This is a genomic window from Rufibacter sediminis, assembly GCF_014269285.1.
Lineage (GTDB): Bacteria > Bacteroidota > Bacteroidia > Cytophagales > Hymenobacteraceae > Nibribacter > Nibribacter sediminis.
Genome location: NZ_JACOAF010000042.1, coordinates 99,608 through 157,278 on the forward strand (window position 1 = coordinate 99,608; position 57,671 = coordinate 157,278).

Sequence of the window (57,671 nt, forward strand, 5' to 3'; positions counted from 1 at the left end):
TAGAAGGTGCTATTCTACAGAATGCCGAATTGAATTTTGCAAATTTATATAAGGCAGGTTTTATAAAATGTGATTTAAAGAATGCTGATTTTGAAGGTGCAAATTTGAGTGAAGCTGTACTTAGAAGCTCTAACTTAGAGGGAGCAAATTTTTTGAATGCAAAACTTGATAATGCAGATTTAAGAGGTGCGAAACTGAAGAATGCAAATTTCTCATCTGCTTCTCTAACCAGGGCTGATTTAGAAGGTGCAGACCTCACTGGAGTAAATTTAGAAGGGGCAGACCTAAGATGGGCTGATTTAAAGCAAACAAAGTTAAATGGATCTAAATTGAAAGGTGCAAACTTAAATAAAGCTGATTTGCGAGGTATCGATCTAGATGGAATAAATTTGAAAGGTGTAAATTTAAAAAACGCAATATTAAGTTAGTAATAACAACTTATAAAGCCATGGAAGCTTCGCTTCCATGGCTTTATTCTCTCTTTCCTCCTCCTTCTAATCTCTATTATAAAACCAAGTCCACTCTTTCAACTGGTTCTCGGTCTGCTTGGTCACCTGTCCCGGCACTAAGCGCCAGCCCCAGTTGCCTTGACCTTTGCCGGGGGTGTTCATGCGGCCTTGCTCGTCAATGTCCAGCACATCTTGCACGGGCAGAATGGCCGTTTTGGCCACCGAGGCGTAGGCCAGGCGCGCCATCACCCACCAGATGTCGTGCTCGCTCAGTTCACGGCCCACGTAGTGCTCCATCTGCTGGTGGTGCGGTTTGCCTTCCTGGTGGTACCAGCCCAAGGAAGTTCTTCGGGTAGTTCTTCGTCGAAAATAAGATAGTTTCAAATATAGTAATGATTAACATCCAGCAGATCAATGAAGCGTATGAGCGTCTGCTCAAGGGAGATGTTAAGTATCGTTTCGTTATTGATATGGCTTCTTTGTAAAAAGAACTCACTACTTTACAAATACTGGCCTCACCCATGACTTTAATGCCATGATTGAGGCTTAATACTTTATTTTTGAATTTCAGTGAATAGACCACATGTAAAATATGCTATATGCCATCAACCTTAAGAGGTGAAATTATTGTAGGCAACTTGGGAGTGGAACGAGAACAGTGTTATTCAGCACCGCTGATTAGATGTATCTCTGTAATCCTCTTAAATGTCGTTTAAGGCTTACTAGGTGACTTGTTCTTATCACCCCTTCATTAGTATGAATTTCAGAATGAAAAAAAAATATAGCATAAGTTTTACAGCTACCGCTGTTCTCCTTGCCTTAGGCGGAACCGGCTGTTATGTGAATAACCAACTTGGGAAAGTGAAATCTAGTGACGAGCGACAAAAGGCGTATTCCACTCATGCCTACTATTCCCCCGTAAAGGATGAATTCGTAAGTCCCAAAGAGATCGTGTATTATGAAGACCAGGTAACCGGAGGTAAATCCGGATTCTGGAGGTTCTTCAAGAAGTCCCCCAATTCCCCTAAGTTTGAGCTCCCGAAACAGGTACTTACCAAAAAGGATTTCACAGAAGTACCCTCTTCGTTTGCTGCCTATTGGTTGGGGCATTCTACCGCCATCATAGAACTGGACGGGTACCGTATCTTAATTGACCCGGTTTTTGAAAACGCTGGGCCCTTGCCCATGATAGCCAAACGGATGAGCGTGTCTCCCATACAGCGGGAAGAACTGCCAGCGGTTGATATTGTCATCATCACCCATGACCACTATGATCACCTGGAAACAGAGACCATGGAGTTTCTAGCCGATAAGAATATACAGTTCATCGTGCCACTGGCCGTGGGAGCCAGGTTACAGGGTTGGGGTGTTCCAAAGGAGAAGATTGCTGAACTGGCCTGGCATCAATCCGTCACTCATGGGTCACTGAAGATAACCGCTACTCCAACGGTGCACTACTCCGGGAGAAGCTATAACGACAGGAACAAGACGTTGTGGGCTTCCTATGTGATCAAAGGGAAGGAGAAGAAGTTGTATTGGAGTGGCGATACGGGCTACGGCGATCATTTCAAGGAGATAGGCAGTAAGTACGGTCCCTTTGATCTGGCTTTTATGGAGATTGATGCCTGGAACAACGGGTGGCCGAACACCCATCTTTTTCCGGAGCAAGTAGTTAAAGCTACCCAGGAGGTAAATGCCTCACTTCTATTCCCCATCCATTTCTCTACCTTTGACCTGGCGTTACATGCCTGGGATGAGTCCATCAACATGGTGGCTGAATTAGCGGCACAGAACAACATAGAGCTTGTGACACCCATCATGGGACAGAAAGTGGTGCCGGGGATTACCCCAACCACAAAATGGTGGATGCGCAAATAGAAACATGGGAACCTGAAAGGATATTCTTGTTGCGGCTCTTAAGCAGATATGTCTTATCGCTTATCAGAATCAATCCTCTATTTATAGATCAGCTTAAATACAATAGCCTAAGATATCCAAGCTCCACTATATGAATTGAGCTGTTTTATATCTTTTTTCATTAAGCACTAAAAAGCCATAGAGTTTCTCTATGGCTTTTTAGTTAACTGCTTTACTAAAGCTTAAACTCTGTTATACTATTCGGTCCATTCCCGTAACCGCTCTTCGGTTTACTTAGTAGTCTGGCCCGGCATCAAACGCCAGCCCCAGTTGCCATCGCCTTTGCCGGGAGTGTTCATCCGGCCAAGTTCTACTATGTTCAGCACATCTTGCAGCGGAAGAAGGACGGGTTTCGCTACCGAAGCATAGACGATCCTTTACTTTATCTGTCACATTCAACATTCTGTTAAAGTCAATTTTACACTCTTGAATCAATTTCCTACTTCACACTCTTAGCTATTGTATAGATTAGGATAACGGCTTATTATTCAATTCAGCAATAACTCAAACAACCTGTCTTCCTTTAAGCTCCACCCATAAAAACAGCTACAAGAACCACAGATTAGGCTACAGTCGGCAAACCGGATTACATGAATTTTGCTTCTGTAAAACCAACGGCAAAAATCATGAAAATTGTAGTAACTGGCTCTATCGGCCACATCGGTAAACCTTTGACCACTAGCTTGGTGCAACAGGGGCATGGCGTAACGGTGATCAGCAGCACTTCTGATCGGCAACCGGAAATAGAAAACCTGGGGGCCACCGCCGCCATTGGCTCGCTGGAAGACGAGGCATTTCTCACCACTACCTTCGCCCGCGCCGATGCCGTGTACACCATGGTGCCGCCCAACAATTACTTTGATCCTTCCCTGGATTTACTGGCCTATTACCGCCGTCTGGGCACAAATTATGCAAACGCTCTCCAGCAGGCAGAGGTAAAGCGGGTGGTCAACCTCAGCAGCATTGGCGCGCATTTAGCCGAAGGGAACGGCATTTTGGTGGGCGCGCATGACGTAGAGCAGCTGTTAAACCAGTTACCCCCGGCAGTGTCGCTTACGCACCTCCGCCCCACTTCCTTCTACTACAACCTGTATGCTTACGTAGATCTGATCAAGCAGCAAGGCATCATCGCCACCAATTACGGTGACCGGAACGTGATTCCCTGGGTTTCTCCCCTAGACATTGCCGACGCCGCGGCGGAAGAGTTAGTGAGCAACGCTACCGGCAGAAAAATACGCTATGTCTGCAGCGATGAACTGACCGGTGAACAGACCGCCCGTATCCTGGGAGCCGCCATTGGCAAACCAAACCTGCCATGGGTAGTAGTGCCAGATGAACAAGTCCTCCAGGGATTGACCTCCGTAGGAATGAACCCGAAGATAGCGGCAGGTCTGGTGGAACTGTATGCGGGTTTGCAAAGCGGGCACCTCTCTGAAGATTACTTCCGCAACCGTCCTGCCATCCTGGGCAAGGTGAAGCTTAGCCATTTTGCCCAGGAGTTTGCTGGAGCTTTTCATCAAAATTCTTAGTATTGCAGTATGCCAGCCCAAGCCCCGCTCAGATTCAGAACCATCTCAGACTACCACAAACACATGGGGTTACCGGCCCCGGAACACCCTTTGGTGAGCGTGATCAATCTGGAGGCGGTTCCGCATTTGGGCACACATGAGTCCCGGAATTATGTCTTGGATTTCTATTCCATTGCCATGAAACGGAATGCCAATGTGCGGTTCAAGTACGGCCAGCAGGAATATGATTTCAACGAAGGCATCCTGTTCTTCATCTCGCCCGGACAAGTGTACCGGATAGAGGCGAACACCAGCGAGGAGGAAGTAAAACGATCTGGCTGGATGCTCCTCCTCCACCCAGATTTCCTCTGGAAAACAGGACTAGCCAACACCATCAAGCAGTACGAGTACTTTGACTACTCCGTTAATGAAGCCCTGTTTCTTTCAGAGAAGGAAGAAACGACCGTGTCTGGTTTGATGCAGAACATTCAGCAGGAGTATCACGCCAACTTTGACAAGTACAGCCAATCCGTCATCATTGCCCAGATTGAATTGCTCCTCACGTACGCCGAACGCTTTTACCACCGGCAGTTTCTGACCCGTAAAATCACGAACCACCAGATTCTGGACCGGCTGGAAAAAACGCTTTCGGACTACTTTAACAGCGATGCCCTGGAAAAGCAAGGCTTGCCTACCGTGCACTCCATCGCCGAAGCCCTGAACGTCTCTCCTACGTACCTGAGCAGTTTGCTTAAGGTGTTGACCGGCCAGAGTACGCAACAGCACATCCATGACAAGCTGATTGAAAAAGCGAAGGAGCGTTTGTCCACCACCTCCTTAACGGTGAGCGAAATCGCCTTTGAGTTAGGGTTTGAGCATTCCCAGTCATTCAGCAAGCTCTTCAAAACCAAGACGAACGTATCTCCGCTGGAATTCAGGCAGTCGTTTAACTGAAGGACTTTTGAAGAAGAAGTGTTAGCGCTGTTTCTAAAGGAAAATAGGAATCACCAGTATCCTCTTCATATTTTCATCAGCCAGCGGGAAGGCGCCCGCGTTTGGCATGTTAGTGAGAACACCAACATGGGTTAGTGAGAACACCAACATGGGCAGCTGAAGGTGTGCTTCACTTGCTCTATTCGTATAGACACCATTCAGCGGGAAAGCAGATATAGGTGTTTGTTTTACTTCTTTTCAGAACAAGAACAGATTCAGCTCCATAAAAAAAGCCATAGCATGTTGCTATGGCTTTTTTTATTTATGAGAAATCAAATTTCTTAGTCTCTGTTATACAACTTCGTCCACTCTCTCAGCTGCTCCTCGGTTTGCTTGGTGATCTGGTCAGGCATCAAGCGCCACCCCCAGTTGCCTTCGCCTTTGCCGGGCGTGTTCATGCGGCCGAGTTCGTCAATTCCCAGCACATCTTGCAGCGGCAGGATGGCGGTTTTCGCGACGGAGGCGTAGGCCAACCGGGCGAACACCCACCAGATGTCATCTTCGCTCAGGCTGCGGCCCACATAGTGCTCAATCTGCTGGTGGAACTCCTTGCCTTCGTTGCGGTACCAACCCAAGGTAGTGTTGTTGTCATGAGTACCAGTATAAGCGATGAAGTTACGGGCGTAGTTGTGCGGCATGTACGCGTTCTGCGGCATCTCGTCGCCCCAGGCGAATTGCAGGATCTTCATGCCCGGCAGGTTGAAGTCGTCGCGCAGTTTCAGCACCAAGTCGTTGATCTCGCCCAGGTCCTCGGCGATGAACGGCAGACTGCCCATCTCCTTCTCCACGAAGGAGAAGAAATCGGCACCCGGACCTAGTTTCCACTCGCCCTTTTTGGCCGTGGTTTCGCCGGCGGGTACTTCCCAGTAATCGGCGAAGGCTCTGAAGTGGTCCAGCCGCACCAGGTCATAGAGCTCCATGTTCTTGCGCAGTCGCCCAATCCACCAACTGTAGTCCTGCTCTTTGAGCACGTCCCACTTGAAGACCGGCATTCCCCACAACTGACCGTCTTCCGAGAAGTCATCGGGTGGTACCCCCGCTACACCGGTCATATTGCCCTCCGCGTCCACGGCAAAGATGTCTCGGTTGCCCCACACATCCACGCTGTCATAGCTGATGTAGAACGGCATGTCGCCAAACATCTGGATGCCGCGGTTGTTGCAGTACGTGCGCAGGCGCTTCCACTGTTTGTTGAAGATGAACTGCACCCATTTGATTTTATCAATCGCCTCGGCGTTTTCCTCTACCAGTTTCTCCAGCGCAGCAGCATCGCGTTGCTTATACTCATCGGACCACTGGAACCAGGCGCTGCCGCCGTTCTGCTCTTTGAGTAACACGTACAGCGCAAAGTCATGAAGCCAGCTCGCTTCGGAGCCTACGTAGTCAATGAACTGCTGTTGCAGCGTCGGGAAATCGCCGGACCTGAAGGTTTGCCAGGCGCGTTCCAGCAAGGCATCTTTCACCCGCTGCACCTCCTGGTAATCTACGTTGCCCGTCTGCGGCAAATGGTACTCCGGCAACTCCTCTTCCCGCAGCAAGCCTTCTTTGGCCAGCAGCACCGGGCTAATCAGCAGCGGGTTACCGGCCCGGCTGGAGATGGAACTGTAGGGCGAATAGCCCTGACCGGCCTCAATTGGGTTGAGCGGCAGCAACTGCCAGTATTTCTGATTGCTGGCGTGCAGAAAATCGGCGAATTTACGGGCCTCCGGACCCAGGTCCCCAATCCCAAACGCTGAAGGCAGCGAGGTGATGTGCAGCAGAATGCCCGCGCCGCGCTCGTTCTGGGCCCGAAGCTTGAGCAATGCCAGCGGGAAAATCCCGAACAGATCCGCCACGCTGAGTTCATGCGCATAGTTGCCCGTGCTCCGGATGAGGGTGTCCTGCCAGTCTTTGGGAGCATCTTCCGGGATGATCACCTTGGTGTCCTTCCAGTCGATGTCCTGTACCGTGTCCACGCCTTGGGCTTTGGCAAGCGCCGCCAAGTGCAGCGGAACGGCCACTACGTACCAGGTGTGCAGGTGCTTGCGCACGAACGCAAGCACGTGGTTTTTGTATTCGCCCTCTACCGCCAGCGGCAGGTACTCGCCCTTGGCGAACAGATCGGCGTTGTTTTTGCGCTCGGTGAAGAGCGTGCGGGTGAGCCACAGTTTAATGCGGGCATCATGGCGGTTTTCCCAGAGGTTCTCCCACAGGGCGTCCTGCTTGTTAAGGTCATAGTCATTGAGTTCCTCCAGCCATGTTTGCCGCTGCTCGTAATCCACGGGACGGCGGTTGTCTGGGTCTACCAGACTGAAATCCCACAGCTCGGTGCCCTGGTACACATCCGGAATGCCCGGCGCGGTGAACTTCAGGAGCACTTGGCTCAGCGAGTTCACAATCCCGAAGTCGGTTGTTTTGGCCCTGAATTCCTCAAAACGACCCCAAAACGGACGGCTCTTATCCAGCAACTTCACGGCGAAGTTCTTGGTAGCGGCTTCGTATTCCTCGTTAGGGGTGGTCCAGTTGGAGTTGACCTTGGCTTCGCGGAGTGCTTTCTGTAGATATTCCTGCACGCGGTTCTCAAAGTCGTCTTCGTCCTGTCCCGGCATGGGGAATGCGCCGAGCAAGGTCTGGTAGATGAGGTATTCATCATTGACACTGGGGGCATTGTTCTGCTTCAGGTCTTTATTTAGTTCACGCCATTCCTGTACGGCGGCGGCCCATTCCTCGGGCATTTCGGTGAGTACGTTCAGGCGGGCCCGCACATCTTCGCCGCGTTTGGTGTCATGCGTGGAGGTGCCGTTGATGGCCAGCGGCCACTTCTGCTGGCGGTCCTTCATGGCGGCATGGAATTCCTCGGCGGTCATCCCGAAGGCTTCCGGCGCATCGCCCACCTCGTTGTGCCCGATGAAGCGGTTGTAAGTGTACATGATGGTGTCCTCCACCCCTTTAGCCATGAGCGGACCACTGAACTGCATCAGACGTTGGTAGAACTTCTGCGAACGCTCCAAATAGGTATCGTCCTCGCCTTCCGGGGCGTTGGCTAAAATGGCTCTCTCCAGCAGTTCCACCGCGCCTTCCATTTCGGGCCTCTTTTCCCGAATCCGGTTGAAAATCAGCTGTACGGCCTCGGCTTCCTCGCCGTCCAGCGGCATCTGGTTGCCATAGTAGCGGTACACCGGGCACTGGATCAGGAACTCACCGATGGCGGCTTTCAGGGTTTGCGGTTCTACGCTGCTCAACACCTCCTCGTCTACCAGGCGCTGCTGCAGGAACAGATGGTACAGGTTCTCCAGCTCTCCACCCATGTGCTCATTGAGGATGTAGGCTTTCTTCTCGTGGATCTGCTCCTGCACCTTGGCGCCTTCGCCCACCAGTTGGTGGTACAGTTGGTTAAAGCCTTCCTCGCCGGGTTTGTAGGTAAACAGGTTGTTGACCAATGACAGGAAATCATAGCCGCTGCTGCCCTGGATGGGCCAGTTCTGCGGCAAGTCCTCACCGGGCTCCAGAATCTTCTCCACCACAATGTAGGTTTCCTCGCCGGCCAGCTCGCGCAGTTGCTGCAGGTACCCGGTGGGGTCATACAGGCCGTCTACGTGGTCAATGCGCAGGCCCTGGAATACGCCTTCGTCCTGCAGTTGCTTGATGTATTGGTGGTAGGTTTCGAAGACTTCGGGGTCCTGGATGTTGAGACAGATCAAGCCGTTCACGGTGAAAAACCGGCGGAAGTTGATCTGCGAATCGGTTTCCTGCCAGTGGCAGAGTTGGTACACCTGCTCCTGGGTGAGTTGCAAAAGACGCTCTTTGTCCTGGTTGAACGCGGCCAGACTCGTCTCCACCGACGCTTGCACCACATCGTTCTTCATCAAGGCCGTCAGCTGCTGCCGGAACTCATCCCATTTCAAGGAAAAGCCTTTGTGGTCTTCGTCATTGTGGGCCTCTTCCAGCGTAGCCAATAGCTGGTTTATAGCCTGATTTCCCTCACCCTCCCCTTTCAGCAGCGTTTCATAGGAACGGAGGTTCAACGGATAGGCGCTGTCATAGTACTTGAGCACCAGGCGTTGCTGGTTTTCGTCAAAGGCCACCTGCAGTTCGCCGTTTTGCACCACTTCTTCCAATTTCGCCCCTAAAAACGGCACCATCACGCGGCCATTGTACAGCGAGCTGGTCCAGCCGATGTCAAAGAAGTTGTAGTATTGACTTAACGATCCCTTCTCCAGCACATCCATGAGCCAGGGATTGTTGGGATGATAGGCCATGTGGTTGGGCACGATGTCCTGCAACCAGCTGATGCCGTTCTCCTTCAGGTGCCCGCTCACGGTTTTCAGCTGCTCCTCCGTGCCAATCTCGGGGTTCACGCGGTGCGGATTCACGCCGTCATAGCCGTGGGTACTGCCGGGCGTGGCTTCAAAAATGGGCGAAGCGTAGATGGTGCTTACCCCCAGTTTCTGGAGATAGGGAATGATGCGCTCGAAGTCTGAAAAGGTGAACTCCTGGTGGAACTGCAAGCGGTACGTCGCGACAGGGTTATGCATAGGTTCTGTTTTGAATGAATGAGGATGAGGGAAGATCCACAGGATTTATCCCGTTGGTAGGTAGCTGGTCGTGTTTGGTGAGTGTACGGTGTTTTAGGCCGGTTTTACGGAAAACAGGCTAAAAAATGTTCTATAATTTTCTGCCTTTGTTTATCCGCTGCTTTTGATGCTGAATTGGTCCCTGAGAAGTGAGTATTGATGGATGTAAACCACAGCAAGATTGTGGTGGCTGATGTGTTATTAACTCATCTGTAAAAGACAACCACAAGGGATTGCCCCTACACCTGTATCGCTAATCTATCGCTGGCGCGAGCGTCCCGCTCGTGTCCGCACGCATAGCTGATCTTCTAGTGCTATAGCTAAATCTTCGTGCAAATAGCATATGATCTTGGCTTACACATGAGAATTTTTAATGCACTACTACAACCTATAATTGCTCAGGAATGCGTGCGGACACAAGCGGGACGCTCGCGCCAGCGGAATCTGTTATGCCGTTTTAAAATCCTTATATGCCGCAAGTTTGAGCGAAGCGGTAACTTGTGGCTGGGGTTGATGCCAGTTTGTAACTGGCATGGGCCTATACCTGATTTAGAAGAATGGCAATTACAAACTGCCTGATATGTCTACTCCAAGTTATCGCTGCGCTCAAACTTGAAGTAGGAAGTGTTTCAGGCCTGTTTACATGAAAACAGGCCTGAAACACTTATGCTTGATACACTACTATACTTTCGGGTTGCAACTTCACCTCTGCTCCACCAGTGGCGGTTTCTTCGGCGGCTTGCGGGCCGTTCCATTCGGGGGCGGCAGAATCCAGGAGTAGCTTCCAGGTCTTGTCACCGGTGGGGAGGGCCATGGCTTGTGCCGTAGCGGAGAAGTTCATGAGGCAGAGAATCTGCTGGTCTCCGTGCCAGCGGCGGAGGGTAAGGGTTTTCTTCGCCTCGTCACAGGAGACTTCCAGGGTTTTGCGGTCCAGGTGCTTGAGGGCTGGTTGTTCGCGGCGCAGACGCAGGAGGGTCTGGTAAAACCGGAACATGGTCTGGTGTTGGCCCTGGGTCACTAAGTCCCATTGCAGTTTAGAGTTCTGGAAAGTCTCTTCGGCCATGGGGTCCGGCGCTTCGCCCTGGGCGTGGAAGGCAGCGAACTCAGCCGTGCGGCCTTTGCGCACGGCTTCGGCCAAATCGGGATCGGTGTGGCTCACGAAGTACTGAAAGCGGTTGGGTTCGGCGTACTCCTCTCCCATCCACAGCATAGGCAGGTACGGGCTGAAGATGACGCTGGCAGCCGCCAGCTTCTGCATTTCAAAGCTCACCAGTTCGCCCAGGCGCTCGCCCAACATGCGGTTTCCTACCTGGTCGTGGTTTTGGGTGAAGACAATGAACTGCTGGCCCGGGTTGTTTTCGGCTTTGATGCCGAAGGTTTTGTTCCGGTGCGGCGAGAATTGGCCGTCATAGACATAGGCATCTTCGTAGGCTTTGGCCAGGTGCGCGATGCCGCTGAAGTCTGAGTAATAGCCGGTGCTCTCGCCGGTCATGGTGACGCGCAGGGCGTGGTGGAACTCGTCCACCCACTGGGCATCCATCCCGAAGCCTTGCTCCTCGAGTGGGTTGATGAAGCGGGTGTCGTTGAGGTCCAGTTCCACAATCATGTAGTGCTGGCGGCCCGTGGCTTCCATAAGCTCGTTCACGTGCTGCTTCATCTCGCGCAGGATGTGCACCGGGCTGAAGTCTTTAATGGCGTGCACGGCATCCATGCGCACCGCGTCTATGTGGAAGTCCCGGAACCACATCAGGAGGTTCTCAGTAAAGTAGCGGCGCACGCCGTCACACCAGGCATCGTCAAAGTTGAGGGCCGGGCCCCAGGGCGTGTTGTATTTGTCGGTGAAGTAGTGGCCGTAGACACCCAGGTAATTGCCTTCGGGGCCGAGGTGGTTGTAGACCACGTCCAGCACCACGGCCAGGCCTTTCTGGTGACAGGTATTCACCAGATGCTGCAAGGCTTTGGGTCCGCCATAAGAATCCTGCACCGCGAAGGGGAACACGCCGTCGTAGCCCCAGTTGCGGTCGCCGGGGAACTGCGCCACGGGCATAATCTCAATGGCGTTTACTCCTAGTTCTTTGAGGTAGTCCAGCTTTTCTTCCAACCCGGCAAAGGTGCCGTCTGGGGTGAAGGTTCCGGTGTGCAGTTCGTACAACACATAGTCTTCCAGCGGAAGGTTGTTCCAAGTATCATCGGTCCAGTTGAAGGTCAGAACATCCAGCGCCTGGGAAGGCCCGTGCACGCTTTGGGGCTGTGAGATGGACGCCGGATCCGGGTAATCCTGGTCTTCGTCAATGCGGTATTTATAGGTGTCGCCGGGGGCGAGTTGGTCGGTGGTTTCGTGCCAGTAGCCGAACTCGCCTTTGCGCAGCGGGATGATGGTGTTGCCGTCATTCAGGCAGAGCTCCACATGCTGGGCCTTGGGGGCCCAGACCAGCACCTCGGCTTGGCCGGATGTGCTAAAGGAAACTCCCAGCGTTCTTTTGGTCACGTCTATATTATTCATTTGAGCTATGAAAAATAGGGTTCTTCAACACTAACACGGAGCGGCCTTCCACATGGAAAGCTTCGCCTGCTTTGTAGGTAACGGGTTCTTCCGGCTCCACCACATCCCGGAAGGTGTCTACCACCACGGTCCATTCTTTGCCATATTTCTCATTTGGCGCGTGAAACACCAGGGAGTCATGGTAGGCATTGAAGATCACGTAGAACGAATCATCCAACACCACTTCACCTTTGGGCCCGCGGGAATGCACGCCACGGCCGTTCAGGTAAACGCCCAGCGATTTGGCGTGGTCCTGTTCCCAGTGTTCGTAGGTCATTTCCTCGCCGTTGGGCAGAATCCAGGCGATGTCTTCCACGCCGTGGCCCTTAATCTGCCGTCCCTGGAACCAGCGTCTGCGGCGGAACACCGGGTGGTTCTTCCGGAAATGGATCAGTTTTTTGGTGAACGACATCAAGCTGGCATCGGCGGTTTCCCAGTTGAGCCAGGAGATTTCATTGTCCTGGCAATAGGCGTTGTTGTTCCCGTGCTGGGTGCGGCTCATCTCGTCGCCGGCTACCAGCATGGGCACGCCCTGCGACAAGAACAAGGTGGTGAGGAAATTCCGCTTCTGGCGGTTTCTCAGGTCAATCACCCACTGGTCATCGGTGGGGCCTTCTACCCCGCAGTTCCAGGAGCGGTTGTGGTCATCGCCGTCTTTGCTGTCTTCGCCGTTGGCTTCGTTGTGTTTCTCGTTGTAAGATACCAGGTCATGCAGCGTGAACCCGTCGTGCGCCGTGATGAAGTTGATACTGGCCGTGGGCCTACGGTAATCATCATAGTAAAGGTCAGAGGAACCGGTGAAGCGGTTGGCGAACTCGGCCAGCATGCTTTCCTCGCCGCGCCAGAAATCGCGCATGCAGTCGCGGTATTTTCCGTTCCACTCCGTCCAGCCCGGCGGGAAATTGCCCACCTGATAACCACCCTCGCCCACATCCCAGGGCTCCGCGATGAGTTTCACCTGCGAGATCACCGGGTCCTGGTGGATGATGTCAAAGAAGGAACTCAGCCGATCTACGGCATGCAGCTCGCGGGCCAGCGCCGAGGCCAGATCAAAGCGGAAGCCGTCCACGTGCATCTCCAGAATCCAGTACCGGAGACTGTCCATGATGAGGCGGAGCACGCTGGGCAGGTTGGCGTTCAGGGTATTCCCGGTGCCGGTGTAGTCCATGTAGTACCGCTTGTCCTCGTCCACCAGCCGGTAATACGAGGCATTGTCGATGCCCTTGAAGGACAGCGTGGGCCCTTTTTCGTTGCCTTCGCCGGTGTGGTTGTACACCACATCCAGAATCACCTCAATGCCTGCCTTGTGTAGGGTCTTCACCATGTTCTTGAACTCGGTGACCTGCTGGCCCAGCACGCCGCTGCTGGAGTAGCGCACATCGGGCGCGAAGAAACCGATGGTGTTATAGCCCCAGTAGTTGGTGAGGCCTTTGTCCTGCAAGTACCAATCGGTCACGAAATGGTGCACGGGCAGCAGTTCAATGGCCGTGATGCCCAGATCCTGCAGGTACTTGATGGTGGCCGGATGGGCGATGCCCGCGTACGTTCCCCGGATTTCCTCTGGGATATCGGGGTGCGTTTGGGTGAAGCCTTTCACGTGGGCCTCGTAGATGATGGATTTGTGGTACGGCAGGTTCGGCGATTGGTCGTCTTCCCAGTCGAAGTTGGAATCAATCACCACCGATTTGGGAATGTACGGGGCGCTGTCCAGATCACTGTAACTGAGGTCCTCGTCTTCGTGCCCGAACTTGTACCCGAACAGTGACTCGTGCCAGTTGATGGTACCGGCGATGGCTTTGGCGTAAGGATCGATCAATACTTTGTTGGGGTTGAACCGAAATCCCTCTTCGGGCTCATAGGCGCCGTAGACGCGGTAGCCGTACAGTTGCCCCGGCTGGAGGTCTGGCACGTAGGTGTGCCATACTTCGTAGGAACGCTCCTCCATTTTAACGCGGGCCGACTCCGTTTCAGACTCCGGGGAATCAAACAGGCAGAGTTCTACTCCAATGGCGTTGTGGGCATATAAGGCGAAATTCACTCCGTTTCCGTCCCAGGTGGCTCCCAAAGGGAAAGGTTTACCCGGATAGGTGATCATGTTCATAGGTATGTGTCGTGAGGTACAGGTGTAGGCAAGCGGCTTACGTTTATTTTTCCTAGCGTACCGTCTACGGATATTCCTGAATTAAGTCTAGCCCGATTTTGGCCTACTTTTGTAATGCGTACAAGTTCAGATATTTATACGGAGAGGCTGCCCTGTTTCCGATTTGATTCCTTTGCATAACGAGCCAGAGACACAAAAAAGCAAGTGTTCCGCCCGAATTCCTTCCGATGAATTTACCCGGCCAAAGCGTTTCTACGCCGTTTTTTGAAAAGAACAGTTAAACTGAGTTAGGTACTGCCGCGCTACTAATTTGGATAGCGTGTCTTACATGACCCGAAGCTTGCGTCAGAAGATGAATAAAAGCAGGTGAATACTAACCGGTAAAAGCTACTCCTGTTTTAAGGGTAGTTTGAAGAAAACAGGCCTAAAACGTATCTCACTCAAGAGCTTAACCGAACGCACAAGAAACAGGGAAGCCGCCGCAAGTTTCCCTGCGGCGGCTTTATGGCTGTTTTCCAGAAAAGAGCCTTAAAAGATAAATTTAGTGCTGAGGAAGTTGGACTGCCCTTCTGACACAATCTGGTTCAGGAGTTGCTTGTTGTTCTCGTTGAACTTAGCCGCCACCAGCGAACGGATGGAGAAGGAACGCAGGGCATCTACCACCGAGAGCGTCCCCTCGGCGCTGTCTTTGCGACCGGTGAACGGGAACACGTCCGGGCCGCGCTGGCACTGGCAGTTGATGTTTACGCGGCTCACCTGGTTCACCAGCGGGTCAATCAACGAGGCTACCTCGGCCGCATCCTGGCTGAAGATACTCACCTGCTGGCCGTGGGTGGAGTCAATGATGTACTGAATGGGCTCCTCCAGATCATCGTAGGCCACCATCGGCACCAGCGGCCCGAACTGCTCCTCGCGGTACAGTTTCATCTTGTCATTGACCGGGTACAGAATAGCGGGGTACACAAAAGATTCCAGCGCGGTTCCGCCGCCCGGGTTCACCACCTTCGCGCCGTGCGCCAAGGCATCGTCAATGCACTCTTTCAGGTAAGCGGGTTTGTGCGGCTCGGGCAACGGGGTCAGCGATACGCCTTTCTCCCAGGGCATGCCATACTTGAGTTTGCCCACGGCCTGCGTGAGGCGCTCCAGAAACTCATCTACCTTGCTCCGGTGCACGAAAATGATCTTGAGGGCGGTGCAACGCTGGCCGTTGAAGGACAAAGCTCCCAAAACGGTTTCCTCCACCGATAAAGGAAGGTCAGCGTGCTGCGTGATGATGGCGGCGTTTTTGGCGTCTAATCCTAAAATAGCCCGTAAACGGTTCACCTTGGGGTGTAGCTTCTTCAGCTCGTCGGCCACTTTGCTGGAGCCGATGAGGGTGAGCACGTTCACCTGCCCAGATTTCATCAAGGCGGGCACAATGGCCGCGCCCCGGCCGTAGACGGTGTTCACTACCCCCTCGGGGAAGCAGTCCCGGAAAGCTTCCAGCAGCGGGTAGAACAGCAGCGTGCCGTGCTTGGGTGGCTTGAACAGAATGGTGTTCCCCATGATGAGCGCGGGGATGAGCGTAGTAAAGGTCTCGTTTAAGGGGTAGTTGAAGGGCCCCATGCACAACACCACGCCCAAGGGCGAGCGCCGCACCTGCGCCACAATGCCCTGCTCTATTTCAAACCGGGAACCCTGCCGGTCCAGGTTCTTGAGCGCGTCAATGGTGGCGTACATGTACTCCACGGTGCGGTCGAATTCCTTCACCGAGTCGGTGTACGGTTTCCCGATCTCCCACATGATGAGTTTCACCACCAAGTCTTTCTGCGCGATCATCTTCTGGGTGAAACGCTCCACGCAACTGATGCGGCCGTCCACGCCCATGGTGGGCCAGGCGCCCCGACCGTTGTCATAGGCGGCCACGGCAGCGTCCAGCGCCTCCAGGGCCTCCTTCTCGGTACAAACCGGGTACGTGCCAATGAGCTTGCGGGCCAAGGTGCCGTCGGGCTGCTTGATGGCGATGGGTGAATATACTTCGTGCGATCCTCCGTCCCAAGCTTTCATGAAGCCATTGGAGAGATACTCCTTCTGGTGCACTTCTGCCGTGAGCGAAAACTCGGCCGGCACCTGCTCCTCGGTCACGAAAATCCCGCGAAGCGAATCCTGCGTAACAGGGGTAACGTTTTCTGCTACTTCCATATTAAAACTAACCTTTGAGTTGATTTTCTACTATGTCAAAGTCCAATCTTATGGATAAAACCAGCTACCTCAAAATTATTTTTTCACAATTGCAACACTTTTAATAAAACAGCTTATTTTTTATAATATTTTATTAAAAGAGACTAAAAATGAAAATAGTTAAACAGAATACAAGCTAACTGTTGTTTGTTTAATAATTTCACACCCACTCCTGCCGCTTCTCTTTCAGGTCTAAAAAGGAGCCCCTTGGCAAAATATAAGAGAATTTAATTGGAGCGTTGCGGGTGCTATCTCTATATTGAACACGATAATTTCAAGCACCAGAGGAGCGCATGAAACGAAGTGATTTCTGCTGATACTTACCTGAGCACCTGACCGGTTGCGGGCTGCGGACTGTCTATTAACTTAGGCAAGCTTACAAACGAGCGGGCGGCGGCAGGGTGATGTGAGAAAGAAGTATGTTGTGCATACCACTTTTCATTTATGGCTCTTTTGGCTAACTTCGCCGCGAGGCGAACAACCTTATTTAACACACACTTAAAGAAGTAATATGTCTGATTTTGCTGAACTAACTTTAGAGGGCAAATCGTACCAGCTGCCTATCATAACGGGTACTGAGAACGAGAAAGCCATTGATATTAATGCTTTACGCGCGCAATCTGGTTACATCACCTTGGACTCAGGGTACAAAAACACGGGTGCCACCGAGAGTAGCATCACGTTTTTGGACGGCGAGGAAGGAATACTTCGGTACAGAGGCTATCCTATTGAGCAGCTGGCAGAAAAATCTTCTTTCATTGAGGTAGCGTACCTGCTTATCTACGGCAAACTCCCTTCCCAGACAGAATTAGACACGTTCGCGAATCAGATCAAAATCCATACGCTAGTCAACGAAGACATGCGCAAGATTCTGGACGGCTTCCCGTCTGCGGCGCACCCCATGGGTATTCTCTCTGCGCTGGTTAGCTCCCTGACCGCCTTCTACCCAGAGTCTCTGAAGTCAAACCAGACCAAAGAAGAGGTGGATCTTTCCATCATCCGCCTCATGGCGAAACTGTCTACCATTGCCGCCTGGTCTTACAAGAACTCCATGGGGCATCCGGTGAACTACCCTAAAAACAAGCTGGACTACTGCTCTAACTTCCTGCACATGATGTTTGCGTACCCTACTGAGGAGTACGAAATCAATCCGGTGGTGGTAGATGCCCTGAACAAGCTGTTGATCCTGCACGCCGACCATGAGCAGAACTGCTCTACCTCTACCGTGCGTCTGGTAGGTTCTGCCCACGCCAGCCTGTACTCGTCCGTTTCTGCCGGTATCAGCGCCCTTTGGGGACCATTGCACGGCGGTGCGAACCAGGCCGTGATTGAGATGCTGGAAGCCATCAAAGCTGATGGTGGTGACTCTAAGAAGTACATTGAGAAAGCGAAAGACAAGAACGATCCGTTCCGTCTGATGGGCTTCGGGCACCGCGTGTACAAGAACTTTGACCCACGCGCCACCATCATCAAGAAAACCGCCGATGAGGTATTGACTGCCCTGGGCATCAACGACCCGATCCTGAACATCGCCATGGAACTGGAGCAAGCGGCCTTGACCGATCCTTACTTTGTGGAGCGCAAACTGTACCCGAACGTAGACTTCTACTCCGGCATTATCTACCGCGCCATCGGTATCCCGACGGAGATGTTCACGGTGATGTTCGCCCTGGGTCGTCTGCCCGGCTGGATAGCCCAGTGGAAAGAAATGCGCGAAGCGAAAGAGCCAATCGGCCGTCCGCGTCAGGTATACACCGGTGCCACGGTGCGAGACTATACCTCTATCAACGAGCGCTAGGACTCATCCATATGCTATAAAAAGAGAAGGTCAGGCAATTCGCCTGACCTTCTCTTTTTATAGCAGTTTCCGTTATGAAGCTCTTTTTTCAAAATAAGCCCTAAAACACTTCCGGCTTTAGATTATTCTCCTTGGCTGAAGAGGCTATAAGCTATTGGTTGGGGATAGTTTGTCAGCGGGAATAGGCGTTTGGGAGAGGGCTTTGCCTCGATGAAAGGAAATAGAACCCCGATACGCACCCGTGGTATCATAATACTGCCAGTCGCCGTGCCACTTGTACATCAAGGTATTGTTCTCCTCAAAGAGAAAAGCCAGCCCCTTGTGCGACACCTTGCCGTTGGGATGGTAAAAGGTAGTTTTGATGCGTTTGTTGTGGGGCTCGTACTTCTCCAGGCGCTCCAGGTTACCGTGTTCTGAATAGGTTTTCCAGGTGCCCCGCTCCTGTCCTTTCTTAAACCGCCCGGCGTACATGAGTTGCTCCGGTTTGAGTTCGTAGAAAGCCCGCCATTTTCCTTGCCGCTCCCCTTTCTTGTTCACCTGGTTCCACTTCCAGGGCCAGACCACGGCTTGGCTGGACATGGGCAGCAGCAGACCCGCACAAACGGCTGTTATAAGTAATGTCTTTTTAGGAGTTCGCACCAGAAAGTTGTTAAGTGACTAGTACTCCAATATATAGAACCTGTTTCGTAAAGTCAAAAAGGAAAGCTTCTACCGTGCACGTGTTTTCAGCAGCAAGCAGAAAGAATGCGAGTAGGGCTTGTTGGTGAGAACACCAACAAGGGCAGCTGACACAAAGGAGACAAGGCAACTGAATAGCAAAAAGAGCGGCTTTTCTGTCTTTACAATAAGCTGCCTAGATCGTCTATGTGTTGGCGCAAGTTTCTGCTTACGCCGCTGTTTTTGACTTGCTTTTGCAAAAACGTGCCTAAAAGGGAACAGATCAACTTTAAAGCGGCACAAGCTGGCGCAAGCGTCGGGTTGAAACAAGAACGAAACAGCTTCCTGATAGAAACAGCTTCCTTATATTATAATAGAAGCGACTTTACTTCGGAATACTGATCTTACTTGATCTTCTTATTGCTGCTGCTGAGCACCGGCGTGTCTGTGGTTGGGTTTCCCTTGACAAATGTTTTGATGCCCAGGGGCTGACCTTGCTCGTCAAAGTACTCCCAGTCTCCTTCCCAGAAGAAATGCACGGCCCCGTTCTCGGCATCGCGCAGGTAGGCCATGCCTCTGTGTGACACTTTGCCGTTGGGGTGATAGTACACCGTTTCGTAGCTTCTCTGCCGACGTTTGATTTTCTCTTTGAAGTAGAGCTTGCCGTCTGCGGTGTAGGTTTTCCAGGCGCCTACTTCCTTGCCGTGCCGGTACCTTCCCTGGTAATGCACCACTTTCTCGTCTGCGTCATGGAAGGTGCGCCAGCGGCCGGTTTTCTGTTCTTTCTTGTCATAGCGGTTCCAGGTCCAGGGCCAGGCGAAGAGCGGCTGGCTCAGCACCAGCATTCCCGCTATAAGCCAGCAGGTCAGCCAGGTTTTCTTGTATGCCGAAGCGAAGGTAGGTGCCTTTTGCATGGGAGTTGGCAGGTTAGAAGTGACGTTCTTTTGAAACTGGAAATGTGAAAATTAAATCGGGTTGATTTCAATTTTGAAACGAAATTATTACCATCTTAGGTATCAGGGAGACACCTCTTTGTTGAACAATTCTTCTACCCTCAAACCAGTTTCTTGTGCAAACAACTTCCAAACCCCGTAAACGTGCAGCCAAGCCGAAAGATGAGGCGCAAAAACTGAAAAAAGCCTTTGTGCTGGACACCTCCGTGATTCTCTATGACCATAGTGCGGTGGAGCACTTCGGGGAGCACGATGTGGCTATTCCTATCACCGTCCTGGAGGAACTGGACAACTTCAAGAAAGGCAATGACATCAAAAACTTCGAGGCGCGGGAGTTCATCCGGTACATAGACCAACTGTCTTCCCAGCACATGCTCCAGACCTGGATTCCGCTGGAAGGCACCAACAAAGGCCGGTTCAAGGTGCTCATGGGCAACGGCACGCCTCTGGACGCCGAGAAGATCTTCAACGAAGACAAAGCCGATCACAAGATCCTGAACTCCGCGCTGGCCCTGCAACAGGAAATGCCCGACCACCGGGTTACCCTGGTGACCAAAGACATCAACCTCCGGTTGAAGGCCAGGGCCCTGAATCTATCGGCGGAGGATTATGAAACCGGTAAGATCCAGAACGTCACCAACCTCTACCGCGGGAATGACCTGGTGGAAGACATTCCTCATTCGGTGATTTCCAAGCTGTACGAAGAAGGCGAATGCCCCGTAGAGGAAGCGCTGCCTAACCCGCCCCTGGACAACCATTACTTTATCCTGCGGAGTTCTAAGTCTTCTGCCTTAGCGTATTACAACCCGCAGGACCGTATCTTGGAGCGGGTAGACAAACCCCATGCGGTGGGCATCAAACCCCGCAACGCGGAGCAGACCTTCGCCCTACACGCCATTCTGCACCCCGACATTAAGCTGGTTTCTATCCAGGGCGTGGCCGGTACGGGAAAGACGTTGCTGGCTTTGGCGGGAGCCCTGGAGCAGCGCGAGGTTTACCGCCAGATTTACCTGGCCCGCCCTATCATTCCGTTAAGCAACCGCGATCTGGGTTTCCTGCCCGGCGATGTCAACTCTAAGATTGGGCCGTACATGGAGCCACTCTGGGACAACCTCAAATTTATCCAGAACCAGTTCCCGGAGCACAGCAAGGAAAGCAACCGCATCAAGGAGATGGTGGACGATGACCGTCTGGTGATCACGCCGCTGGCGTACATCCGGGGGCGGAGTTTGTCTAACATCATCTTTATTGTGGACGAAGCCCAGAACCTGACGCCGCACGAAATCAAAACCATTATCTCCCGGGCCGGTGAGAACACCAAGATTATCTTCACCGGAGACATCTACCAGATTGATACGCCCTACCTGGACAGTCAAAGCAACGGCCTCTCCTACCTCATTGACAAAGTCAAAAACCATCCGCTGTACGCCCACGTCACCCTGCAACGCGGCGAGCGCTCTGAACTGGCGAACCTGGCGAACCAGCTTCTTTGATGGTTGGTTGTTGATTGCTGATTGTTTGTTCTCTGCGTGAAACGCATTCATACTAAGAATCCCTTTCGGGGCTGTTTTCTGAAAAACAGCCCCGAAAGGGATTCTTAACTTTCGCTAGTTAAAGGACGCTAATCGAAAAAACAATCAGCAATTAACAATCAACAATTAAAGCTTTACCAAGTACCGCTCCTTTAGAATGTTGAGGTGGTGGCGTTCATGGCCGGCGATGATGAAGGCCAGGGCGGCGACCGAAACCGGACTGCCGTTCGCGTTTCCGATTTTGGGAAGGGCAACTTCGGGTAGTGTGGAGAAAAGGGAGATGGTGGCTTCCCGCACAATCTGGTGCTCGGCCAAAAGTCCGGCTAGGGTTCGGTCCTGAAAGAAGGCTTGGGCTACGTACTCGTTTTCATCGAAGCCGGGCAGCGGGTTCTGCTCGCCGCGGGCTACGCAAAGTGCCCGGTACGTCATGATCCGCTCGGTGTCATTCATGTGCCCCAGCAGTTGTTTTATGGACCATTTTGCGGGTTCATAGGCAAAATCAGCTTCGCTTTCACTTACCCGGCCCAGTAACTGCACTACTTCCTGCCGTTGCTTTTGCAGAAGTTCCAGAACATCCGTTTGCTCAGGGATGGCCTCAATGTACTTCTCGTAATAGGTGTGGTACTCGCCGGGCTGTGGTTTCGGAATCATGCGCTTGTCCAGAATGAATAGACAAACAAGAACGTAAGACCTGGGCGTAATTACAAATGCCGCTTCTTTCTGAGAGCCCTTAGTTCTGTTGCTCTTCCTCTGCGGTGGAGAACAGACCACTGTTTTTGCGCTCCTGGAAGAACTTTTCTTTCTTTTTCTGAATGGCCAGCCGCAAAGGTTCTTGTTTGTCCAGGTAAGCCTTCAGTTTAGGAGTGGGCAGAAAGGTAATCAGTTGGGTAGCGGTTTCCCCGTCTTTGATGTCCACCTTCAGGATGTCGCAGCGCAGGGCCTTCAACTCCCGCAGAATGGCGTCAAATTTACTTTTGGAGTTGAGCTTGAGGGAATACTTTTCCTCTTCCTGGTTTCCGTACCGCACATAGGCCCCCGCCAGGAAAGAGTATTTCTCCAGGTCTTCGGGAAAGGCTTTGGGTTTGAGCACGCCCCGGTAGATTTTGTAGTTGTTTTCGTCAACCTCATCTTTCCATTTGAACGAGTAAGCCTCATTCATATGCTCCACCAGTTTCTTAGACTGAATCCTTTTGAACTCGCGGCAGTAAAAGCAGTCTTTCTTTTCCCAGGTGCTAACCGAAGCGATGACTTTATCATACGTCCGTTTATTCTCTTCTTTGATCAGAGAGTCAACATAGGTGACCAAGTTGTTTTCGGTGCTATGGAATTTATCTACCAGCGTACTTTCCTGGGGATGATCTTTCACCCAGGCCCGGCCCTTGGAGTCATCAACCAAGCCCAGTACAAACGGCACTACTTTGGGGGTTTGGGCCGAAGCTTGTAAGTAAGAACCACAAAAGAGGAAGAGGAAAACTAGCTTTTTCATATAAAGGAACCTGAACAGGTTAGTGGAAGATCAATGCTATAATAGGTGACATGGCAACTCAACCATGAAGAGGAAGCTGTTCTTTCTTTAACAGATTAGCGCATGCGGCAATGGTACTATTTCCGTTCCTTTAGCCTATACCAAAAACGTACCCTTGCTGTAAGTCCTCTCCTCACTTCTTCTGAAATGCAGGTTTGGCAGCTTTTCTTCTTAACATAACTAATTAACATATAGCCATTAGCAACTTAAAATAATATGCTACGCTTGAAGTCTGCACGTCACGGCACCAATATATAGCTTTACTATATTAAATAAAATTAATAAGGACGATTCTTGGTTGCTTTTAGAAAATAGGCCCTAAAACGGAGGTTCATATCCAGATGAAGGAAAGCCGCGTATAAGTGCCAATACTTTATGACCTAATTCTTGATTAATATGACTTCACTCGCAGATAAAGGATTGAGAATCTCCAAGAACGCATTTTTCAACTTCATGATCTCCAAAGCATCGGGTATTATGAAAAAGCCGGTGAAGGTGGGCTTGCTGCTCACCACGGCCTATGAGAAACTGACGAATTCCAACAGCTCAGAAAGCGGCTTTAGCCAGATCAAGGAAATTGGCCTGCGTCTGGTAAGGCTGGTAAAGGCCTACTACAAAGGCACCTACCGCGACATAGATACCAAAACACTTTTACTAGGTGTGGCCGTGTTGCTGTACGTTGCCACGCCCCTAGACCTGGTACCCGACTTTATTCCAATCATTGGCTTCGCCGATGACTTGAGTTTGATGGCCTGGTTTATCACTGCTTTCCAGGAGGAGATGCAGAAGTTTCAGGTATGGGAACAAGGCTCCGTAGCGGTTGGGCATTCATAACAGGAAACCAGTACTTAGTAAAAAATCGATGTTCCCGTTTAGGGGCTGTTTTATGAAAACAGCCCCTAAACGGGAACATCGATTTTAGAGCCTTTATAACTTGTTTTAAGTCATCAGAAATGCAGCTTAGAAAGTGCACATCAAGATAACCTACGCTGCTTTCCAAGAGACTTGCTTGTAGAACGCTACTATTCTTTCTTGTCTGTTTTCTTGCCGCGCACGGTCTGTTCAATGGTGTCCCACATCTCGTGCGGCACCTGGTCCAGGTAATTGAACTCACCGCCGCCGTACAGCCACTCGCCGCCGTCAATGGTGACTACTTCGCCGTTCACGTAAGCCGAATAATCTGAGATGAGGTAAGCCGCCAGGTTGGCAAGTTCCTGGTGCTCTCCGTAGCGTTTTACTGGAATCCGGTTCAAGGGGTCCAGTTTCTTGGACAGGGCCTCGGGGAACAACCGGCTCCAGGCTCCCTCCGTGGGGAAAGGCCCCGGCGCAATGGCATTGGACCGGATTCCGTACTTGGCCCATTCGGCGGCCAGGGAGCGGGTCATGGCCAGCACCCCGGCTTTGGCCGTAGCCGAGGGAACCACGTACCCCGAGCCCGTCCAGGCATAGGTTGTGACGATGTTCAGAATGGTGCCAGGCTGCTGCAACTCAATCCAATGTTTACCTAAAGTAAGCGTACAGTTGTAGCTTCCTTTCAGGACGATATCCACGATGACGTCAAAAGCCTTGGGTGATAGCCGCTCCGTGGGGCTGATGAAGTTTCCGGCCGCATTGTTCAGCAGCCCATGCACCGCGCCAAATCTCTCCAGAGTTGCCTTCAGCATGGCTTCCACTTCCAACGGCTTGCGCACGTCACAGGCTACGGCCAACACCTGACCGCCCGTCTGCTCGGCCATTTCATGGGCTGTTTTCTCCAGAACCTCCATTTTGCGGCTGGTGATCACCAGATTGGCCCCCAACTGCAGGAAATAAATTCCCATGGATTTACCCAGTCCGGTTCCGCCTCCCGTGATGATGATCGTTTTGCCTGTCAGCGCCCCGTCGCGCAGCATTGGTTCGGTGTATCTTGCCATAGTTTTATTGTATCAGCAGGTAAGATATATAGTTCTGCTCTGTTTTAGAATTGCCCAGATAAATAATATCTTTATGGTTAGTGTCAACTACCCGTTTTTGGTGCCTTCCCCTCCCGGAAATACTCACGAATAGGTATTTCATTTCATTCACCCTTTTATTAAACTGAGCTGTCAAAGCTTCTGCATTACGTGCCTTCTGCCGAGTATGAAAAAGTTATACTTTCTTTTTTTCTGGTTCAGTCTGGCAGCACTCCCTCTCCTGGGCCGTTCGCCGGTGGTGCTCATGCAGCAACTCAACCGGGCTACGTCTCCGCAAAAGAAGGTGGAACTCCTCAACCTCATCAGTGAATACTACCGGGAAGTTGAACCGAAGCAAGCTGTGCTCTATGGACAGCAGGCCGCGGAGCTGGCGCAGCAGCTGAAGAACCGGGAGCAACTGAGCGCGGCGTACAACAACATCAGCATTGGGCATTATTGGCTGAACAACCTCATCCAGGCATCGGAGTTCACCTACAAGGCCATGAAAATCAGGGAGGCCTTGCATGACTCCGTGGGTCTTGCGTCCAGCTACAATGCCTTAGGCAGCATTCACCTGGAGCAGCACAACTATGACCTTTCCTTGTCCTTTTTTCAGAAAGCCCTGGACCTGGGCCGCCGGATGAAGCGGCCCCGCACCATCAGTGCTTCCCTCAACAACATCGGGTCAACGTATGAGCTTCTGGATCAGCCGGAGAAAGCACTGGGCTATTACTTGCAGGTTAAGGAAATTGATGCCAAAGCAGGCGATCAATATGACAAGGCCTTGAGCGATTTGAACCTGGGCAACATCTATTTCAAGCTGGGCAATAAAAAAGAGGCGCTCTCGCATTTATACAATTCTCTGGCGCTCAGCGAGGAGATTCGCAATGAGGTAAACAAAATGTACATCTACCGGTCTTTGGCGCAGATCCATTTATCGGATAAAGAATATCAAAAGGCTGCCGAAACGGCCCAGAAAAGCCTGGATATCTCCCTGAAGATTTCCTCTCCTGAGGGAGTGAAGGAAGCTTCCAAGCTGCTGAATGAAGCCTACCTGGCCCAGAAAAACTATCCGGCGGCGCACCGCTACCTTACGCTGCACACCGCCTACAAAGACAGTCTCCAGAACCGGCAACGGAACGAAGCCGAAGCCGAAATGCACGCTAAATACGAGTTGGAGCGAAAAGAAGACGAGAACCATCGGCTGCGGGTAGAACAGGAATTACAGGCCGAGAATTTAACCCAGAAAAGCTATATCCAGTATGCCACCGGTATTTTACTGCTCCTGTCGCTGGCTTTGGCGTACGTTTTCTTCAAAGGTCGCCGCAGGGCCAAACGAGCGAACGAGCAGCTTTATGAGTTTAACCTGCTCATTCTGGAGAAAAACCAGGACATCCAGCAGCAGAAAGAAGAACTGGAAAAACTGAACCACCAGAAAGACCTTCTGTTCTCCATCATTGCCCATGACCTCAGAAGTCCTCTCATCTCCCTGCAATCGCTGTTGCAGTTGCTGTCCATGGGGAAATTACCGCAGGAGAAGCTGGACCGCTTTATGAAGGAGCTGGATATGCAGCAGCAAAACACCATCGGTTTATTGGACAATTTGCTGGTTTGGGCTAAAATCCAGATGAAAGGCTTCAGCCTGGAGCCGGAGCCTTTGGCTTTACGTGAACTGGTGGAGCAGAACCTTCAGCTTCTCTTACCCCAGGCCGATAAAAAGGGTATCCTCCTCCTGAACAATGTACCGGATGAACTCTGCGCCCTGGTGGACGAGGAAACCTTGAAACTGGTGTTCCGGAATCTCCTTTCCAATTCCATCAAGTTTTGCACAGAAGGCGATACGGTGGAGGTGATGGCCGAGCACTTGAACGAGTACCAGTTGATTGTCACCGTCAAAGATTGCGGCATGGGCATCAGTGACGAAAACCAGCAGAAGCTTTTCGGGCCGAACAACTTCAAGGAGAAAGGCACCGCCAACGAGAAAGGGAACGGCCTGGGGCTGATGCTCTGCAAGGAGTTCATCGAGAAAAACGGGGGCGAAATCTGGGTGGAAAGCGAGTTAGGCAACGGCTCCCTATTCCATTTTACCGTTCCGTCTATCCTGGCCCTGGAGTCTTCCGATACCTTATCTCCTTCTCCGCAGGAAGAATCATGGATCTAGTTTTAGCCTCTTTTGAGGAAAATGGTCCCGAAGCAGCTTGTGGGCGGCAATAATACCGCTCAGGCAAACGCCGGGAATTCCCTGCCCTGGGTACACGGTATCACCGCAGACGTACGCTCCAAGCCCATCTAACCGCGCATCTTTCATCTGCCAGGGCTTGATGCGCTGGTACTGCGGGTAACCACCCACCTGGCCCCACTCGCGGCCGGTCCACTCAATCCAGGCTCCGGGGGTGGCAGCCTGCACAAATTTCACCTGGTCTGGGGCAAAGAACCCCTGCCCTGCCAGAAACCCGATCACCCATTGCTCCAGCTCTTTCTTCTGGTGCACCCAATTGGCCTGCGGATGGTGCACATGCGTACTCACCGAGGCCACGCACATCCCCTCCGGTGCTCGTCTCTGATCCTCAGGGTGGCTTAAGCTTACAAAAATACTCTGGCTGTGGAGGTACGGCACTCCGCCGGGCACGTGCAGTTGGTGGTGTAACACAGGCGGCGTACCGGCACTTCGCTCAAAGACAATGCCCCACGTTACCGCCCCATTGATATCCTCCGCCGGTAATACGTACCGCTGCAGGCGCTGCCGTACCCGATCACTTTGGAAGAGCGAGACCAGGTTGTTCAACGGCAAACCACTGATTACGAACGTCGCCTCCACGGGGCCTTTATCGGTGTCAATGCGGTAGCCTCCGGGAGTTAATGGTGTAATCTGTTTCACTAACCGCCGGTACAGCATTTGCCCGCCGTGTTGCTCCAGATAGCTGACCACCTGTTCCCCCAATTGCCGCACCCCGCCGGGCACGTAGTAATTGCCGTACAAGGTGTAACACAAGGCCGTCGCGCCAAACAGCACATTGACTTCGGGGTGGAAATTCTGGGCGGTAATCAGCAACTGCTGATCCACAAAGGCTACAAACCGCGGGTTCTCCAGCAATCCGTACCGTCGAAGCAGGTCGCGCATGTTCTGAAAAGCGAGTGGTAGCAGTGACACCTGTTCCCAGCGTACTTCTTTGAGAGCCTGCCCTAGATCGGACCACGAACTGAACGGGAAGCTCAACTGACGCAGCGAAGTTCGCCACACTTTCTGGCTGATGCGGTAGCAGGTTTCCCAGAACGCCCGTTGCCCCGGTGCCCCAAACACCCGCTCCGCTTCCCGTATCCATTCCTCCAGATTTCCATACCGTGTGATGAGGTTGCCATCTGTTAGACGTACCTGCATGGGCGTCTCCAAGCGCTGAACCGGAAACGGCATGCCCAACTGGTCCTGAAGATACCGCAGCGGCATGTGGTCGTCTAACCCTACTACTGTGGTGGCGCCGGTTTCAAACCAGTAGCCTTTGCGTTTATAGGACGAGGCGCAGCCTCCCGGGTAGTTGTTTTGCTCCAGAACCGCTACCTGCAAACCAGCTTTCGCCAGCAGCGCCGCGGCTGTCAATCCGCCAAACCCCGATCCGATCACCGCCACCTGTACCTGTTGTGCTTCCATTGTACTGCATGAACCAAATCCAGCCGGTTTTGTTGCGGCGCTGCTGCTTTCGTGCGTTCTTTGCCGTATGCGAAAGAAGACAATCAGCGTACTTGGCTGCGGCTGGCTGGGGCTGCCTCTGGCCCAGGAATTGGTGCAGCTGGGCTATCAAGTGAAAGGCTCCACCACCACGCCCGCCAAAATGGACGTTCTCCGGGAAAAAGGCATTGAACCGTTTCTGCTGTCTTTTCCTGAAAACAGCCCCAAAACGGATTTGGTTGATTTCTTAGCTTCTGAGGTGTTGGTGTTCAATCTTCCGCCCTCCAGATCCTCCAGCGAGGCAGCTTCTTATGAGCAGATGCTTCAATCGGTACTGGAAGCACTTCCCCCTTCCCTGACGAGCCTTCTGTTTATCTCCTCCACCTCGGTTTACCCCGATGTCAACCGTGAGGTAACCGAATCAGACGCCCTGGCCCGCCCGGATGCCGCCTCGCTGATGCTGCGGTGCGAGTACCTCATCCAGCAAGCACGACCTCAGGCCACAGTGGTTCGGTTTGGGGGGCTGATGGGTGGTACCCGCCACCCGGGCAAGTTTCTGGCCGGGAAGAAAGAGGTGCCGCAACCCGATGCGCCCGTGAACATGATTCACCTCTCGGATTGCGTGGGCATTTTGGTGTCTATCTTAGAACTGGAGAAATGGGGAGTAACTTTCAACGCCTGCGCCCCCCAGCATCCGTCCAGAAAAGAATTCTATACGCGTGCGGCTGAGCAATTAGGGCTGGAGCCACCCGTTTTTGCTGCACAGGGAACGTTGAACTACAAACGCATTAGCCCTGCTCTGCTGAGCGAAGAGTTGCATTATACCTTTCGGTACCCAGATCCGCTGGCTTGCCTTTCCTCCCCTGATTTTTAGAGATCGGGTAAAACGACATTCGCCGGCGGCACCTGTTTTTTGCCTATTTTTGTAAAAGAAAGACGAAAACAGATGCAAGAGACAGTGGTTATTATTGGAGGAGGCGCGGCAGGTTTCTTCGGGGCGATTACCTGTGCCGAAACCAACCCCTCGCTGCGGGTGATTTTGCTGGAGAAGACCACCAAACTGCTCTCAAAGGTGAAAGTTTCCGGCGGAGGTCGCTGCAACGTGACGCATGCCTGTTTTCAGACTTCTGCATTTTCCCAGAATTATCCGCGCGGGCAGAAAGCCCTGAAAAAGCTGCTCCCGTATTTCAGTGCCGAAGACACCGTCGCGTGGTTTGCGAAACGCGGTGTGCCTCTCAAAACCGAGTCCGACGGGCGGATGTTTCCGCAATCCAACACCTCTGACACCATCGTGGACTGCCTGCTGCAGGCGGCCCGGAAAGCGGGTGTGGAGATCAGAACCGGAACTGGCGTCACGCAAGTAGAAGTGCACCCGGACAAATCTCCTGTTGAACGGTTCAGTCTGCACCTCAGCTCGGGAGAGCGCCTTACCGCCGCCAAACTGTTGGTGGCCACGGGAGGCAACCCGAAGCTGGAGCATTACCAGTGGCTGCAGCAGCTGGGGCATACCATAGAAGCTCCGGTTCCTTCCTTATTCACCCTGAATGTGCCGTCCTCCCCGTTCAAAGACCTGCAAGGCGTCTCCGTACCGAAGGCGAAAGTCAAGCTGACCGGCCAGAAACTGGAAACCGAGGGTCCGTTGCTCATCACCCATTGGGGGCTCAGCGGTCCGGCCGTGCTGCGGTTTTCTGCCTGGGGTGCCAAAGTGATGCACGGCCTGGCGTATACCGGAACGGCCCTCGTGAATTGGGTCCCCGATCTGTCAGAAGACCAGGTGCGCCACCAGATTCTACAAACCCGACTGTCCTCTCCCCGCAAAACCGTCTTCACCAACGCGCTTTTCCAGCTGCCCACCCGTTTGTGGCAACGCCTCTGCGAATTAGCAGAAGTCCCCGAAGCCGTCAAGTGGTCTGAGCTGGCGGGCAAGGCCCAGAACAAATTGATAGAGCTTCTCCTGCGCACCCCTTTTGAGGTGAAAGGCAAAACTACGTTCAAAGAAGAATTCGTTACGTGCGGCGGCATCAAATTAGAAGAGCTGCATCTGGAACGCATGGAAAGCCGACTGGTGCCGGGGCTCTTCTTCGCCGGTGAAGTCGTGGACATTGATGGGATAACCGGTGGGTTTAACTTCCAGGCGGCTTGGACGGGGGGGTATTTGGCGGGGAAAGCGTTGGCTTCTTAAATTCTTCTTGCTACAAAATTGGGGGAAATATTTCCTTGTACACGCAATCTACTGATGCACGCGGAGTGTCGCTATTGGCGAGGATGCATGCCGTTTGCTTTCGCCGGAGGAGAACTGTTTATACCTTGAGAATGCAGTCCGTTTATGCTGGCGGAAGACCGCTGTTCTGTAGGTGCATTCGCTGTTTTGTTACATAGTTTCCCTCCGTGCGCTCACGGCCGCGAGGCCCCGCCTTCCGGCCTCGCGCTGTTGTTTTAGCCTTGGCCAGCAGGCCTGCCGCATACGCGGCACCAGGTCTAAAACAAAGGCGCTCAACCGGAAGGCTGGTTTTGGCAATACGTCAATAGGAACGCCTCAGACCTCACAGGTTTTGAAAACCTGTGAGGTCTTCTTTGCAATTCCCTCTTTGTAGGGCTAAGACCGATGTTTATCGTAGCAGATTATGGCGTTAGGTTTGAGGTATTTCGCAATGTAGAGACAAGGCATGCCTTGTCTCTGTTTCTCCCAGCAAATACCGGTGATTACCTGCAAAGGGCACCCACATCAGGCACCCCTACATTTTACTGCCTTACAATAATCAGCAAACCTTTCAGCCTTAAGATAATCTACCAACCTGCTTACCGTTGTTGGTGTTCTCACCAACAACCACCTACACCTCCCCCACTTCATTAGCACCGCACATAACCAGCATCTACACCTGATTCCGGGCCATTTTCCTAAAAAAGGCCTAAAACGGTTGTGGTAGGTACCAAAAAAAATCGCGGTCTCTTTTGGACCGCGATTTTTTTAAAACAGATACTAAACCCATTATTAACTTTTAAGCTCTGTCCCTCATTTAAACGGGAGGTTTGTAGCCAAGGTTACAGTATTTGAAAATTTATTTTAGAAATCTCTTCTTTTTCTTTCCCGGAAGCCGCCGCCGCCGCTGGTACCACGGTCACGATCTCCGCCACCGAAGCTTCTACCGCCCCGGTCGCCACCGCCGTAGCTTCTTCCACCGCGGTCACCACCACGGTCTCTGTCGCCACCGCCGTAAGAACGGCCACCACGGTCGCCGCCACGGTCTCCACCGTAACCGCCTCTGCTGCCACCCCGGTCACCGCCGCGATCTCTGTCGCCGCCGCCACCGCGGTTGAAAGGTCCGTCGTAGAATTTCTTTCTAGGGCGATCTTCCAGTTCCTGCAGCTCACGGCCACCTTCGGCGGGGTCCATATTTTTCTTCTCAGCTTTCTGGAATTTCACGGTCATGCCGTTGATCTCCGTCACCGCCAGACGCTCCAAAATCTCAGCAGTATATTCAGAAGGAACCTCGATGAAGCTGAACCGGTCGTACAGGTCAATGTCTCCTACTTTGCCACCTGGGATGCTGGTGCTGTCCGTGAGGATCTCAACCAAATCTTTCGGGTGCAGACGGTCTTTCTTGCCCAAAGTCACGAACAAACGATCGAAGCCCGGCTTAGGACCACCTTTGGCTTCACCCGCTTCGGCGCTTTTCTCTTTGGCTTTCGTGTCTTTCATCACCAGTTTCAACAAAGCGGCTGCAATGTCCATGGTGGTGAAATCCTGGTCTACCAGACGCTCAATTTTAAGCACGTGCTTGGCCAAGCCGCCTTTCTGAATAACTTCTTTCACCTGATCCAGTACCAACGTGGTACGAACTTCGGCTACGTCTTCGTAGGTTGGTACGTTCTGACGGATGATTTTCGCTTTGGTGAAACGCTCTATGTCGCGCAGTTTGTACAGATCGCGGCCCGCTACAAACGAGAAGGCTTTCCCTGATTTACCGGCGCGGCCTGTACGACCAATACGGTGTACGTAGTTTTCATCGTCCTGCGGCAGGTCATAGTTGATCACGGCCTCCACGTTGTCCACGTCAATACCACGGGCAGCCACGTCGGTGGCAACCAAAATTTCCAAGGTACCGGCTTTGAACTTGTTCATCACGTTGGTCCGCTGGTTCTGGTTCAGGTCCCCGTGCAAACCATCGGCGAAATAGCCGCGGGCCTGGAGGTTGCTCACCAGTTCGTCCACCATGCGCTTGGTGTTACAGAAGATGATCACCACCTTGAAATTGTACATGTCAATGAGGCGAGTGGTCACTTCCATCTTGCCGCCGCTGCGTACTTCAAAGTAGATCTGCTCAATGTTGGTCACGGTGAGCTGCTGCTGGGTTACCTTCACAATCTCAGGATTGGTCTGGTACTTGCGCGTCAGTTCCATGATGGGCTTGCTCATGGTCGCCGAGAAGAATACCGTCTGGCGGTCTTCGGGCATTTTGGTGAGAACAAACTCAATGTCTTCTCTGAAACCCATGTCCAACATTTCGTCGGCCTCATCCAGGATGATGGTTTTGGTGGTTTCCAGACGGAGGGTTCCTCTTTCAATGTGGTCCATCACGCGGCCGGGGGTCCCGATCACGATCTGTACGCCTTGCTTGAGGGCGCGTAACTGGCGCTCATAGGGCTGACCACCATAAATAGGCACTACGCTGATGCCTTTTTTGTATTTAACGAGTTTCTGAATCTCTTCGGATACCTGGATTGCCAACTCACGGGTTGGGCAAAGGATTAACGCCTGCACCTCGCGGTTGTTGGGGTCAATACCTTCAATAGTAGGGATCGCGAAAGCGGCAGTCTTGCCGGTACCGGTTTGGGCTTGTCCGATAACGTCGCGGCCTTCCAGTAAAATTGGAATAGCAGCGGTCTGAATAGGGGAAGCCTCTTCGTAGCCTAAGTCCACGATAGCGCGCTGGATTTCTTCCGACAACGGAAGCTCCTGGAATTTAATTCTTTCCATTAATTTTTGATAGTGTGATTAAAGACAATACACCTGCCCTAGGGTATTCGTCATTTATCAAGATTTCGTTGCGGGAATCCGCACAGAGGTTTGCTTGAGAAGTGCCTTAATGCCAAAAAAATGAGACCAACGAAGTCTCGGCGTGTATTGTGGTGCAAAGATAGGTAAAATAATAGTAACTTCCTAATATAGAAAAGAAACCGGGCGGAAAGATATCGCAGCTGCCTTTTAAAAGCAACAACCCGAAAATTCGTTTTGGGGCTCTTTCCCGAAAAAGAGCCCAAAACGGAAAACCTATCTGCGTTGGAGATAAGACGCATAGATGGTGGTATAAACCATTTCACCTTTGTGGTTAGGGCTAGGGAGTGTTTCCCTAAAAATCAGCTCGTTTTGGGATACCACCTCTATATCCCAATGGGAAACACTTCCCAAAAACATAAAGGTTAAGGTGGTCTGCCCGTTTTTCTCTGACAAGGTGTAGCTATAGTTCCTCGCATCTGGAGGAGTACCGAGGGTCAGGGTTTGCCCATCAAGGACATACCGCATTGTTCCATCCGTTTCTACTTCGGAAATCAGCTCTCCAGTTTCATTTAGATCTTTCCGGACAGCTTTCACCTCATTCCAACTTCCTTTGATCAACTCGGCCACGGCGGGTTGAGCCTCCTCTTCCTCCTTACAACCGGTTATCGCCAGAAAGACAAAGGAGAGCAGCCATAGATAGGTAAACTTTTTCATGCAGTTTTTAAGCTGTAAGATAGATGCTTAGTGGAAACCATGCAAGGGCAAAAGCGATCTGCTATTTTTTGCCTATTTTCGTGAAAACAGCCCCAAAGCGTCTGCGGTGCCCACCATGGACGCTAGACATTCCGTGCGCTACTTATTACACTTCCATGCCCGCTTCGTTTAAAATATACTCCTCCTCGGCCGGTTCCGGCAAGACGTACCAGCTGACCAAAGAATACCTGAAACTGGCCTTGCAGAGTGAGGACCCCTCCTATTATAAGAACATTCTAGCTATCACGTTCACCAACGACGCGGCCCAGGAAATGAAGTCGCGCATCCTGGGGGCGTTGCGCAGCTTCAACGAGCCGCAGCTGCCCGAGAAGGAGAAAGCGAAAAACGATCAGTTATTGCTTAACATATTATTAGAAATTCAGGACACTTACTCCCAACCCGCTCTCACCGAAGCCCAGTTGCGCGGGCGGGCGGCGCGGGTGTTTGACCATCTGCTGTTCCACTACTCCGAGTTTGCGGTGAGCACCATTGACTCCTTCGTGAACCGGGTGGTGAGCGCCTTTACCACTGAGCTCAAGCTGCCGCATAACTTTGAGGTGGACATGGACGCCCAAACCCTGCTGAGCACAGCCGTCAGCCTGCTGCTGAACAAAGTGAACAACCAGGCCGAGAACCGCCTGCTGGCCGAAACCCTGCAACAGTACGCCCTGGAGAAAGCCGATGAAGGCAAAAGCTGGAATGTATTGCCCGATGAATTAGCTGATTTCGCCCGCCATTTGCTTAACGAGCAAACCTACGAACACCTGCTGGACATCGGCCGATTGACCCTACAGGATTTCAAGAAGATCAGGACCTCGCTCTACACTCAGAAACAGGAAATTGAGAAGCTGATCAAAGACTGCGCGGAGGAAGCCCTGCAATTGATAGAGACCGGTGGCCTCTCCCCCGCCGATCTTTCCTACGGAGACCGCGGCATCTATTCCTATTTCCGGAAATGGACCCGTGACTTTGACATCACCACCGCCAACAGCAACGCCGCCAAAACCGTCTCAGATGACAAGTGGCCCAGCGCCAAAGCCAGTGCCGGGGCCAAAGCCAGCATAGAACAAATCAAATACCGCTTGTCTGAACTGTACCGTCAGATTGAGGAGCTGAAAGAGCGCGAATCCCAGAATTACATCATCATCTCGGCCATGCTGCCGCACCTGTACAAGTTAAGTGTGCTGAGTGAGCTGGACCGGTGCATCCAAGAAATCAAGATGGACAAAAACCTGGTGCACATCTCGGAGTTCAACAAGCGCATCACCGAGATTGTACTGCAGGAGCCCATTCCATTTATCTATGAACGGCTGGGGGAACGCTACCAGCACATCCTGATTGACGAGTTTCAGGACACCTCAGTGCTGCAGTGGAACAACCTGCTGCCGCTGGTGGAGAACGCATTGGCTGGCGATCACTTCAACATGGTGGTGGGCGATGCCAAGCAGGCGATCTACGGCTGGCGCGGCGGCGAAATGGAGCAGATTCTGCACCTGCACCGCAACCAGACGCACCACCTGTACCAGAACTCCCGCTTCGAGGAGAACGTGGCCCCGCGCTATGACACCCTCCGCTGGACCCTCACCCCGGATTACCTGAACACCAACTACCGCAGCGCCCCTGAGATTATCTCGTTCAACAACGAGCTGTTCTCGTTCATCAGCCAAACCAATCCGCAGTTTCCGTTGCTGCAGGCCATCTATGATGCGCAGTTTCAGCAGAAATCGCCGGAAGGCAAGTTGAGCGGGCAGGCGCATCTACAGGTCTTGTTTACCCAGGACGAAGTACCCCCGCTGAAAATTGATCTGGATGCCTGTACCCAAACCAAGGAGATTTACGAGGGCTACGCCGAGGACGACCTGCTCACCTACCAGGAAAGCACCCTGCAACTGGTGCTGCAGATGGTGCAGCAGGCCCAGGCAGATGGCTATGCGCCGCGTGACATTGCTATTCTGAGCCGCACGAACCGCAACAGCAAACTGGTGGCCAATTTCCTGAAGCAGAAAAAATACGACATCATCTCCCAGGACTCGCTCTCGCTGCAGTTTGCGGAGGTGATCAACCTGATCATCGCCTTCTTCCGGATTCTGAACCAGCCGGCCAACAGTCTGGCCCGCTCGCAGGCGCTGTACCTGGTCTATAAAGTTGTGCACCAGGAACTGCCCGATAGCGCCACCACTACCCTGATAGCGGCGCTGGCCACGGATCCATCGGTGGAACCGTTCTTTAAGTTTCTGCAGGAACAAGGCTTTGACCTGGCCTACCGCGATGCCGGGAACCTGTCGCTCTATGAACTCACCGAGAAGCTGATCCGGGTGTTTGATCTGCTGGGCAAGAACAACGAGTGCGAGTACCTCTTCCGGTTTCTGGATCTGGTGCTGGAGTACACGCTCAAGTACAGCAACAACCTCAACAATTTCCTGCAGTACTGGGACCTGCACAAGGAGAACCTCAGCATCAACACGCCCAAAGACCGCGATGCCATTACCATCACCAGCATCCATAAATCTAAGGGTCTGGATTACCCCGTGGTGATTGTGCCGTTCTGTGACTGGAGCCTGGAGCCGCAGACCTCTTCCCTGCTCTGGGGCACCCTCCCCGACTCTGTTGCCGCTGACACCAAACTGCGCACCGCCGTGGTGACGCTCAATAAAAAGCTGGAACAGACGGCTTTAAGTGAGCAGTACGCGCAGAAGCTGGAGAAAACCTTTATTGAGAACCTGAACATGCTCTATGTGGCCCTTACGCGTCCGGTAGACCGCCTGTACCTCATCGGTAAGGCGCAGGATTTCAAGAAAGCCAATTACCAGAAGAACGTGAGTTACTGGCTCTACCGCTTTCTGGAGAGCAAAGAGCTGTGGCAGGATGGAACGCTGTGCTATCAACTGGCCAAAGGTGCCCCGCAAGCGGTCACGCACAAACCGGTCACTGATGATGTGTACGTCCTAGATAAATTCACCTCGGCGGACTGGGCTCAGAACCTGAAACTAAAGCAGCACGCCAACAACGTCTTCGACTTTGAGACGCAGCAGGAGCACCGCCGCTGGAACCGCAAGCTGCATTACGCCCTCGCCCGGATCACCTACGCCGAGGAAGCGCCCAAAGCCTTGCGCCAGCTGGTGCACCAGGGCATCATCTCCCAGCGCGAACTGCCCACCCTCACCCAGATGGTGCAGCACGTACTCCAACACCCTCAGATGCAGCACTACTTCAGTCGCGCCGTGACCGTGGAGAACGAGCGTGAAGTGCTGGACGTGCGCACCAACCGCTACAAACCAGACCGCATCGTGTTCGGCGGGAACGGTGACGTGACGCTCATTGACTACAAATTACCTCCCGCCAAGGAAGAATATCAGGATAACCTGAATTCCTATGCGACACTTTTTCGAGAATTGGTATTCAGTAAAATTACGTGCGTGGTGTACTATTTTGAAGAGGAGCGCGTGGAGGAATGGGAGTTTGTGGGTGAGGTAGCTGGGTAGTGTTTTTGGCTTGTTTTAAGAAAGGTGAATAATTAATTTTTTTAATTTATATAAAGAAAACAATCTACTATATGTTTATGGAACCTGTTAAAAAAGAAGTAGTTCTTAAGGAGACTAAAACAAAAACTGTTTATGAATACATTGATACTGAAAATAATATCAGGCAAATTTCAAGGGAAGTATATAAAAACAAAGATGAAGTTATCCACTATCCAAGAGGTTTCGAAGGAGGAGACAAATACAAGAAAATTAAAAAATTTACATTCAAAGGATTTAAAGGAAAACTACCAGTAGGAATTTTTAAATCAGCTAGTTTTGGATGGGGATTCACAAAACCACTTACTCCCTTCGCTGATTACATTGATACTAAATTTGATTTAGAAGAAGTAGTTGTTGAAAAAGAAGGAAAAGTATTAATAGATGTCGCAAACAAGAAACTATACATCTCCGACAAAACTCTTGAAAAACTTTTAGAATCATTCAAAACAATTTATCAAAAGAATAAAAATGAAGTAGAATTTGTTTTAAATTCAAATTTATACAATTTATTTCCTGCTCAAATTCCTAAACCTACGAAAACTTATATACCTAATGCACTAGCATCATCATTATCAACGTGGGGAAACTCTATAGATGAATTTTCAGATGAAGACAAATCAGCAATTAAAGAACTATTTGATAAACTTTCACTAACAACGGATTTTTTAAGCAAAGAAGCATTAGCAAAGACTAAAGAAATTGTAGATAACAAATACATTCAAGAAACTCTAAAGAAGTTTAAGTCCTTAATGGCTCTAAAAACTAATAGTGAAAATTTAGAGAAACAATGGCAAGAATTCTTAAGGGATAATAGTTGGATATTCTCATCAATTTTCGCACAACCTGTAATTATGTATAAAAGAGAGGCATACGTTGGCGGAAAAACAATTAATAATCAGAATGGCAAATTTAATGATTTTTTAATTAAGAGCAGCTTAAGTGACAATGTTTCATTTTTAGAAATTAAGACTCACAAGACTAAGGTACTTGAAACTAATCCTTACAGGGGAGAAGATGTTTTCAGTGCTTCTAAGGATTTAACAGGATGCATTGTTCAGGTTCTTAATCAGCGTGATAACTTTCAAAAAGAGTTTTATTCTATTAAAGTAAAAAGTAGGGAAAAGGGTAACTTTGAAACTTTCAACTCTAAATGTGTAGTTTTAATTGGTTCTACCAAAGACCTTAACGAAGCACAAAAATTTGCATTTGAACTCTTCAGAAGTAATAGTAGAGATGTCGAGATACTAACTTTTGATGAACTACAAACCAAAATTGAAAGCCTACAAAAAGTAATGAATCAAAAGTAAACTATTAGTTTAACATGATACATTATGCAGTTAATGATATTGTTCAAAGATTAACTTTCTCTTAGCTGCACTCTAAATACAGAATAATTGCCAGACGAAATCTGTTTTTGAACTGTTTTCCCCAAAACAGGCCAAAAACGAATTTTCCTAAACAGCTAAACATTGCTCTCCCTCAAAGGCTCTGAAATATAAACACCAACCATGCTCACACCACTTCCTTTAGACAACTTCTCAATCTTTTACCTTAACTTGTAAAAGCTACAACCTGACGTATAGGTTTTTATCTAATAGTTATTCTCAATGAGATTTCTCCCCATTGCCTTGCTTTGCTTTTGTTTCTTCTTCCTTGGCTGCCGAGAGGACGAGAACGATAGCCCTAAAATAGCGTTAGAGATTACGGTAGTAGATGCTTCTTCCAGCACCTCGGCGAAGCCCCAGGTTCTTCCCTCAGCAAATGCTACCGTGTATGTCTATCTCTCAGAGGAGGAAGCCAGAAACCAGCGCCCTGCCTACACAGGTAAAACCAACAACAAGGGCGTACTGGCGATCTCCCTCCCTGTCAAAGACAGGTACTTTTTCACTGCAGAGAACGGGAACGCCCGCAGTTCTAAAAACGGCTATGCCATTATGGGCATTTTTGAAAGCGAAGACGGGTTAGGGTATGCAGCCCAGCAAACTCCTCCCGCCCAACTAGGAGGCATTATATTAATGGACTACAACGGTGACGGGCTGGTAAACGACCTTGACAAGAACAGATTCAGAATCTCCTCAGGCTTTACCTTAGAGTCGGTGAACAAGCTGACACTGTATATTTCAGAATAGCAGATCACCTCTGGCACAAGCATGCGGTGGTGCCTCTTTTCCGTTTTTGGGCTGTTTATTCAAAAACAGGCCAAAAACGTATATTTACTTTTGCATGATCCTCTCTTTTGACTTAGACGACACGCTCATACCGGGCCGCAATCGTTTTCCCACTGAAAAGCAGAACCTGTTCCAGAAAGCGCTGGGCTTGGAGAAAGTCAGGCGGGGAACGGTGCAACTGATGAAGAGATTAAAAGCTGAGGGGCACCAGGTTTATGTCTATACTACTTCCTTCCGCTCGGCCTCTTATATCAGGTGTTTGTTCCTGTCTTACGGTATCTGGCTGGACGGTATCATCAACCAGAAGCGGCATGACCGTACATGTAAGGCAGAGGGTAGAAAGTGCTCGAAATATCCGCCCGCCTTCGGGATTGACCTACACGTGGATGATTCTACAGGCGTAGAGATGGAAGGGCAGCGGTATGGCTTTAAGACCATCATCATAGCCGAGGAAGAGGAAGCGTGGGTGGAGAGGGTCCTTCGCATCCTACACCCTTAGCTCTATCTGGGCAACCTCTCTAAAGGTGAAAACTGTTTCTCCTCTCCACGGCCTCACTCCTATTCTTGTTCGCTTGCCTTGCAGAACTACTGAAGAGAGGATGACCGTTTTCTGCCTAGTTTTAGAAAAACAGCCCTAAAAAGCACTTTTGTATTGCCATCCTGATACAGGAAATCCACACCCGCCAAACGCCTTCGCAAAGTGGACGCTGACGCAACGTTTTGCTTAGATTCATTTTTGCCAAAGTTTAGCTCTTCCTCATACATTACGTATCTGCTTGCCTGAACCGGAAAAGCAAAAGAGGAAACAAGAGCAAGTTGCGGTTTGCTGGCTAGGGTACTATCTGTACATATGTGCTCTCCCCGTAGAAATTTATCAAGTAGTTACTGATAGAATCTTGTGCATCGGGAAATTCAGATGGAAGTGCAGTTGAGTTGTGCAGGAGAGTGCTTTTTGGAAATAGGTACTATTCTTAAAAGCACATGCTCAGAACCACGCTGCTTTCCTTCAATTAAACAACAGAATAATTATATTCTTGTATTTTCTATGTGCCGCAAACAAACTGCTTGGTTTGAAAAGTTCATCAAGGCAGTAGTAACCTCTCTTTTTTACCGGAAAAACAGGTCCATTCACCGGGTTTTTAGGTCCATTTAGTTACGAAATCGATTTCCTTAACCCAGAAATTTCCCGGTTCATCACCCAAAACCCTCTCCTCGTCGAAACTTCCCTTATGCCTCTACCAATAGGGCTACCTTTGCAACATCAAATTATACAACACGAAAATATAATTTGTACAACGCAATATAACCATTTTTAGGATCATGATTACTACGCTATTAACCCTTCGCCAATTTTTTCAAGGTCTCAACTTCTTCTCTTGGGCAAACAAAAAAGTAGCGCTAGCATTCCTCTTGTTCTCCTTCGGGGCACTGTCTGCGCAGGCCCAGTCTACGACCATCTATTCTGTTAAGAACGGCAACGTAGAAAGCGCTGACACCTGGAACCTGAAAAGAATACCGAGAAGCAACGAAGTAATCGTGATCAACCACAGCGTGGTCCTGAACCAGGACTTCATGCTGGGCGAAGCTAGCCGGGGTGAAATCAAGGTGGCCGCCGCCGGTTCTTTGACCACTGGCCAGAACGGAAGACTGAGAATCAGAGGAAACGGATCTCAGGTAGAGAACTTCGGTACCGTTAACCTGAAGAGCCTGGGTCTGGGGTCAAACGGAAGCGACTCTGCTTATTTCATCAACCACAACGTGGCTATCCTTTCTGACAACCCAGAAATGAAGATAGGCGCCCTCAGAAACTTTGGCACGCTCTCCTTCACTTCTACCAACAACATCTACCTGGAGAAAGTAACTATAACCAACGGCCAAAACGCTACTCTCTCCTTCGCAAACAACCTCACACTTTATAGCGGCTCTTTACTCATCAACAGAGGCAACGTCTTAATCAAAGGCAGAGACGCTTATGCCCTGAACATCAACCAGGGCATCGTAAAAAACTACGGTGACCTGAAAGTAACCGGAGGCCTGAACATCACTGGCGCTCCTACAGACAAGTCTAACTTTAACCTGAGCAACTACGGTACCTTCAGCACCAACAGCGTTTACCTGAACAACCAGACCAGCGTACAAAACTCCGGGTCTATGGTATGTGCCAACAACTTCATCTCTAACCAGGCCATTGTCATAAACCAAACCAACGGTTACTTAGAGCAGACAAACCCCAACAGCGTCTTTGAAAACAGAAACTCCGGAGCCATGCTCACCAACAACGGTTTCCTGAAAGTAAAAGGTGACTTCACCAACATCGCCAACGCAGTCTTGAATGGTTCTGGTTATATCGCCATCGATGGTTACTCTAAAAATGTGGATCGTGCCATCATCGAAGGAAACCTGACCATCTATGATCCATCTGCCTACAAGACCACCATTCTGGACCAAGGCTTCGCAAACGGTGCCACCATTGCCCCTACGGTAAAAGCAGGAACTTCTTCTGCTCCCGGCTGTGACAAACCAGTAGTTGCCGTAACAGGTCCTACCCAGCTTTGCAACGTGGCTGATGAGTTCTACACCTTCACCGTGGGCCAGGAGGCTGCCAGCACCACCTACACTTACACCCTGCCCGAAGGATTCTTCATCATGGAAGGCGAAGGAACCGGTACTATCTCTGTGTTCATTGCCGTAGAGGAATACCTCTTGAACCAAAGCCTTCCGGTAAAAGTAACCGCCACCAACGCTTGTGGTTCTACATCCGCTGAGATGCAGGTGATGGTAAAAGATTGCGCCTTGGCCAATCCCCTACCGGTAACGCTTACCTCGTTCACCGCCACAGCTAAGAAAGGCATGATCCAACTGAACTGGGCTACAGCCTCTGAGAAGAACAACCAGGAGTTTGTGGTAGAGCGCAGCGCAGACGGCAAAACGTTCACCGCCATCAAAACGGTACAAGGCGGCGGCAACAGCAACGTTCCTTTGAACTACACCTTCCAGGATGCCCAGCCTTTGACCGGTACTTCTTACTACCGCTTAAGACAAGTTGACTTTGACGGCACCACTGAGTACTCTAAAGTAGTGAGCGTGAAAAACCAGACCACCGGTACTGCCGCCGCTATCAAAACAAACGCTTACCCTAACCCCTTCCAAGGCGTTTTGACCCTTGAGTTGAAAGTGGAGAAAGCGTCTGAGGTAAAAATCACCCTCACCAACATGGCGGGTCAGGTAGTTCAGCAGAAGACGGTGCAAGCCGAAGGCACAGCTGCCTACACCTTGGACAACCTCCAGAACGCCCCGGCAGGTATCTACTTTCTGAAAGTATACCAAGACGGTCAGGTGACCACCCACAAGCTCCTGAAAAACAATTAATAAAACCAGAACTCTACTTGAAAGCGCCACTGCCCCTGCAGTGGCGCTTTTTATTTAAGTTCTTCTAAATTTGGGCAAAACACTTTCTGTTGGTTTCTTCGTACTCTAGGAAGTATATAACAGGAAATCATGGATAAAATAGTAACCGAACCAGATGTAGTGTTGATAGGCGCTGGCATTATGAGCGCCACCTTGGGCGTGATGTTGAAGCAGCTGCAACCGGATCTGACCATAGAAATATATGAGCGCCTGGACGAGGTGGCCGCGGAGAGTTCCGATGCCTGGAACAACGCCGGCACCGGCCACTCCGCTTTTTGCGAACTGAACTATACCCCAGAGAAAGCAGACGGCACCATTGACATCTCCAAAGCCGATGTCATTGCCGAGTGGTTTGAGCAGTCGCGCCAGTTTTGGGCCTATTTAGTGGAAAAAGGCATCCTTTCTGACCCTAAGATGTTCATCCGGAGCGTGCCGCACATGAGCTTTGTGTGGGGCGATAAAAACGTTTCTTTCCTGCGCAAGCGCTATGAGGCCATGACCAAGTCTCCCCTGTTCCAGGGAATGCAGTACTCCGAGGATTTCGAGCAGTTGGCCCACTGGATGCCCCTGATCATGAAAGGCCGCAGCCGCGACGAGAAAGTGGCCGCCACCCGCATGGAAGTAGGTACTGACGTGAACTTCGGCTGCCTGACCCGGCAACTGTTCAAGCACCTGAAAGAAATGGGCGGCGTTGAACTGTACCGGAACCATGAAGTGCGTTCTTTCCGGCACAAAGAAGACGGCATCTGGCGCGTCAGGGTGAAAGACCTCACCACTGGCCAGAAGCGCCGAGCCCGCGCCAAATTCGTCTTCATTGGCGCCGGTGGCGGTTCGCTGCCGCTTCTGCTGGCCTCGGGCATCCCAGAAGGAAAAGGCTTTGGGGGATTTCCGGTGAGCGGCCAGTGGCTGAAATGCACCAATCCCGAGATCATCGCGCAGCACCAGGCCAAAGTCTACGGCAAAGCAGCCGTGGGTTCTCCGCCCATGTCAGTACCGCACTTAGATACGCGGGTGATCAACGGCGAGAAAGCCTTGCTCTTTGGGCCATATGCCGGTTTCACCACCAAATTCCTCAAAAAAGGCTCTTTCTTTGACTTGCCTTTCTCCATCAAGATGAACAACCTGCGGCCTATGCTAGCGGCGGGTTATACCAATATTCCGCTTACCAAATACCTCATCAACCAGGTGAGACAATCGCCGGAAGACAGGTTAGAAGCCCTGAAAGAGTACGTGCCTACCGCCAAAGCCGAGGACTGGGAACTGGAAGTAGCCGGCCAGCGGGTACAGGTGATCAAGAAAGACCCCAAACGCGGCGGGGTGCTGGAGTTTGGCACCGAAGTGGTGAGCGCCGCCGATGGTTCCATAGCCGCTTTGCTGGGTGCTTCTCCGGGTGCCTCTACGGCGGTTTCCATCATGGTCAACCTCATTCACAAGTGCTTCCCGCAGAAAGCGGCCTCGCCGGAATGGCAGGAAAAGATAAAGGAAATGATCCCTTCGTTTGGGGTTTCCCTGGACGAGAATCCGCAACTCTGCGAGGAACTGCGGTCCCACACCGGCCGGGTTCTGCAACTTCAGGAACCACATCCGGTTCAACGCTAAAAGAAAAGGCAATGATTTTTCAAAAAGCCCCGGAAAACGCTCCGGGGCTTTTTTGTTTTGGCTGCTACGGCTACATCCATTTACCTTCTTTGCCGTATGGGTGAAGACAGACGATGTTAGTTTCCATTCTCTATATTTAAATCCTTGTGCTACTGAAAGTTGGATCGACAGGATCTGGCACACTGCAAGTATTCTGTTCAGCCTCCGATTGCATCACCTTTAAATGTTGCAGCCCAGGTTTCTGCTATATAAGGAAGCAGGCTCATTTGGCTGATAAGTTTACATATTTTTATATAATTAGAGTATCCTATTTAGATCATCCCTCCTGTTGGTAAAGCTATTGCTTTTCGTTTTTACCACCCCCAAGTAAAAGAGAGGAAGGGAAATACAGAACTGGCCCGATAAATGGAAGGCTTCTGTGGTTTTTGGCGTATTTTTACCAAATCATATCGAAAACAGGTAGTCTCCTGGGGAGCTAAAAATCCCTAAGTACACGTTTTATAGTAGCTTATCATATTTATGAAGATCGTACACCCTGCTCTGATCGTTTTTAGTTTGCTGTTGCCTGCCGGCGCCACAACTGCCCAAACGTTGGCCACGCCACCCGCCAGCAGTACGACTAGCCCCACCCCCAAGAAACAAGATTCTGGTTTGGGCGCGAAAGTGAATGCTATTATAAAGAAACAGACTCCGGCCACCCCGGCACCCAAGCCGAGTACTGCCACCACGGCTCCGGCCGCCAAGCAACCGACGGCCGCAACTCCGGTCTCTGCCCCATCTGCGGTGGCGAAATCTGATACGTCCAAGGCCAAGAGCTCCCAGGTTACGCAGAAACTCACCAAGGTAGACCACCTGATCACGGAGCGCGAGCAGCTGGTTTTGAAGTACGACTACCTCAAAACCCAGGGCAATAACTTCTGGGGCAAAGCCTCCAAAGAAGATTTACTAGCCGTGGTGGAGGCCCTGAAGGAGGTGCTCCAGAAAGATGAGCAGATCATTCATGCGGTAGAGCAGGCGAACCTGGAAACCCGCCGGAACCTGGCCAAACGGGCTGCCGAGCTGGAGGCGGAGTCCAAGAGACTGAACAGCCAGGTACGCGGCGACAAACGGGTGATCACCGACAACATCTATGATCTCAAGTCCTCGCTGTCTAACGCGCAAAACCTGCTCAGAAACAAAGACCGTAAACTAAAGGACCTGGAAGAGGAACTGCAGACCTCCAAAGACGCGAAGTTTGAGCACGATGCCATCGCCGCTTTCTTTGCCATGCTGAGCCTCATCCTGATTGGCTACATTGTGCGGCTCAGAAACCAGATGGCCAGCATCCGGGATGAGAACCACGTGAAAGCATGAGTGAACGCCTGGTGCCCGCCGCCAAGTACCTCACCTACACCGAGGCCATTGGCTTGTACAATGCCCTCACCCAGGTAGGCGTAGTGGCGCTGGTGAAAACGTGCGGTCCGCCCAGTTTACCCTTCGGGGATGGGTTGTATTACCAGCTGCAGTTACAGCAGAAAGACCTGGAGGCCGCGCATCCCGTTTTAGAGGAGTTTTCCCAAAAACAGGCCCAAATCAGCGTTGAGGCGCAAACCTGCCCCCGGTGTGGTTCCGTATACGTATGGCCAGACAGCCACCTGCCCTGGTGGAAGAAGGTGATCTATGCCGGCACCACCGTGTACAAGTGCCAGGACTGCGGCCACTCATTTTTTGCATAAAAAGACCTTAGTAGCTAGACGCTGGACAATAGACAAAGACCCAAGGCATGATACATAAGACCCGTCTTTCCTCTAAATTCTTGCCTCTGGCGCCTCCCCCTTTCCATGGATAAAATTTTAAACGAATTACTAGACGTACGGGCCCTGCTCAAACTGGAGCAGGACGAAGACCGCAAGCAGTACCAACTTAAAAACGCCCAGACCAGCATCACCGAGCGCAAGCGTATGGGCATTTGCTGGTACCCGGTGAATGTGATCAGGCAACAGGTGGGCTTCGGGAACAAGATGGTGGTGGAACTGGAGCGAATCTCCGGGCGTGACCAGCTACACATGTTCCAGGCGGGTTCCTCGGCGGCACTGTTCACCAACGGCGAAGGTGGCACCCTGAACGGCGTGGTGCTGGAAGTGAAGCGAAACAAATTGCGCCTGGCCACCTCCCGCGAAGACCTCCCCGACTGGATTGAAGGCGGTTCGCGCCTGGGCGTGGAGCTGACTTTTGACGAGGTAAGCTACCGCGAGATGGAGTTTGCGCTCATGAAGGTCATGGAGGCCCAGAAAACCCGCCTAGCCCAACTCCGCGATATTATATTAGGAGCCGAGCCGGCCATCTTCCGCCGCGAACGCGACGTTTCTCCCATCCCCGCCCTCAATGACTCACAGAATGCCGCCGTCTGCAACATCATGCAAGCCAAAGATGTGGCCATCATCCACGGACCTCCGGGAACCGGCAAAACCACCACGCTGGTCCAGGTGATTCTGAAAACCCTGGAAGCCGGCGAGAAAAAACTGTTGGTGACAGCTCCCAGTAACACCGCGGTAGATCTGCTCACCGAGAAACTGGCCGAGCAGGGCGTCAACGTCATCCGGATCGGGAACCCGTCACGGGTATCGGAGGTGCTGCTGGAGCACACCCTGGATTCGCAGATCATGCACCACCGCGATTACAAGCAACTGAAGAAACTCCGCAAAACGGCGCAGGAGTACAAGTCCATGGCGGGTCAGTTCAAGCGCAATTTCGGGCACGAGGAGCGCCAGCAGCGCCAGTTCATGAAAGAGGAAAGCAAACGCGTGCTGGACCAGGCCAATGACATTGAAGACTACATCACCGAGGATCTGCTGGACCATGTGGAAGTGATCACCTGTACGCTGGTGGGATCGGCAAACCGGGCCATCCGGCACCTGCAGTATGACACGGTGTTTATTGACGAAGCCGCCCAGGCCCTGGAACCCGCCTGCTGGATTCCCATCACCCGGGCCAACCGCGTGGTGCTGGCCGGCGACCACCACCAGCTACCGCCCACCGTGAAATCATTGGCGGCGGAGCGCGGCGGCTTGGCCCGAACCCTGTTTGAGAAGTGCATTGAGCGCCAGCCCGAGACCGCCGTGATGCTGACCACCCAGTACCGCATGCACGAGCACATCATGGGCTTTTCCAACGGTCAGTTTTACCGGGGCGAGCTGCAGGCCCACGAAAGCGTGCGCACCGCCACGTTACCAGACGTACACCCGGTGTTTGAACCCGGCCTGATTGTGGAGTTCATTGATACCGCTGGCTGCGGCTTCAACGACCAGACCATTGGCGAAGGCAGCAGTACCGCCAACCCCGAGGAGGCCGATGTGCTCATCAAGCATCTACTGAATCTGCTCACGCCCTACGAACCCATTGGCAAAGACGAGGAACTGCCCGAGAAGCCGCTCCGCATCGGGATCATCTCGCCGTACCGGGCGCAGATCAACTACCTCAATGACCAGGTGGAGCATCAGCCTAAACTGGCGGCTTTGCACGCGCGCAGACAACTCTCCGTGGGTACGGTAGATTCTTTCCAGGGGCAGGAACGCGATATCATCTACATCAGCATGGTGCGCAGCAACCCCGAGGGGGAAATCGGTTTCCTCTCTGACATGCGGCGCATGAACGTAGCCATGACGCGGGCCAAAAAGAAAATGGTGATTGTAGGCGACAGCGCCACGTTGGGGCAACATACATTCTATCAGGAGTTTCTTGCCTACGCCGAGAACATTGGCGCGTACCGCAGTGCCTGGGAACTGCTGTCGCCGGAGGCGGAATAAATCCTTTGCCCCGTCAGCTTCGTTAGAGGCTTTAGGAGCAGTTTTACCAAAACACCCGTAAAACAACCTGGATGGTGTTGTCCTTCGGCTTTTACTGAAATGAAGCCGGAGGCGTGATACTTTCCGCTGAATATTTACCTTTACGATTCTATCATCCATAAACGTATCACCAAATGAAAATAGAAGAGAACAAAGTGGTGTCGCTCACCTACGAGCTACGCGTTACCGACGAAGAAGGCGAAGACACCCTGGTGGAGACCGCTGACGAAGAAAATCCGATGGTCTTTTTGTTTGGTGTGAGCGGCCTGCCCGAGAAATTCGAACAGGAACTGGAAGGAAAATCGGCCGGTGAGTCGTTCAAGTTCACGGTTGCCTCTGATGAAGGCTACGGTGATTTAGACGAGTCGGCCATTGTACCAGTACCTAAAAACGTCTTCGAGGTGGAAGGCAAAATAGACGAGGAAATGGTGCAGGTAGGCAACTATATTCCCATGTCTGACAACGAAGGCAACCACATGCAGGGACGTATTGTGAGCGTTGAAACAGATCACGTGCTCATGGACTTCAATCACCCGCTCGCGGGCATGGACATGCACTTTGAAGGCAAGGTCATCAGCGTGCGCGAAGCCACCCAGGAAGAGATCTCCCACGGCCACGTACACGGCGAAGGCGGTCATCACCATTAATCAAATTAGCCAGCAGAAATAGCAAGGTAATATTACCGGTGCAATGACTTTCTAGCTGCTTTATACCACAACAGAAAGGCCACTCCTACTTGAAGTGGCCTTTCTGTTTTAGGGCCGTTTTCCCGAAAAGCCCCTTAAAACGTAGCAAGTCTGATTTCTACCTCAAACCACCTTCTGGCTGAATCAAACCAAAAGAGGAAAGATTCATTCCCTAACAACTCTATTTGAAAGATATTCATATTGGCCCGGATTTCTAAGTCAAGTTGCTCGTCTAACCTAGAGTCATTCATTGCAGAGCTTACTTCTTGATGCCCCATGATCTGATGTCAACCTAATTCTCTGATAAATTAAACATTTACCCGAGGACCATCCACTAAAAGAGTACAGAGATGAATTAGTTGCCTGTTCCTTTTCCGTGATGAAATTGTTTATCCTCTAAGAAGCTCCAATTGTGGGTGGCTTGGGCCTTTAGATGCTGGACAAGATGATACCCGAAATCCTCTTCAATTCTAACAAATATTAGATTTTTAAGATTTATGAAAAGCCACTCAGAAATAGACCAACCTGTAAGTAGTTGCTGCTGAACATGTATCAGAAATCAGCTTTTACAGGTGAAATAGGAACTACAATTACTAATTAGATAAATAAGGATAATGTTTTTAGCTCATTTTCTGCCATTTAGGCCTAAAACGGTTGGTTTAATTTAAATTTTTATTACTTTTATGCCAACGTTTGCATAAAGACACTAAATAACATTCCAGCTCACGGAAGAACTTGGCTCTAAAGATCGATTTAGCATTTTAAACAGACCTGCTACTTGGCAGAAACTGAAAAATCGTATTGGCGGGAAGAACTGCGAACGGATTAACCTCACTTTACCAGATTGCTTACAAGGCTGAGGGTGTGCTACCAAATAGGTAGAGAAGCACCCGGTATGCACCTATTGAAATAGCCAACGATGGGGCGATTTCTCTGCGTTTGTATGCCTCACCTCCCCGGACAGGTTGATTTCTTCCAACCTGATGATTCCTCAATTTTATCCATTACCACTTTTCCCTTTTGAACTGAAACCATTCATTCACTTTAAAGCAGGCAAGCATGAGAAGAATTCTATTCACAGTTCTTTGTTTCTTTTTTCTGGGAAGCATCACTTCCCAGGCGCAGAACCTTATCACCAACGGAGGTTTCGAGAATGATTTCACCGGTTGGCAAAACCTGGCGGGCGCTGGTTCACAGGCTTCCTTTTCCGTAGAAACTACTGAAAAGATGGAAGGGAGCAAAGCCCTGAAAGTAGAGGTAAGCACCCCCGGACCCAATTTCTGGGATGTACAGAGCATTGGTGCGGCCTGGGCCTCAGTGGCGGGCAAAGAGTACACGCTCACCTTCTATGCCAAGGCAGCCACTAACGGTACCCGTTTGCGGGTGGTTCAGCAAAAAGACTCTTATTACGCCCAGAAAGACTTCGAACTAACCACTACCTACCAAAAGTACGAGTGGAAATTCACTCCCACCGCGGCCGATGCGCAGCTTAAGTTCAACTACCTGGTGGCCGGCACCTATTACATAGACCAGGTGGAAATCCAGAGCCCGGCAACGCTGCCCAACCTCATCAGCAACGGCAGCTTTGAAAACGATTTCACAGACTGGACCAATCTGGTGGGCGGATCTGCGGTGGCCTCTTTTGCCGTGGAAACCTCGGAACGGATAGACGGCAGCAAAGCCATGAAGGTCAACGTCACTACTCCTGGGGCCAATGCCTGGGACGTACAAAGCATCGCGAAACCATGGACGGCGGTAGCCGGTAGAGCCTATACCCTCACCTTCTACGCAAAAGCGGCCACCGCAGGCGCTAGAGTGCGGGCCATCCAGCAGAAAGACACCTATTACGCGCAACAGGAAGTTACCTTGAGTACTGCCTGGCAGAAATTCACCTGGACCTTCACGCCCACCGTCACCAACCCCGAGCTTAAATTCCATTTCCTTACTGCCGGAACCATTTACCTGGACCAGGTATCCCTTCCCGCCCTCTCTCAGGAAGTGAATTTGATCCCGAACGGGAATTTCGAAACGAACTTCACCTTCTGGTTTAACCAGGCCAGTGCTGCTGCCTCCGCTACTTTCGCCCTGGAAACCCAGGATGTACAGGAAGGCACCAAAGCCATGCGGGTGGAGGTCCTCTCGCCCGGCCCCAATGCCTGGGATGTGCAAAGCATCAACAATGCCTGGCCTTCCCGCGCAGGCCAGACCTACACGCTATCTTTCTGGGCCAAAGCCGCTAGGGCCGGCAGCTCGTTCAAGGCAATCCAGCAGGCCAACACCTATACAGAACAGGTTTTTACCCTCTCAACCGCCTGGACCAAGTATGAATGGACGTTTACCGCTCAGGAAGCGAATCTGCAGCTGAAATTCCATTTCCCCTCGGCCGGCACGTTCTATATTGACAATATCACCGTGCCGGGAATGGCCGAGCCGCCCTTTGATCCTACGTTTACCACCAAACCAGCGTACACGCCCAATCACCCACCGCTGGCCACCGGACGCACGAAGTTTCTGGGCGGCGCTTATAGCAACGCGCAGGCTCCCAATTTCAAAGCGTACTGGAACCAGCTTGTCGCGGAGAATGCCGGCAAATGGGGTGCGGTTGAAAGCACCCGCGATGTCATGAACTGGACCGAACTGGATGCCGCTTACAAGTTTGCCAAAGACAATAACATGCCGTTCCGGATGCACGTGCTGATCTGGGGAAACCAGCAACCCGCCTGGATCGAGAACTTGCCCGCTGCCGAACAAATGGAGGAAATAGAAGAATGGTTTGCGGCCGTCGCGGCCCGTTACCCCGATATCGCTTTCCTGGAAGTGGTGAACGAGCCCACCAATGATCCTCCCTTCAAACGGAACGCCTCAGACCAGGGAAGTGGCAATTACTTTGAAGCCTTGGGCGGTAACGGCTCCACCGGTTGGGACTGGGTGATCACCTCGTTCACCTTAGCTCGCAAGCATTTCCCGCGTACTACCTTGATGCTGAACGATTACAGCGTTGAAAACACCACCACCAATGCCCAACGCTACCTAGCCATCATAGAATTGCTTCGGAAAAGAAACCTGATTGATGCCATTGGTATTCAGGGACACGCCTTCTCAACCCGTGATGCTTCTGCGGCTACCTTAAAAGGCAACCTTGATCTGTTCGCCACCACCGGCCTTCCCATCTATGTGACTGAACTGGATATTGACGGCCCGGAAGAGCAAACGCAGCTACGCGAATACCAGCGCATCTTCCCTATTTTCTGGGAACACCCGGCGGTGAAAGGAATCACGCTGTGGGGCCATCGTCCGGGTCATTGGCGCACGGCGCAAGGTGCGTTCCTGACCTACGCCAACGGGGCCGAGCGCTCTGCCCTAGAATGGCTAAAAAACACTTATTTCGCCAACAACCACACGCCGGTAGTAGCCGCCTCGCAAGTCTTTACCGTTAGTGAAGCAATTGCCGCCAATGAAGTATTCGGCACTTTACAAGCGACAGATGCAGATCCTCTGACCTTGCCACAAGACTGGAAAATCACCGGCGGCTCCGGCGCTGCCATCCTTGCACTGGACGCACGCACTGGGAGCCTGAAAGTGCTGGATAATGCGGCTTTTGACTTCGAGAAAGTGCCTTCGCTCACGCTCACGGTCACCGCAAGTGACGGCTTCAAAACCAGTGCCCCGGAAACCATCACCATCCACCTGACCAACGCCAATGACAATGCCCCGGTGGTGAAGGCCAATCAGAAATTTGTTTTAACCGAAGCGGGTGCCATGAACCTGGTGGGAACGGCTACCGCCAGCGATGCGGATGACCAGAACAGCCCGTCCTTCACCACGTTACAGAACTGGCAGATAACCGGCGGCACCGGCGCTTCCATCTTCGCGATGGACGCATCAACCGGGAAAATCACCATCGCCAATCCGCTGCAGATTGACTTCGGCAAAACGGCCTATACTTTACTGGTGAAGGTGAGTGACGGGATAAATGCCTCATCCGCTGAAACAATTACGGTAACCATACCAGCCCGGGTTATCGTGTGTCACAAAGGAATAATGATCAAGGTAGAGAAGCGGGATGCCCTGGATCACCTCCGGCATGGCGATAACCTGGGAGCCTGCAATGGCAGCCTTTCTTCCATCAGCGAAACGGCCTCCGTGAAATCGGCGGGGGAAACTTTCTTACCGGAGAATACTCCACAGGTGTACCCGAACCCCGCAAAGGAAAGTATCTCCGTTTCATTGGGGGAAAATACTCTGCACATCAACCGCGTGATCCTTCAAGATGTAACCGGACGCCTCATCAAAGAAATTGATGTGAAAGGAGCAAATCAGATTGTGATCCCCAGAGATAACTTGAAATCTGGAATGTACCTGCTGCGGCTCCTGGGAGATAAAGAAATCACCCAACGGATTGTAGTAGAATAGCAAATAAAAGAAAAGGGATCTGGTTATCAGATCCCTTTTCTTTTACCTATTAACCAGATTGTGCAAGAGGAAAAATTAACATGCCGCGGCCTTTCTTGACTCCCTCAGGTTGTTTATGTTTTCTTTAGTAAGCGCCAGCAACAACCTTATTCAATAAAAAACGCTGATAAGCTATTCAGTTTCAGACACGTTTGCGCCGCCCTGTTGGTGTTCTCACCAACTGTCGCGCTTACCACCATCTCCTTGTCAGTAAGATGCTGATAAGCGCGACTGTTTTAGGCCCGTTTTTGAAAAAAAGGAATAAAACAGGTGCCTCAAGTGTGCTACAGTAAATTTTGGATTAAGTGAGTTACTAAATCCAAAGCAATTAAGCGGAGGAAGAAATCAAACCGATCTGTTCATGCACATAAGCCTGCAACTGCGGGAAGAAACGCTCAAACTCTGCTTGGTAAAACCCATAGTTTTCCAACAGCTCCTCTCCTGCCACTTCCATATTGGAGTCAAACTTGGCCCGGGAACTTAGGCCCTGTAGGGCTCGGGTAATGCCATCCACCTGTGCATAGGAAACCAGCCAGTTCTGCCTGACCATGTACGGGAGAAAATGCAGCACCCGCTCCGGCAGCAGCCCGGGTTCCGTCTGCATTTGGAGGTAGGCCTCAGCGGCAAAGGTAGGAAGCGGTAACGGACTATAGTGGTGGAAACCGGAGGCAAGAAAATGGTCATAGAAGACATCGGCTACCACACCCGCGTATTTCCGGAATTTGGGCCGTAAACGCTCCTTAGTCTGCGCCACTATGGGATGAGCATCGGTGTAGGAATCAATGAGACGATGTAAGAGAATTCCCTGTTGCACCCGCGGCGGGTATAGCCGGATCAGGGCACCACGTACGCTGTCGGCAATGAAATTTCCCAGACGCAGGTCTTTATCGTCACCGGAAAGAAATAAATGGGCCAGGTAATTCAAGGACGTAGGTTTAAACCATTGGTACGGATTCTAGTTATGAAGGATCAAAGGGCGGTAAAAAGAACCCAACCTAACACCCGCCCGTATTCTTGTAAAGCGTTTAATGACCTAAACTAACTATGGAAAATCAACAAAGCCAAAAACAAGGCGACCTGCAAGCCCTGATAAGCAAAATCAAAGACATAGACACCGCCATGTTCAGCACCGCGGAACCCGATGGCACCATCCGATCCCGGCCCATGCGCCACATGACGGTAAAGGACGACGGCACAATCTGGTTCTTCACCGGATATGAATCTGGCAAGTCGCACGAGATCAAACAAGACCGGCACGTCAACCTGAGCTACGCCAAGCCGAATGACAACCTGTACGTTTCTGTTTCCGGACACGCCCAGGTGCTACGCGATCAGCAGAAAATAGACGAACTCTGGAATCCGGCCATGAAAGCCTGGTTCCCCGAAGGAAAGGATGATCCGAACATCGGGTTGATCAAGGTTACCATTGACCAGGCCGAGTACTGGGATTCACCGAACAGTGCCGTGGTGCACCTCTACGGCGTAGTGAAAGCCGCCCTCACCGGAGAGCCAGCCCATCCGGGCGAAAACAAAAAGATCAATTTATAGTTAAGAGATCAGAAAGGGAGTTTCGGCTCCCTTTTTTCTTGCCAAAACGGGAGTTTGCACGACTTCCGTTTTTCGGCTACTTTTAAGAAAACAGGCTAAAAACCCAAATCCTTTACCTCGCTTGACGTCTTCAGCTCCCACGCAACCTGCCCACACCACGCTCACCTTGTTCGGCATTAAACCGGGTCACTGGCGCTGGGGACTGGCGCAAATGGGAACGTCTCAGCGCCCGTTACAGAAGGTAAAAGGACTGAACTTTTTCAAATTGCTGGGCAGCGGCCAGGGCCGAGGGTTCAGCCTCAAACCCAACTGGTACCGCTACGGCCTCATGGCCACCTGGGCCTCCCCCGGCGCCGCCGAGGATTTCTTCGGCACGCACCCGCTTCTGGAGGAATACCGCCGGCACACCTTTGAACAATATCACCTGACCTTGCAGCCCCTGCAGGCGCACGGACTCTGGAGCGGCCAGAACCCGTTCACCACGCAAACCCTCCCGGCTCCAGCCGATGCTCCTATTGCCGTATTAACCCGCGCCTCCATCCGGCTCACCAAAGCCATCGACTTCTGGAAGCACGTACCCCAGGCCAGTGCCAGCCTGGATCATGCGAACGGTTTATTGGCTTCCATTGGTTTGGGCGAAGCTCCCTTTCTGCGACAAGCCACCTTCAGCCTTTGGAAAGACGAAGCCAGCATGAAAGAATACGCCTACCGCATGGCCGCCCACCGCGAGGTTATCAAAAACACCCGCACCCGCGGCTGGTATTCAGAAGAACTGTTCGCCCGGTTTACCCCGCTGCACAGCAAAGGCACCTGGAATGGCGTGGATCCGTTGCAGGGGCTGGTGTAGTTGGGGCAGACGCTCGCAGGTGCTGCGCACGCTACGAGGTCTTTGGGAGTCCTGAGTTCTGAGTCTTGAGTCTATAGTCCTGAATTTAATAAGTAAGCTGGCGCGAGACTATAGTCTCGTGACAAAGGATGCTGCGAGTATCCAGACTCGCCGGGAACCACGAGCACATAACTGCTAACACTGCATATCTGAATCCAGCCATGCGTAAGGAGTCTGGAGACACCATTCAATCCATGTCACGAGTCTGGAGACTCGCGCCAGATGGCACTTAGCCTGAGAGTAATGGTGATCTCACAGGTTATCGCTGCCTCCGCAATACCGTCTACTCCAAAGACCTTGTAGTGTGTGCAGCACCTGCGAGTGTCTCTGCCAACTCCGATTCTAGCCTCTTTTTCTGAAAACAAGCCTAAAACAGCCACAGAAACCACGTTCCTGCGCGCTGCCAGACTCCTCCTTTTTGCAGAATTTCCCTTACTTTTGCCTTTGGCCCTTTACGGCCATACTGAACTGAACTTTAGAACCGAAACCATACCCATGTCAGAGTACGACTACCGATCCATTGAGCAGAAGTGGCAGCGCTTCTGGAGCGAGAACAAGACGTTCAAGACCGAGATTGACCCTAGCAAACCCAAGTTCTATTCGCTGGACATGTTCCCGTATCCGAGCGGGGCGGGTCTGCACGTGGGGCACCCGCTGGGCTACATCGCCTCTGACATTGTGAGCCGGTACAAGCGCCTCAAAGGGTTCAATGTGCTGCACCCCATGGGCTTTGACTCCTTCGGCTTGCCCGCCGAGCAGTACGCCATTCAGACCGGGCAGCACCCGGCCGTGACCACCAAGCAGAACATTGAGCGCTACATTGAGCAGCTGAACAACCTGGGCTTCTCCTTCGACTGGGACCGCGAGGTGCGTACCTCAGACCCCAGCTACTATAAATGGACCCAGTGGATTTTCATGCAGCTCTTCAACAGCTGGTACAACTACGCCACTGACAAAGCCGAACCCATTGAGACGCTGGTGGCTGAGTTTGCCATGCGCGGTAACACCGCTGTGAACGCCGCCTGCGATGAGGACACGCCGCACGTGACTGCTGATGCCTGGGCTCGCCTTTCTGAGAAAGAGCAGCAGGACCTGTTACTGAAATACCGCCTCACGTTCCTGTCTGAAGCCGTGGTGAACTGGTGTCCGCAATTAGGAACTGTTCTGGCAAATGACGAGGTGAAAGACGGCGTTTCGGAGCGCGGCGGCTACCCCGTGGAGCGAAAGCTCATGAAGCAGTGGATGATGCGCATCACGGCCTACGCCGAAAGACTGTTGCAGGGTCTGGACACCATTGACTGGCCTGAGCCGGTGAAAGAAATGCAGCGCAACTGGATTGGGAAATCGGTAGGGGCAGAACTGCGGTTCCAACTGGACGGCCACGAGCACAAGCACATCACCGTGTTCACCACCCGCATTGACACCATCTTCGGGGTCAGTTTTGTGGTGCTGGCGCCGGAGCATGAATATGTAACTGAGATTAC

General features: G+C 51.6%; 39 protein-coding genes and 1 pseudogene (2 of these 40 running past the window's edge). 25 read left to right on the forward strand and 15 right to left on the reverse strand.

Annotated elements, in window-relative coordinates; all coding sequences use genetic code 11:
* On the forward strand, nt 1-428 hold the 3' portion of the coding sequence (locus tag H7U12_RS18205) for a pentapeptide repeat-containing protein (RefSeq protein WP_186640726.1). It extends 163 nt beyond the left edge of the window; only the last 428 of its 591 coding nucleotides appear in the window; the start codon falls outside the window, past its left edge; its stop codon occupies nt 426-428.
* A 66-nt stretch (nt 429-494) separates the two neighbouring features.
* Here H7U12_RS18205 and H7U12_RS18210 read toward each other — a convergent pair whose 3' ends face one another.
* Nucleotides 495-788, reverse strand: coding sequence for a 4-alpha-glucanotransferase (locus H7U12_RS18210; RefSeq protein WP_206683951.1), 294 nt, complete (start codon nt 786-788; stop codon nt 495-497).
* 17 nt (nt 789-805) lie between these two features.
* Here H7U12_RS18210 and H7U12_RS22700 point away from each other — a divergent pair.
* A pseudogene (locus H7U12_RS22700) lies at nt 806-934 on the forward strand (NAD(P)-dependent alcohol dehydrogenase); the annotation flags it as partial.
* A 355-nt stretch (nt 935-1,289) separates the two neighbouring features.
* Nucleotides 1,290-2,327 (forward strand): MBL fold metallo-hydrolase, encoded by a 1,038-nt coding sequence (locus tag H7U12_RS18215; RefSeq protein ID WP_255896899.1) that lies wholly within the window; start codon nt 1,290-1,292, stop codon nt 2,325-2,327.
* Nucleotides 2,328-2,596: 269 nt separating this feature from the next.
* Here the strand turns inward: H7U12_RS18215 and H7U12_RS23010 are convergent, their stop codons facing one another.
* On the reverse strand, nt 2,597-2,740 hold the full coding sequence (locus tag H7U12_RS23010; protein ID WP_186640902.1) for a 4-alpha-glucanotransferase: 144 nt from the start codon (nt 2,738-2,740) through the stop codon (nt 2,597-2,599).
* Between the two features lie 252 nt (nt 2,741-2,992).
* Here H7U12_RS23010 and H7U12_RS18225 point away from each other — a divergent pair, with 252 nt between their 5' ends.
* Nucleotides 2,993-3,895: an NmrA family NAD(P)-binding protein gene (locus H7U12_RS18225; RefSeq protein ID WP_186640732.1), complete on the forward strand. Its 903-nt coding sequence runs from the start codon at nt 2,993-2,995 to the stop codon at nt 3,893-3,895.
* Nucleotides 3,896-3,904: 9 nt separating this feature from the next.
* Nucleotides 3,905-4,828 (forward strand): helix-turn-helix domain-containing protein, encoded by a 924-nt coding sequence (locus H7U12_RS18230; protein ID WP_186640734.1) that lies wholly within the window; start codon nt 3,905-3,907, stop codon nt 4,826-4,828.
* A 320-nt stretch (nt 4,829-5,148) separates the two neighbouring features.
* Here H7U12_RS18230 and treY read toward each other — a convergent pair whose 3' ends face one another.
* The 4 genes from treY to H7U12_RS18250 all read right to left on the reverse strand — a co-directional run bounded on the left by treY (nt 5,149) and on the right by H7U12_RS18250 (nt 16,244).
* On the reverse strand, nt 5,149-9,381 hold the full coding sequence (treY, locus tag H7U12_RS18235) for a malto-oligosyltrehalose synthase (RefSeq protein ID WP_186640736.1): 4,233 nt from the start codon (nt 9,379-9,381) through the stop codon (nt 5,149-5,151).
* Nucleotides 9,382-10,084: 703 nt separating this feature from the next.
* On the reverse strand, nt 10,085-11,923 hold the full coding sequence (gene treZ, locus H7U12_RS18240; RefSeq protein WP_186640738.1) for a malto-oligosyltrehalose trehalohydrolase: 1,839 nt from the start codon (nt 11,921-11,923) through the stop codon (nt 10,085-10,087).
* A complete protein-coding gene (glgX, locus tag H7U12_RS18245) occupies nt 11,916-14,063 on the reverse strand; it encodes a glycogen debranching protein GlgX (protein ID WP_186640740.1) in 2,148 nt (715 codons plus the stop codon). The genes treZ and glgX overlap by 8 nt, the downstream gene beginning before the upstream one ends.
* 528 nt (nt 14,064-14,591) lie before the next feature.
* Entirely contained in the window at nt 14,592-16,244 is a 1,653-nt protein-coding gene (locus tag H7U12_RS18250) for an NADP-dependent glyceraldehyde-3-phosphate dehydrogenase (protein ID WP_186640742.1), read from the reverse strand.
* Nucleotides 16,245-16,794: 550 nt separating this feature from the next.
* On the opposite strand from H7U12_RS18250, the gene H7U12_RS18255 reads away from it, so the two are divergent.
* Complete coding sequence (locus tag H7U12_RS18255; protein WP_186640752.1) at nt 16,795-18,081, forward strand: citrate synthase; 1,287 nt, start codon at nt 16,795-16,797, stop codon at nt 18,079-18,081.
* Between the two features lie 144 nt (nt 18,082-18,225).
* Here H7U12_RS18255 and H7U12_RS18260 read toward each other — a convergent pair whose 3' ends face one another.
* Both H7U12_RS18260 and H7U12_RS18265 read right to left on the reverse strand, forming a co-directional pair.
* A complete protein-coding gene (locus tag H7U12_RS18260) occupies nt 18,226-18,720 on the reverse strand; it encodes a toxin-antitoxin system YwqK family antitoxin (RefSeq protein WP_186640754.1) in 495 nt (164 codons plus the stop codon).
* A gap of 422 nt (nt 18,721-19,142) precedes the next feature.
* Complete coding sequence (locus tag H7U12_RS18265; protein ID WP_186640756.1) at nt 19,143-19,652, reverse strand: toxin-antitoxin system YwqK family antitoxin; 510 nt, start codon at nt 19,650-19,652, stop codon at nt 19,143-19,145.
* Nucleotides 19,653-19,807: 155 nt separating this feature from the next.
* On the opposite strand from H7U12_RS18265, the gene H7U12_RS18270 reads away from it, so the two are divergent.
* Nucleotides 19,808-21,184 carry a PhoH family protein gene (locus H7U12_RS18270; protein ID WP_186640758.1) on the forward strand — a complete coding sequence of 459 codons (1,377 nt, stop codon included), beginning with the start codon at nt 19,808-19,810 and terminating at the stop codon, nt 21,182-21,184.
* 165 nt (nt 21,185-21,349) lie between these two features.
* Here the strand turns inward: H7U12_RS18270 and H7U12_RS18275 are convergent, their stop codons facing one another.
* Together H7U12_RS18275 and H7U12_RS18280 are read right to left on the reverse strand one after the other, a co-directional pair.
* A complete protein-coding gene (locus tag H7U12_RS18275; protein WP_186640760.1) occupies nt 21,350-21,874 on the reverse strand; it encodes a DinB family protein in 525 nt (174 codons plus the stop codon).
* A gap of 79 nt (nt 21,875-21,953) precedes the next feature.
* Nucleotides 21,954-22,709 (reverse strand): hypothetical protein, encoded by a 756-nt coding sequence (locus tag H7U12_RS18280; protein WP_186640762.1) that lies wholly within the window; start codon nt 22,707-22,709, stop codon nt 21,954-21,956.
* A gap of 435 nt (nt 22,710-23,144) precedes the next feature.
* On the opposite strand from H7U12_RS18280, the gene H7U12_RS18285 reads away from it, so the two are divergent.
* The gene (locus H7U12_RS18285) at nt 23,145-23,582 is read left to right on the forward strand and encodes a YkvA family protein (protein WP_241749511.1); all 438 of its coding nucleotides are present in this window, start codon (nt 23,145-23,147) and stop codon (nt 23,580-23,582) included.
* A 188-nt stretch (nt 23,583-23,770) separates the two neighbouring features.
* Here H7U12_RS18285 and H7U12_RS18290 read toward each other — a convergent pair whose 3' ends face one another.
* A complete protein-coding gene (locus H7U12_RS18290; protein WP_241749513.1) occupies nt 23,771-24,661 on the reverse strand; it encodes an SDR family oxidoreductase in 891 nt (296 codons plus the stop codon).
* Nucleotides 24,662-24,866: 205 nt separating this feature from the next.
* Between H7U12_RS18290 and H7U12_RS18295 the strand changes: the two genes are divergently transcribed.
* A complete protein-coding gene (locus H7U12_RS18295; protein ID WP_186640766.1) occupies nt 24,867-26,840 on the forward strand; it encodes a tetratricopeptide repeat-containing sensor histidine kinase in 1,974 nt (657 codons plus the stop codon).
* On the opposite strand, the gene H7U12_RS18300 is transcribed toward H7U12_RS18295, so the two are convergent.
* Nucleotides 26,829-28,325 (reverse strand): phytoene desaturase family protein, encoded by a 1,497-nt coding sequence (locus H7U12_RS18300; protein WP_186640768.1) that lies wholly within the window; start codon nt 28,323-28,325, stop codon nt 26,829-26,831. The two genes, H7U12_RS18295 and H7U12_RS18300, sit on opposite strands and share 12 nt — an antisense overlap.
* A gap of 67 nt (nt 28,326-28,392) precedes the next feature.
* Between H7U12_RS18300 and H7U12_RS18305 the strand changes: the two genes are divergently transcribed.
* Entirely contained in the window at nt 28,393-29,217 is an 825-nt protein-coding gene (locus tag H7U12_RS18305) for an SDR family oxidoreductase (protein ID WP_186640770.1), read from the forward strand.
* A gap of 72 nt (nt 29,218-29,289) precedes the next feature.
* The gene (locus H7U12_RS18310) at nt 29,290-30,525 is read left to right on the forward strand and encodes a BaiN/RdsA family NAD(P)/FAD-dependent oxidoreductase (RefSeq protein ID WP_186640773.1); all 1,236 of its coding nucleotides are present in this window, start codon (nt 29,290-29,292) and stop codon (nt 30,523-30,525) included.
* 882 nt (nt 30,526-31,407) lie between these two features.
* Here H7U12_RS18310 and H7U12_RS18315 read toward each other — a convergent pair.
* Both H7U12_RS18315 and H7U12_RS18320 read right to left on the reverse strand, forming a co-directional pair.
* On the reverse strand, nt 31,408-33,321 hold the full coding sequence (locus H7U12_RS18315; protein ID WP_186640775.1) for a DEAD/DEAH box helicase: 1,914 nt from the start codon (nt 33,319-33,321) through the stop codon (nt 31,408-31,410).
* A 294-nt stretch (nt 33,322-33,615) separates the two neighbouring features.
* Entirely contained in the window at nt 33,616-34,056 is a 441-nt protein-coding gene (locus tag H7U12_RS18320; RefSeq protein WP_186640777.1) for a hypothetical protein, read from the reverse strand.
* Nucleotides 34,057-34,211: 155 nt separating this feature from the next.
* Between H7U12_RS18320 and H7U12_RS18325 the strand changes: the two genes are divergently transcribed.
* The 11 genes from H7U12_RS18325 to H7U12_RS18375 all read left to right on the forward strand — a co-directional run bounded on the left by H7U12_RS18325 (nt 34,212) and on the right by H7U12_RS18375 (nt 53,714).
* Nucleotides 34,212-37,577: a UvrD-helicase domain-containing protein gene (locus tag H7U12_RS18325; RefSeq protein WP_186640779.1), complete on the forward strand. Its 3,366-nt coding sequence runs from the start codon at nt 34,212-34,214 to the stop codon at nt 37,575-37,577.
* Between the two features lie 77 nt (nt 37,578-37,654).
* Complete coding sequence (locus H7U12_RS18330) at nt 37,655-38,923, forward strand: Shedu immune nuclease family protein (RefSeq protein WP_186640781.1); 1,269 nt, start codon at nt 37,655-37,657, stop codon at nt 38,921-38,923.
* Nucleotides 38,924-39,223: 300 nt separating this feature from the next.
* Nucleotides 39,224-39,745 (forward strand): hypothetical protein, encoded by a 522-nt coding sequence (locus tag H7U12_RS18335; RefSeq protein WP_186640783.1) that lies wholly within the window; start codon nt 39,224-39,226, stop codon nt 39,743-39,745.
* A 94-nt stretch (nt 39,746-39,839) separates the two neighbouring features.
* On the forward strand, nt 39,840-40,283 hold the full coding sequence (locus H7U12_RS18340) for an HAD family hydrolase (RefSeq protein WP_186640785.1): 444 nt from the start codon (nt 39,840-39,842) through the stop codon (nt 40,281-40,283).
* Between the two features lie 821 nt (nt 40,284-41,104).
* Nucleotides 41,105-43,153, forward strand: a complete 2,049-nt coding sequence (locus tag H7U12_RS18345) for a T9SS type A sorting domain-containing protein (protein ID WP_186640787.1) — start codon at nt 41,105-41,107, stop codon at nt 43,151-43,153.
* 129 nt (nt 43,154-43,282) lie between these two features.
* Nucleotides 43,283-44,791 (forward strand): malate:quinone oxidoreductase, encoded by a 1,509-nt coding sequence (locus H7U12_RS18350; protein ID WP_186640789.1) that lies wholly within the window; start codon nt 43,283-43,285, stop codon nt 44,789-44,791.
* Between the two features lie 519 nt (nt 44,792-45,310).
* On the forward strand, nt 45,311-46,144 hold the full coding sequence (locus H7U12_RS18355) for a hypothetical protein (protein ID WP_186640791.1): 834 nt from the start codon (nt 45,311-45,313) through the stop codon (nt 46,142-46,144).
* Nucleotides 46,141-46,506, forward strand: coding sequence for a zinc ribbon domain-containing protein (locus H7U12_RS18360; RefSeq protein ID WP_186640792.1), 366 nt, complete (start codon nt 46,141-46,143; stop codon nt 46,504-46,506). The genes H7U12_RS18355 and H7U12_RS18360 overlap by 4 nt, the downstream gene beginning before the upstream one ends.
* Before the next feature lie 105 nt (nt 46,507-46,611).
* Complete coding sequence (locus H7U12_RS18365) at nt 46,612-48,576, forward strand: AAA domain-containing protein (RefSeq protein WP_186640794.1); 1,965 nt, start codon at nt 46,612-46,614, stop codon at nt 48,574-48,576.
* A 173-nt stretch (nt 48,577-48,749) separates the two neighbouring features.
* Nucleotides 48,750-49,262, forward strand: a complete 513-nt coding sequence (locus H7U12_RS18370) for an FKBP-type peptidyl-prolyl cis-trans isomerase (protein ID WP_186640796.1) — start codon at nt 48,750-48,752, stop codon at nt 49,260-49,262.
* A 1,098-nt stretch (nt 49,263-50,360) separates the two neighbouring features.
* Nucleotides 50,361-53,714: an endo-1,4-beta-xylanase gene (locus H7U12_RS18375; RefSeq protein WP_186640798.1), complete on the forward strand. Its 3,354-nt coding sequence runs from the start codon at nt 50,361-50,363 to the stop codon at nt 53,712-53,714.
* A gap of 367 nt (nt 53,715-54,081) precedes the next feature.
* On the opposite strand, the gene H7U12_RS18380 is transcribed toward H7U12_RS18375, so the two are convergent.
* Complete coding sequence (locus tag H7U12_RS18380) at nt 54,082-54,678, reverse strand: acyl carrier protein phosphodiesterase (protein WP_186640800.1); 597 nt, start codon at nt 54,676-54,678, stop codon at nt 54,082-54,084.
* Between the two features lie 119 nt (nt 54,679-54,797).
* Here H7U12_RS18380 and H7U12_RS18385 point away from each other — a divergent pair, with 119 nt between their 5' ends.
* From H7U12_RS18385 to leuS, 3 genes are all read left to right on the forward strand, one after another.
* Complete coding sequence (locus tag H7U12_RS18385; RefSeq protein ID WP_186640801.1) at nt 54,798-55,301, forward strand: pyridoxamine 5'-phosphate oxidase family protein; 504 nt, start codon at nt 54,798-54,800, stop codon at nt 55,299-55,301.
* 121 nt (nt 55,302-55,422) lie between these two features.
* Entirely contained in the window at nt 55,423-56,148 is a 726-nt protein-coding gene (locus H7U12_RS18390) for a spheroidene monooxygenase (protein WP_186640803.1), read from the forward strand.
* Nucleotides 56,149-56,682: 534 nt separating this feature from the next.
* Nucleotides 56,683-57,671: the start of a leucine--tRNA ligase gene (leuS, locus tag H7U12_RS18395; RefSeq protein WP_186640812.1), read on the forward strand. It continues 1,783 nt past the right edge of the window; 989 of the gene's 2,772 nt are visible here — the first part of the coding sequence; it begins with the start codon at nt 56,683-56,685; the stop codon falls past the right edge of the window.

Coding starts and splice junctions, on each gene's coding strand:
- H7U12_RS18225 (WP_186640732.1), top strand. CDS start 2,993: ATGAAAATTGTAGTAACTGGCTCTATCGGCCACATCGGTAAACCTTTG.
- H7U12_RS18230 (WP_186640734.1), top strand. CDS start 3,905: ATGCCAGCCCAAGCCCCGCTCAGATTCAGAACCATCTCAGACTACCAC.
- treY (WP_186640736.1), bottom strand. CDS start 9,381: ATGCATAACCCTGTCGCGACGTACCGCTTGCAGTTCCACCAGGAGTTC.
- treZ (WP_186640738.1), bottom strand. CDS start 11,923: ATGAATAATATAGACGTGACCAAAAGAACGCTGGGAGTTTCCTTTAGC.
- glgX (WP_186640740.1), bottom strand. CDS start 14,063: ATGAACATGATCACCTATCCGGGTAAACCTTTCCCTTTGGGAGCCACC.
- H7U12_RS18250 (WP_186640742.1), bottom strand. CDS start 16,244: ATGGAAGTAGCAGAAAACGTTACCCCTGTTACGCAGGATTCGCTTCGC.
- H7U12_RS18255 (WP_186640752.1), top strand. CDS start 16,795: ATGTCTGATTTTGCTGAACTAACTTTAGAGGGCAAATCGTACCAGCTG.
- H7U12_RS18265 (WP_186640756.1), bottom strand. CDS start 19,652: ATGCAAAAGGCACCTACCTTCGCTTCGGCATACAAGAAAACCTGGCTG.
- H7U12_RS18275 (WP_186640760.1), bottom strand. CDS start 21,874: ATGATTCCGAAACCACAGCCCGGCGAGTACCACACCTATTACGAGAAG.
- H7U12_RS18280 (WP_186640762.1), bottom strand. CDS start 22,709: ATGAAAAAGCTAGTTTTCCTCTTCCTCTTTTGTGGTTCTTACTTACAA.
- H7U12_RS18285 (WP_241749511.1), top strand. CDS start 23,145: ATGACTTCACTCGCAGATAAAGGATTGAGAATCTCCAAGAACGCATTT.
- H7U12_RS18290 (WP_241749513.1), bottom strand. CDS start 24,661: ATGGCAAGATACACCGAACCAATGCTGCGCGACGGGGCGCTGACAGGC.
- H7U12_RS18295 (WP_186640766.1), top strand. CDS start 24,867: ATGAAAAAGTTATACTTTCTTTTTTTCTGGTTCAGTCTGGCAGCACTC.
- H7U12_RS18300 (WP_186640768.1), bottom strand. CDS start 28,325: ATGGAAGCACAACAGGTACAGGTGGCGGTGATCGGATCGGGGTTTGGC.
- H7U12_RS18305 (WP_186640770.1), top strand. CDS start 28,393: ATGCGAAAGAAGACAATCAGCGTACTTGGCTGCGGCTGGCTGGGGCTG.
- H7U12_RS18310 (WP_186640773.1), top strand. CDS start 29,290: ATGCAAGAGACAGTGGTTATTATTGGAGGAGGCGCGGCAGGTTTCTTC.
- H7U12_RS18315 (WP_186640775.1), bottom strand. CDS start 33,321: ATGGAAAGAATTAAATTCCAGGAGCTTCCGTTGTCGGAAGAAATCCAG.
- H7U12_RS18320 (WP_186640777.1), bottom strand. CDS start 34,056: ATGAAAAAGTTTACCTATCTATGGCTGCTCTCCTTTGTCTTTCTGGCG.
- H7U12_RS18325 (WP_186640779.1), top strand. CDS start 34,212: ATGCCCGCTTCGTTTAAAATATACTCCTCCTCGGCCGGTTCCGGCAAG.
- H7U12_RS18330 (WP_186640781.1), top strand. CDS start 37,655: ATGGAACCTGTTAAAAAAGAAGTAGTTCTTAAGGAGACTAAAACAAAA.
- H7U12_RS18335 (WP_186640783.1), top strand. CDS start 39,224: ATGAGATTTCTCCCCATTGCCTTGCTTTGCTTTTGTTTCTTCTTCCTT.
- H7U12_RS18340 (WP_186640785.1), top strand. CDS start 39,840: ATGATCCTCTCTTTTGACTTAGACGACACGCTCATACCGGGCCGCAAT.
- H7U12_RS18345 (WP_186640787.1), top strand. CDS start 41,105: ATGATTACTACGCTATTAACCCTTCGCCAATTTTTTCAAGGTCTCAAC.
- H7U12_RS18350 (WP_186640789.1), top strand. CDS start 43,283: ATGGATAAAATAGTAACCGAACCAGATGTAGTGTTGATAGGCGCTGGC.
- H7U12_RS18355 (WP_186640791.1), top strand. CDS start 45,311: ATGAAGATCGTACACCCTGCTCTGATCGTTTTTAGTTTGCTGTTGCCT.
- H7U12_RS18360 (WP_186640792.1), top strand. CDS start 46,141: ATGAGTGAACGCCTGGTGCCCGCCGCCAAGTACCTCACCTACACCGAG.
- H7U12_RS18365 (WP_186640794.1), top strand. CDS start 46,612: ATGGATAAAATTTTAAACGAATTACTAGACGTACGGGCCCTGCTCAAA.
- H7U12_RS18370 (WP_186640796.1), top strand. CDS start 48,750: ATGAAAATAGAAGAGAACAAAGTGGTGTCGCTCACCTACGAGCTACGC.
- H7U12_RS18375 (WP_186640798.1), top strand. CDS start 50,361: ATGAGAAGAATTCTATTCACAGTTCTTTGTTTCTTTTTTCTGGGAAGC.
- H7U12_RS18385 (WP_186640801.1), top strand. CDS start 54,798: ATGGAAAATCAACAAAGCCAAAAACAAGGCGACCTGCAAGCCCTGATA.